This window comes from Oceanicella sp. SM1341 (assembly GCF_003448965.1).
Lineage (GTDB): Bacteria > Pseudomonadota > Alphaproteobacteria > Rhodobacterales > Rhodobacteraceae > Paroceanicella.
Genome location: NZ_QRGC01000030.1, coordinates 1 through 54,715 on the forward strand (window position 1 = coordinate 1; position 54,715 = coordinate 54,715).

At 62.2% G+C, this 54,715-nt stretch carries 60 protein-coding genes and 1 pseudogene (1 of these 61 cut by a window edge); 36 read left to right on the top strand and 25 right to left on the bottom strand.

Translation table 11 applies throughout. The annotated features are described in order from the left end of the window. The first annotated feature begins 123 nt into the window (after positions 1-123). From D3P35_RS21010 to trbK-alt, 21 genes and pseudogenes are all read left to right on the top strand, one after another. Entirely contained in the window at positions 124-372 is a 249-nt protein-coding gene (locus D3P35_RS21010; RefSeq protein WP_118137562.1) for a helix-turn-helix domain-containing protein, read from the top strand. 126 nt (positions 373-498) lie between these two features. Beyond that, complete coding sequence (locus D3P35_RS21015) at positions 499-759, top strand: DNA -binding domain-containing protein (RefSeq protein ID WP_118137564.1); 261 nt, start codon at positions 499-501, stop codon at positions 757-759. Between the two features lie 140 nt (positions 760-899). Beyond that, the gene (locus D3P35_RS27025; protein WP_370032128.1) at positions 900-1,244 is read left to right on the top strand and encodes a transcriptional regulator domain-containing protein; all 345 of its coding nucleotides are present in this window, start codon (positions 900-902) and stop codon (positions 1,242-1,244) included. Further along, positions 1,165-1,662 carry a DUF2285 domain-containing protein gene (locus D3P35_RS21025; RefSeq protein ID WP_118137566.1) on the top strand — a complete coding sequence of 166 codons (498 nt, stop codon included), beginning with the start codon at positions 1,165-1,167 and terminating at the stop codon, positions 1,660-1,662. The genes D3P35_RS27025 and D3P35_RS21025 overlap by 80 nt, the downstream gene beginning before the upstream one ends. A 136-nt stretch (positions 1,663-1,798) precedes the next feature. Continuing rightward, positions 1,799-2,080, top strand: coding sequence for an AlpA family transcriptional regulator (locus D3P35_RS21030; protein ID WP_118137568.1), 282 nt, complete (start codon positions 1,799-1,801; stop codon positions 2,078-2,080). Between the two features lie 17 nt (positions 2,081-2,097). Next, complete coding sequence (locus D3P35_RS21035; protein WP_118137570.1) at positions 2,098-3,234, top strand: replication initiator protein A; 1,137 nt, start codon at positions 2,098-2,100, stop codon at positions 3,232-3,234. Then, on the top strand, positions 3,231-3,884 hold the full coding sequence (gene parA, locus D3P35_RS21040) for a ParA family partition ATPase (protein WP_118137572.1): 654 nt from the start codon (positions 3,231-3,233) through the stop codon (positions 3,882-3,884). Before D3P35_RS21035 ends, parA begins: the two co-directional genes overlap by 4 nt. Then, the gene (locus D3P35_RS21045; RefSeq protein ID WP_118137574.1) at positions 3,881-4,132 is read left to right on the top strand and encodes a hypothetical protein; all 252 of its coding nucleotides are present in this window, start codon (positions 3,881-3,883) and stop codon (positions 4,130-4,132) included. The genes parA and D3P35_RS21045 overlap by 4 nt, the downstream gene beginning before the upstream one ends. Continuing rightward, a complete protein-coding gene (locus D3P35_RS21050; protein WP_118137575.1) occupies positions 4,129-4,650 on the top strand; it encodes a DUF2840 domain-containing protein in 522 nt (173 codons plus the stop codon). Before D3P35_RS21045 ends, D3P35_RS21050 begins: the two co-directional genes overlap by 4 nt. Beyond that, positions 4,647-5,204, top strand: a complete 558-nt coding sequence (locus D3P35_RS21055) for a S26 family signal peptidase (RefSeq protein ID WP_118137577.1) — start codon at positions 4,647-4,649, stop codon at positions 5,202-5,204. Before D3P35_RS21050 ends, D3P35_RS21055 begins: the two co-directional genes overlap by 4 nt. 68 nt (positions 5,205-5,272) lie before the next feature. Beyond that, positions 5,273-5,620 (top strand): DUF736 domain-containing protein, encoded by a 348-nt coding sequence (locus tag D3P35_RS21060; RefSeq protein ID WP_118137579.1) that lies wholly within the window; start codon positions 5,273-5,275, stop codon positions 5,618-5,620. Between the two features lie 4 nt (positions 5,621-5,624). Then, positions 5,625-6,332 carry a lytic transglycosylase domain-containing protein gene (locus D3P35_RS21065; protein ID WP_118137581.1) on the top strand — a complete coding sequence of 236 codons (708 nt, stop codon included), beginning with the start codon at positions 5,625-5,627 and terminating at the stop codon, positions 6,330-6,332. A gap of 243 nt (positions 6,333-6,575) precedes the next feature. Continuing rightward, positions 6,576-8,315 carry a VirD2 family relaxase/mobilization nuclease gene (locus D3P35_RS21070; protein WP_118137583.1) on the top strand — a complete coding sequence of 580 codons (1,740 nt, stop codon included), beginning with the start codon at positions 6,576-6,578 and terminating at the stop codon, positions 8,313-8,315. A gap of 27 nt (positions 8,316-8,342) precedes the next feature. Further along, positions 8,343-10,334, top strand: a complete 1,992-nt coding sequence (locus D3P35_RS21075; protein ID WP_118137585.1) for a conjugal transfer protein TraG — start codon at positions 8,343-8,345, stop codon at positions 10,332-10,334. Positions 10,335-10,339: 5 nt separating this feature from the next. After that, the gene (locus D3P35_RS21080; protein WP_118137587.1) at positions 10,340-10,783 is read left to right on the top strand and encodes a CopG family transcriptional regulator; all 444 of its coding nucleotides are present in this window, start codon (positions 10,340-10,342) and stop codon (positions 10,781-10,783) included. A 206-nt stretch (positions 10,784-10,989) separates the two neighbouring features. Then, positions 10,990-11,979 (top strand): P-type conjugative transfer ATPase TrbB, encoded by a 990-nt coding sequence (gene trbB / locus D3P35_RS21085; RefSeq protein ID WP_118137589.1) that lies wholly within the window; start codon positions 10,990-10,992, stop codon positions 11,977-11,979. Positions 11,980-12,083: 104 nt separating this feature from the next. Further along, a pseudogene (locus D3P35_RS21090) lies at positions 12,084-12,335 on the top strand (TrbC/VirB2 family protein); the annotation flags it as partial. Further along, the gene (locus D3P35_RS21095; RefSeq protein ID WP_118137591.1) at positions 12,335-12,616 is read left to right on the top strand and encodes a VirB3 family type IV secretion system protein; all 282 of its coding nucleotides are present in this window, start codon (positions 12,335-12,337) and stop codon (positions 12,614-12,616) included. The pseudogene D3P35_RS21090 and the gene D3P35_RS21095, both read left to right, overlap by 1 nt. Before the next feature lie 14 nt (positions 12,617-12,630). Further along, positions 12,631-15,117, top strand: coding sequence for a conjugal transfer protein TrbE (gene trbE / locus D3P35_RS21100; RefSeq protein WP_118137593.1), 2,487 nt, complete (start codon positions 12,631-12,633; stop codon positions 15,115-15,117). Continuing rightward, entirely contained in the window at positions 15,114-15,875 is a 762-nt protein-coding gene (gene trbJ / locus D3P35_RS21105) for a P-type conjugative transfer protein TrbJ (RefSeq protein WP_118137595.1), read from the top strand. Before trbE ends, trbJ begins: the two co-directional genes overlap by 4 nt. 10 nt (positions 15,876-15,885) lie before the next feature. After that, positions 15,886-16,155 carry a putative entry exclusion protein TrbK-alt gene (gene trbK-alt, locus D3P35_RS21110; RefSeq protein ID WP_118137597.1) on the top strand — a complete coding sequence of 90 codons (270 nt, stop codon included), beginning with the start codon at positions 15,886-15,888 and terminating at the stop codon, positions 16,153-16,155. Between the two features lie 134 nt (positions 16,156-16,289). On the opposite strand, the gene ltrA is transcribed toward trbK-alt, so the two are convergent. Further along, entirely contained in the window at positions 16,290-17,816 is a 1,527-nt protein-coding gene (ltrA, locus tag D3P35_RS21115) for a group II intron reverse transcriptase/maturase (protein ID WP_118137599.1), read from the bottom strand. A 638-nt stretch (positions 17,817-18,454) separates the two neighbouring features. Here ltrA and trbL point away from each other — a divergent pair. From trbL to D3P35_RS21140, 5 genes are read left to right on the top strand one after another with little or no spacing between them, the layout of a single operon-like run. After that, positions 18,455-19,786, top strand: coding sequence for a P-type conjugative transfer protein TrbL (gene trbL / locus D3P35_RS21120; RefSeq protein ID WP_118137601.1), 1,332 nt, complete (start codon positions 18,455-18,457; stop codon positions 19,784-19,786). Positions 19,787-19,788: 2 nt separating this feature from the next. Next, a complete protein-coding gene (gene trbF, locus D3P35_RS21125) occupies positions 19,789-20,469 on the top strand; it encodes a conjugal transfer protein TrbF (protein WP_118137603.1) in 681 nt (226 codons plus the stop codon). After that, the gene (gene trbG / locus D3P35_RS21130; RefSeq protein ID WP_118137605.1) at positions 20,469-21,536 is read left to right on the top strand and encodes a P-type conjugative transfer protein TrbG; all 1,068 of its coding nucleotides are present in this window, start codon (positions 20,469-20,471) and stop codon (positions 21,534-21,536) included. Before trbF ends, trbG begins: the two co-directional genes overlap by 1 nt. Beyond that, a complete protein-coding gene (locus tag D3P35_RS21135; RefSeq protein ID WP_118137607.1) occupies positions 21,533-22,762 on the top strand; it encodes a TrbI/VirB10 family protein in 1,230 nt (409 codons plus the stop codon). Before trbG ends, D3P35_RS21135 begins: the two co-directional genes overlap by 4 nt. Positions 22,763-22,764: 2 nt before the next feature. After that, positions 22,765-23,004, top strand: a complete 240-nt coding sequence (locus tag D3P35_RS21140) for a DUF2274 domain-containing protein (protein WP_118137609.1) — start codon at positions 22,765-22,767, stop codon at positions 23,002-23,004. Here the strand turns inward: D3P35_RS21140 and D3P35_RS21145 are convergent. From D3P35_RS21145 to D3P35_RS21165, 5 genes are all read right to left on the bottom strand, one after another. After that, a complete protein-coding gene (locus tag D3P35_RS21145) occupies positions 22,937-23,917 on the bottom strand; it encodes a LysR family transcriptional regulator (protein WP_118137611.1) in 981 nt (326 codons plus the stop codon). The genes D3P35_RS21140 and D3P35_RS21145 overlap by 68 nt on opposite strands. Before the next feature lie 301 nt (positions 23,918-24,218). Continuing rightward, complete coding sequence (locus D3P35_RS21150; protein ID WP_198670730.1) at positions 24,219-25,001, bottom strand: SDR family NAD(P)-dependent oxidoreductase; 783 nt, start codon at positions 24,999-25,001, stop codon at positions 24,219-24,221. A gap of 14 nt (positions 25,002-25,015) precedes the next feature. Continuing rightward, a complete protein-coding gene (locus D3P35_RS21155; protein WP_118137613.1) occupies positions 25,016-25,873 on the bottom strand; it encodes an NmrA family NAD(P)-binding protein in 858 nt (285 codons plus the stop codon). A 23-nt stretch (positions 25,874-25,896) separates the two neighbouring features. After that, positions 25,897-26,634, bottom strand: coding sequence for an SDR family oxidoreductase (locus D3P35_RS21160; protein WP_118137615.1), 738 nt, complete (start codon positions 26,632-26,634; stop codon positions 25,897-25,899). Positions 26,635-26,762: 128 nt separating this feature from the next. After that, complete coding sequence (locus D3P35_RS21165) at positions 26,763-27,683, bottom strand: LysR family transcriptional regulator (protein WP_118137617.1); 921 nt, start codon at positions 27,681-27,683, stop codon at positions 26,763-26,765. Positions 27,684-27,892: 209 nt separating this feature from the next. Between D3P35_RS21165 and D3P35_RS21170 the strand changes: the two genes are divergently transcribed. The 3 genes from D3P35_RS21170 to D3P35_RS21180 are packed head-to-tail and all read left to right on the top strand — an operon-like array spanning position 27,893 to position 29,448. Next, on the top strand, positions 27,893-28,717 hold the full coding sequence (locus D3P35_RS21170; protein ID WP_198670731.1) for an MFS transporter: 825 nt from the start codon (positions 27,893-27,895) through the stop codon (positions 28,715-28,717). After that, complete coding sequence (locus D3P35_RS26580; RefSeq protein ID WP_198670741.1) at positions 28,714-28,971, top strand: SDR family NAD(P)-dependent oxidoreductase; 258 nt, start codon at positions 28,714-28,716, stop codon at positions 28,969-28,971. The genes D3P35_RS21170 and D3P35_RS26580 overlap by 4 nt, the downstream gene beginning before the upstream one ends. Positions 28,972-29,022: 51 nt before the next feature. Beyond that, positions 29,023-29,448, top strand: coding sequence for a nuclear transport factor 2 family protein (locus D3P35_RS21180; protein WP_118137621.1), 426 nt, complete (start codon positions 29,023-29,025; stop codon positions 29,446-29,448). Positions 29,449-29,532: 84 nt separating this feature from the next. On the opposite strand, the gene D3P35_RS21185 is transcribed toward D3P35_RS21180, so the two are convergent. The 4 genes from D3P35_RS21185 to D3P35_RS21200 form a co-directional block, all read right to left on the bottom strand. Beyond that, positions 29,533-30,558, bottom strand: a complete 1,026-nt coding sequence (locus D3P35_RS21185) for a 2-hydroxyacid dehydrogenase (protein WP_118137623.1) — start codon at positions 30,556-30,558, stop codon at positions 29,533-29,535. A 1-nt stretch (position 30,559) separates the two neighbouring features. Further along, the gene (locus D3P35_RS21190) at positions 30,560-31,294 is read right to left on the bottom strand and encodes an SDR family oxidoreductase (RefSeq protein ID WP_118137625.1); all 735 of its coding nucleotides are present in this window, start codon (positions 31,292-31,294) and stop codon (positions 30,560-30,562) included. A gap of 78 nt (positions 31,295-31,372) precedes the next feature. Next, on the bottom strand, positions 31,373-31,669 hold the full coding sequence (locus D3P35_RS21195) for a YciI family protein (RefSeq protein WP_118137627.1): 297 nt from the start codon (positions 31,667-31,669) through the stop codon (positions 31,373-31,375). Positions 31,670-31,750: 81 nt separating this feature from the next. Beyond that, positions 31,751-32,335, bottom strand: coding sequence for a TetR/AcrR family transcriptional regulator (locus D3P35_RS21200; RefSeq protein WP_118137629.1), 585 nt, complete (start codon positions 32,333-32,335; stop codon positions 31,751-31,753). A 242-nt stretch (positions 32,336-32,577) separates the two neighbouring features. On the opposite strand from D3P35_RS21200, the gene D3P35_RS21205 reads away from it, so the two are divergent. Then, entirely contained in the window at positions 32,578-32,799 is a 222-nt protein-coding gene (locus D3P35_RS21205; RefSeq protein ID WP_118137631.1) for a hypothetical protein, read from the top strand. A 24-nt stretch (positions 32,800-32,823) separates the two neighbouring features. Here the strand turns inward: D3P35_RS21205 and D3P35_RS21210 are convergent, their stop codons facing one another. From D3P35_RS21210 to D3P35_RS21240, 7 genes are all read right to left on the bottom strand, one after another. Further along, positions 32,824-33,882: an aldo/keto reductase gene (locus tag D3P35_RS21210; RefSeq protein WP_118137633.1), complete on the bottom strand. Its 1,059-nt coding sequence runs from the start codon at positions 33,880-33,882 to the stop codon at positions 32,824-32,826. A gap of 46 nt (positions 33,883-33,928) precedes the next feature. Next, a complete protein-coding gene (locus D3P35_RS21215; protein ID WP_118137635.1) occupies positions 33,929-34,504 on the bottom strand; it encodes an NADPH-dependent FMN reductase in 576 nt (191 codons plus the stop codon). Between the two features lie 57 nt (positions 34,505-34,561). After that, positions 34,562-35,434, bottom strand: coding sequence for an NAD(P)-dependent oxidoreductase (locus D3P35_RS21220; protein WP_118137638.1), 873 nt, complete (start codon positions 35,432-35,434; stop codon positions 34,562-34,564). Between the two features lie 332 nt (positions 35,435-35,766). Beyond that, positions 35,767-36,798: an L-glyceraldehyde 3-phosphate reductase gene (gene mgrA / locus D3P35_RS21225; RefSeq protein ID WP_118137640.1), complete on the bottom strand. Its 1,032-nt coding sequence runs from the start codon at positions 36,796-36,798 to the stop codon at positions 35,767-35,769. Positions 36,799-36,969: 171 nt separating this feature from the next. Then, complete coding sequence (locus D3P35_RS21230) at positions 36,970-37,947, bottom strand: LysR family transcriptional regulator (protein ID WP_118137641.1); 978 nt, start codon at positions 37,945-37,947, stop codon at positions 36,970-36,972. Between the two features lie 270 nt (positions 37,948-38,217). After that, positions 38,218-39,171, bottom strand: coding sequence for an SDR family NAD(P)-dependent oxidoreductase (locus D3P35_RS21235; protein WP_118137644.1), 954 nt, complete (start codon positions 39,169-39,171; stop codon positions 38,218-38,220). A gap of 76 nt (positions 39,172-39,247) precedes the next feature. After that, on the bottom strand, positions 39,248-40,234 hold the full coding sequence (locus D3P35_RS21240; RefSeq protein WP_370032152.1) for an oxidoreductase: 987 nt from the start codon (positions 40,232-40,234) through the stop codon (positions 39,248-39,250). A gap of 59 nt (positions 40,235-40,293) precedes the next feature. Here D3P35_RS21240 and D3P35_RS21245 point away from each other — a divergent pair, with 59 nt between their 5' ends. Both D3P35_RS21245 and D3P35_RS21250 read left to right on the top strand, forming a co-directional pair. Then, positions 40,294-40,884 carry a TetR/AcrR family transcriptional regulator gene (locus D3P35_RS21245; RefSeq protein WP_118137648.1) on the top strand — a complete coding sequence of 197 codons (591 nt, stop codon included), beginning with the start codon at positions 40,294-40,296 and terminating at the stop codon, positions 40,882-40,884. Then, positions 40,881-41,297 (top strand): nuclear transport factor 2 family protein, encoded by a 417-nt coding sequence (locus D3P35_RS21250; protein WP_118137650.1) that lies wholly within the window; start codon positions 40,881-40,883, stop codon positions 41,295-41,297. Before D3P35_RS21245 ends, D3P35_RS21250 begins: the two co-directional genes overlap by 4 nt. 122 nt (positions 41,298-41,419) lie before the next feature. Here the strand turns inward: D3P35_RS21250 and D3P35_RS21255 are convergent, their stop codons facing one another. Genes D3P35_RS21255 through D3P35_RS21265 form a run of 3 tightly spaced genes read right to left on the bottom strand, consistent with a single transcriptional unit; the run spans position 41,420 to position 45,120 of the window. Further along, the gene (locus tag D3P35_RS21255; RefSeq protein WP_118137652.1) at positions 41,420-43,645 is read right to left on the bottom strand and encodes a xanthine dehydrogenase family protein molybdopterin-binding subunit; all 2,226 of its coding nucleotides are present in this window, start codon (positions 43,643-43,645) and stop codon (positions 41,420-41,422) included. Positions 43,646-43,649: 4 nt separating this feature from the next. Next, complete coding sequence (locus D3P35_RS21260; protein WP_118137654.1) at positions 43,650-44,627, bottom strand: xanthine dehydrogenase family protein subunit M; 978 nt, start codon at positions 44,625-44,627, stop codon at positions 43,650-43,652. Next, positions 44,620-45,120: a (2Fe-2S)-binding protein gene (locus tag D3P35_RS21265; RefSeq protein ID WP_118137656.1), complete on the bottom strand. Its 501-nt coding sequence runs from the start codon at positions 45,118-45,120 to the stop codon at positions 44,620-44,622. Before D3P35_RS21265 ends, D3P35_RS21260 begins: the two co-directional genes overlap by 8 nt. A gap of 618 nt (positions 45,121-45,738) precedes the next feature. Here D3P35_RS21265 and D3P35_RS21270 point away from each other — a divergent pair. After that, complete coding sequence (locus tag D3P35_RS21270; protein WP_118137658.1) at positions 45,739-46,167, top strand: cupin domain-containing protein; 429 nt, start codon at positions 45,739-45,741, stop codon at positions 46,165-46,167. A 207-nt stretch (positions 46,168-46,374) separates the two neighbouring features. On the opposite strand, the gene D3P35_RS21275 is transcribed toward D3P35_RS21270, so the two are convergent. Then, complete coding sequence (locus D3P35_RS21275) at positions 46,375-47,271, bottom strand: LysR family transcriptional regulator (RefSeq protein WP_118137660.1); 897 nt, start codon at positions 47,269-47,271, stop codon at positions 46,375-46,377. 104 nt (positions 47,272-47,375) lie between these two features. Here D3P35_RS21275 and D3P35_RS21280 point away from each other — a divergent pair, with 104 nt between their 5' ends. Both D3P35_RS21280 and D3P35_RS21285 read left to right on the top strand, forming a co-directional pair. Beyond that, positions 47,376-47,666 carry a putative quinol monooxygenase gene (locus D3P35_RS21280; RefSeq protein ID WP_118137662.1) on the top strand — a complete coding sequence of 97 codons (291 nt, stop codon included), beginning with the start codon at positions 47,376-47,378 and terminating at the stop codon, positions 47,664-47,666. Between the two features lie 50 nt (positions 47,667-47,716). Next, positions 47,717-48,730, top strand: coding sequence for a zinc-binding alcohol dehydrogenase family protein (locus tag D3P35_RS21285; RefSeq protein ID WP_118137664.1), 1,014 nt, complete (start codon positions 47,717-47,719; stop codon positions 48,728-48,730). A 769-nt stretch (positions 48,731-49,499) separates the two neighbouring features. Here the strand turns inward: D3P35_RS21285 and D3P35_RS21290 are convergent. From D3P35_RS21290 to D3P35_RS21305, 4 genes are all read right to left on the bottom strand, one after another. Continuing rightward, entirely contained in the window at positions 49,500-50,927 is a 1,428-nt protein-coding gene (locus D3P35_RS21290) for a hypothetical protein (RefSeq protein ID WP_118137666.1), read from the bottom strand. Positions 50,928-51,108: 181 nt separating this feature from the next. Further along, positions 51,109-51,567 (bottom strand): Mov34/MPN/PAD-1 family protein, encoded by a 459-nt coding sequence (locus D3P35_RS21295; protein ID WP_118137668.1) that lies wholly within the window; start codon positions 51,565-51,567, stop codon positions 51,109-51,111. Further along, entirely contained in the window at positions 51,542-53,266 is a 1,725-nt protein-coding gene (locus D3P35_RS21300; RefSeq protein WP_118137670.1) for a ThiF family adenylyltransferase, read from the bottom strand. Before D3P35_RS21300 ends, D3P35_RS21295 begins: the two co-directional genes overlap by 26 nt. Next, entirely contained in the window at positions 53,263-54,480 is a 1,218-nt protein-coding gene (locus tag D3P35_RS21305; RefSeq protein ID WP_157982252.1) for a nucleotidyltransferase, read from the bottom strand. Before D3P35_RS21305 ends, D3P35_RS21300 begins: the two co-directional genes overlap by 4 nt. Before the next feature lie 110 nt (positions 54,481-54,590). Here D3P35_RS21305 and D3P35_RS21310 point away from each other — a divergent pair, with 110 nt between their 5' ends. Then, on the top strand, positions 54,591-54,715 hold the start of the coding sequence (locus tag D3P35_RS21310; RefSeq protein ID WP_118137672.1) for an SAVED domain-containing protein. Its footprint extends 1,009 nt past the window's final position; only the first 125 of its 1,134 coding nucleotides appear in the window; it begins with the start codon at positions 54,591-54,593; its stop codon lies off the right edge, out of view.

Below are 54,715 nucleotides of genomic sequence, written 5' to 3' on the forward strand. Positions count from 1 at the left end.
TTTATCAACTATAGTATGTAAATGAGCCGCTGGGGAGTGAGGGATTCCCCGCTATCCGGTTGGTCCGAATAGAGAAGCCGTAGTTCTGGCGTGCGTATTCGTGACTGTAGGAGGTGATCATGCATGATCACCGCCCGACAATCGCGGGCCGCGCGCGCGTTGCTTGGTTGGACGCAGGAGACGCTCGCTGACAAGGCCCGAATATCGCTGACCGCACTGAAGCGCCTCGAATCCGAAAGCGGACTACGGGTGTACGAATCGACGTGCGATGAGGTCAGACGGGCGCTTGAAGCAGGCGGTATCGTTTTCCTGTCGACCGACCGTGGACAGGGAGTGCTGCTCGTCAATGATCGCGGAGACCCGGAAGGCTAGATCCTATTCCCGCAGTGATGCCATCACCGCATCGGCCGATGCTTGTTGCGGTGCATCCAAAATGGTGAAGAATTTGCTAACGTGCTCGCTTTACGCGCCAGCAGGCGCGGACTGCCGGGGTAGCTCATGACCGATCTTTTCGAGGATACCGCTCCGTCGAGCGATGGTCTTACCGACTATGATACGGCGCATATCAAGCTTTACATGCGGTTGCTGGACGCCGCGGCCGATGGGGCGGACTGGCGCGAGGCCGTGGACGTTCTGTTCGGGATCGACCCGGAAACCGAGCCGGATCGTGCGCGCCATGTGCATGACACTCATCTGGCACGGGCGCGCTGGATGACCCGCACCGGCTACAAGCATCTCCTCCAATTACCGCGCCGCTGAGTTGGATTTACCAGACCGACGTGATGCCGCTACGGCATCGCGCGTCGCCGTGCGATGCCATGCCACTGACTTCCGCCACCGTGTCCGAACCGGAATCCTACTCAGCTCGACTTGCGCGCATTCAACGAGGGGTTGAGGGGATGAAGCCTGACACATCGCGCTGGCGAGATCGCCGCAGTTACGACTTCTTCGATCGGTTGAACATCGAGGGACTTGCCTGGGAATGCCTTCGTCGCGACGAGCCCTACCAGGATCTTTACGACAGTCTTGTCCTGCGCAAAGTGGAGATGCAGCCTCTTCGCCAAGAAGACGAACGTCGATGGGGGTTGCGATTTCGCGGCCAGACCCGACCTGCCGGCCACGGTCCAGCCGGTGTTCTGGTCGCCCGCCGTCGATCCGTCGATCATGCTCTTCACTCGACGCCCCGACCTCCTGCCGTCGGTATCATTTCCGTCGGGCGGCGATATTGCAGCCGGGCGCGATAGTCTAGACGGTCGCCATGCGATCGACACCGCTATCGGGGCACAGTTCCTGCTGCCACGCGGTGTCGATTTGGGCGATCCGCTGGCCGCTCTCATTCCCTTCGACGATGACACGCTCGACCGGATAGACGCGGTGTCGCGTCTGTGGCGGGCGTGGCGGGGCCGCGTCGTGCCGCGCGACACGCGTATGACCGACGACCAGCGACGGCGCCTGCGCCTCAAATTGCAGGCGGCCGATGGGCGCATGAACGGCGCGAGCTATCGCGAAATCGCCTACGCGATCTTCGGGAGGACGCGCGTGGCCGCTGAGGTCTGGAAAACATGCTCGCTGCGCGACGCCGTCATCGAACTGGTCGATAGCGGCCGGAACCTGATCGCGGGCGGCTATCTGCAACTGCTTCGCCACCGTCGCCGGCGCTAACCGCCCCGGTAGCAAAGGGGTGGGAGTTTTAGGCCCCCCTTAGTTCCCCATCCCCCTGACGGCTTCCCTCCGCCACCGTGGTCGACGTCCGCCGCTGAACCGCAGCGGCCACCGCAACACCCCGGAGGCCCGACCCATGCAGCCCGATCTCACCGCTTTGCCGCCACGTTTCCTGCGCACGAAGGAAGCGGCCGAGTTCCTCTCGCTTTCCGCCCGCACGCTGGAAAAGCACCGGACCTACGGAACGGGTCCCGCCTATCGCAAGCTCGGAGGCCGCGTCGTCTATGCCATCGACGATCTCGAAGCCTGGGCCGCACGCGGCGCCGTCACCTCGACCTCCGATCCGCGCGGTTCCGTGCTGCCGGCGAAACGCCAGTCGCCGCCGGCGATGCCTCAGCCTGGCCGCTTCGCACGCTGAACGCGGACGGTTCCAGAATGACGGCGCGGCATCGCTCTCCATCAGAGCGCGGACAGCTCGATCTGTTCCGGGCGCTCCCCGGCGACTTCGCGCCACGAGATGCGCAGGATCTTATGGCCTATCCCTTCTTCTCCCTCTCCAAATCCCGTCGCATTGCGCCGATCGACTTTGCCGCCGGCAATGTCTCGATCCGCGTCGAAGCGGTTCCCGATCACGGCATGGCCACCATCTGGGATGCCGATATCCTGATCTGGGCGGCGAGCCAGATCGTCGAGGCCCGTGATGCCGGCCTTCGCACCTCGCGCCTTCTAGCCGCGACACCCTATGAAATCCTCAAGTTTATCGAGCGGGGCACGTCCCTGCGTGACTACCTGCGCCTCAAGGCAGCACTCGACCGGCTTCAGTCCACCACCGTCTCCACCACGATCCGCCAACCGGCCGAGGGGCGCCGCCATCGCTTCTCCTGGATCAACGAGTGGAAGGAACGCACTGACGGGCGCGGGAGACCCGACGGCATCGAAATGATCGTGCCGGACTGGTTCTATCAGGCGGTGCTCGACGACGCGCTCGTGCTGACCATCGACCGGGCCTACTTCGACCTCACTGGCGGGCTCGACCGCTGGCTCTACAGGATCGTGCGCAAGCATGGTGGACGCCAGCGCAATGGCTGGCGCTTCGATTTTCGCCATCTCTATCAGAAATCGGGCGCGCGGTCCCCGTTCAAGCGCTTCGCCTTCGAGCTGCGCGACATCATCCGGCGACAGCCGCTACCCGGCTATACCCTGTTTCTCGAAGTTGAAACCGGCGGACGGACGCTTCTCGCTTTCGAGCCGATGCCGGCCTGTGGACAGGCTGTGGATTGCGTCGTGCCATCAGGAACCCCTGGGCACGTGCTATCGGGAACCACCCCCTCGTGCCATCAGGAACCCAAACAGGGGTTAACGTACGGGAAGAAAACACGAAATCGCGCCCCTAACTTAGAGTCTAACAAAGAATCTAACTCTGAAGAGCGCGCGCGGGATGTGGAAAACCTCATCCGCAAGGCTGCGAAGAGCCTCAGCGTCGCCGGAAAATCGCGCCCAAGCCACGCAGAGGCATCGCCCGCTGAGACGTCGCGATCACCCTCGAACGCGCGCGGAGCAGGCAAGCCATGATCGTCGCACTGCTCAACCAGAAGGGTGGGGTCGGCAAGACCACCCTGGCGCTGAATCTCGCCGGAGAATGGGCGCGGAGGGGAAAGCGCGTCACGCTGATCGACGCCGACCCGCAAGGCTCGGCCCTCGACTGGTCAGAGCAGCGCAGCCACGAAGCACTGCCACGACTCTTCGGTGTCATCGGGTTGGCACGCGATACGCTGCATCGCGAGGTGCCGGAGATCGCCCGCAACACCGACATGGTGGTGATCGACGGTCCGCCGCGGGTTGCCGCGCTCATGCGCTCGGCCTTGCTCGCGGCTGACTTGGCGCTGATCCCGGTGCAGCCGTCGCCGCTCGACGGCTGGGCCTCGGCGGAAATGCTGGCACTCGTCACCGAGGCGCGCATCTACCGGTCGGAGCTGGTCGCCCGCTTTGTCCTCAACCGCTGTGGCGCACGCACCGTTCTCGCGCGCGAAACCGCCGAGACCCTCGTCGATCACGATCCACCGGCACTGGCCGCCACCATCGGCCAGCGCGTCGCCTTCGCAGTGGCTGCGCAGTCGGGCCGACTGGTTTGCGAACTGGACGCGGACACGCCCGCCGCGCGCGAGATCGCGACGCTGGCCGATGCGATCGAACGCCTCGGCATCGGGAGGGATACGCCATGAGCGAGCGTCCCGCCCGTCGCGGTTTTGCCGCCCGGCCCGCCGATCCTGAACAGTGGGTCAAGGCGGCTGATGCTCGCCCACGCGACGGCGATGCCGCTCGTTTCACCGCGCGGCTCACCATCGACGTAACCCCGGAGTTGCGCGGCCGCATCAAGATCGCCGCATTCCAGCGCGGGATCACCGTCGCCGACATGCTGCGCGCGCTCTTCGCGCGAGAATTCCCACCCACGCAAGGAGATCAACCATGACCGGCAACGCGGCGTCCCGCGTGCGCGGCGGCCTCGTGCCGAACCCGCAGCATTCCGACAGTCTCACCCACGTCGAGCTGACACATATCGAGAAGCGGATCGAGAACTGGATCAGGTTCGGCAGCGAGGCCCATGAACGGGTGCTCGATCGCAGGCGGCGCATCTTCTCGTTTCGTCCTGGCAGCATCTTCGCTTACGTCCGCTGGGCTGCCAATGACTTCGGCACGATCATTTCGCGCATCGACATCGTGCGCGCAACCGAGCCCGGCGAGCCCTATCAGACGCTGCCCTTCGTGCGTCCCGGCGGCGACATCCTCCTGAAGATCGAGAGTTGGCCCAAGGTCAAACAGGTGCTTCGCCATATCGACACCGTGGAAGCCGCCGGCATCGACGCCTGCGACGTCGCTCCCGATCACTGGCGGCACGTCGCCAACCGGATCGGCGCCGGCCACCAGCCACGTCCCTACACGATCGAGCGCCATCAGGCCTGGCTCAAGCGGCGGAGGGTCGGAGGATGACCCGCTTCGGCACTGTCATGGCGACCTTTTTCGCCTGCGTCGGCGTTGCCCTCGCATCTGTCGTGTCCCTGCCGACGAAACTCGTCTGGAACGCTTCGGCCAGCACGCCCATCGGCCTCTACGATATCGCGCCGCCGCACCATCTCGCAGTTGGTGATCTGGTGGTCGCGACACAGCCGAAATCTGTTGCCTCGCTCATGGTCTCGCGCGGCTATATCGGTCGCCAGGTACCGCTCCTGAAGCATATCGCGGCGTTGCCCGGTCAGGTGGTCTGCCGCACGGATACCACCGTCACCGTTGATGGACACCGCCTTGGTGATGCTCTGGCGCGCGATCGGGCAGGGCGCCCACTGCCGGTCTGGCAGGGATGCCGACGCATCGCCGCGGATGAGATTTTCCTGATGAATCCCGCCGTGCCCGACAGTTTCGACGGCCGCTACTTCGGGCCGATCGCAACCCGCTCCATCATCGGCAAGGCGACGCCGCTCTACACCGATCAGCAGGGGAATGGGCATTTCGTCTGGAGGCCCCTGGCATCCGGCCCTTCACGCTGACCGTCTTTCCATCGGCGGGAGCGGTGTCCGCCGATGGCTGTCTCAACGCCACCGCAGAGGAACAGACCATGCCGCAAATCGGCCAATTCACGCGCGACCCGTCCGGCATCAGCGGGCGTATCGAAACCCTCACGCTCTTCCGCGACATCGTCATCGTCGCGGCCGAACCGTCCGACACGGAGAACGCGCCGGACTACCGCATCCACGCAGCTGGCGAGGACAGCGCCGAACCCGGCCCGGAAATCGGAGCCGGCTGGACGCGGACCGGCGAACGCGCCGGCGAATTCATCGCGGTCGTGATCGACGATCCGGCACTGCCGCAGCCGATCCGCGCCCAGCTGTTCCGCGATGATGAGGCGGGAAACGCTTGGTCGTTGCATTGGACCCGGCTGGCCAGGCGCGACAGGAAGGACTGAGGCGATGCGCCGGATCGCCCTCCTTCTTCTTTCCGGCCTTGTTTCGACCGGCTTGTCGGTGCCCGGCGCGGAGGCCCAATCCCCGCCGAAGCCGCGCGCGGCCATGGCCAGTTTATATGCCGATCTCGTCGCGGAGGCGGCACACCGCTTCGGCATTCCGGCGGACTGGATATGGGCGGTGCTGCGCGCCGAAAGCGCGGGTGATCCGCGCGCTGTCTCGTCCAAGGGAGCAATCGGGCTGATGCAGATCATGCCCGGCACCTGGACGGCTTTGCGCACCCGTTACGGGCTTGGCAGCGATCCTTACGATCCGCGCGACAATATCCTCGCGGGCGCCGCCTATCTGCGCGAACTGCATGATCGCTACGGCAGCATCAGCGCCATGCTCGCCGCCTATAATGCAGGCCCGGGCCGGTACGAGGACTCGCTCCGAGGCCGTCCGCTGCCGCCAGAAACCCGTGCCTATGTTGCCGCCGTCGCGCCGATCCTCGATGGTGCCAGCGCGGCCGCACCCGTCATGGTGGCCGCGGTCGATCCTCTGGACTGGACGCGGGCCCCGCTCTTCGTGGTGCAGTCCGATCGCGCTTCGGCTGCCGATCCCGTGTCGGTGGAACATCCATCGCACGACGCTGCATCGACGCAGAGCGTGCGCGATGTGTCCGCTATCGTGCCGCAATCGGCAGGTCTCTTCGTCACGAGCAAGTCCCCATGAGCGTGGCGGTTTCCGATCGCAGGGTAGCGGGCACTGGCGTGGCATGGCGGGCGCCAAGGGGAGAGGCAGGCAACACGACCGAAGGAGGGCGAGATAAAAGGGCGCACATTGCGCCTCGGATGGTCGGTTGTTTTTCCTGGGTTTTTCGCTGCCTTCGGCACATTGCGCAGAACTGCCACAATGTGTCCGAACGACTTATCTTTCCGTTTTCATTGAAATTTTCACACATTGTAGGGCCGCGCGATGAGTGATGAGCGTGAGTTCCGCATTCGACCGGGCCGCCCCCGTTCGTCCAGCACGCAGCGCGCCAAACCCTTCGTCGCACAAGCCCTGGCGGCGGCGCGCAAGGCGGGCGGAAACATCTCCCGCTCAGGCCGGATCAGTCCTGGCAATCGCTCGCGCTTTGGCCGCGGCCGAACGGCGAGCATCCAGGCGAACCGCCTCATCACCGGGCGCTCGCGCATCGTCGTCATCAAGACCCGCGTCGTCCGCCAGACCCGCCGCGCAGCACCGCTCACGGCGCATCTCGATTATCTGCGCCGCGATGGCGTGACCCGGGACGGGGAGAAGGCGCGGCTGTTCGGGCCGGAGACGGAGAACGCGGATGCCGGCTCCTTTGCCGATCGCTGCGCCGATGACCGGCATCATTTCCGGTTCATCGTGTCGCCCGAGGATGCGGCGGACCTTGCCGACCTCAAGGGCTTCTCGCGCGATCTGATGGGCCAGATGGAGAAAGATCTTGGCACGCCGCTCGACTGGGTCGGTGTCGATCACTGGAACACCGACAATCCCCATGTGCATATCATTCTGCGCGGACGGATGGAGGACGGCCAGGACCTTGTCATCTCCCGCGACTATATCAAGGAGGGGATGCGCGCGCGGGCTGCCGATCTCGTCACCCAGGAACTCGGACCCCGCACCGATCTCGACATCCGGCGCGATCTGGAACGCCAGGTGGAGGCCGAGCGCTGGACCCGGCTCGATCGCCAGCTCCTGCGCGATGGACGTGCAGCCAGCGTGATCGATACGGCGCCGGTGCCCGATCGCCAGCCCGACGAATACCAGCCGCTCAAGGTTGGCCGTCTGCGCAAGCTGGAAACCCTCGGTCTCGCCGCCGAGGTCGGCCCCGGCCAATGGGTGATCGACGACAAGGCCGAGGCGACCCTGCGCGAGCTCGGCGAGCGCGGCGACATCATCAAGCGCATGCACCGGGCGCTGACGGAGCGCGGGATCGACCGTGGGTCGGCAAGCTATGTGCTGGCCGCCGAAAGCCTCGACACGCCGATCATTGGTAAGCTGGTCGACCGCGGACTCGACGATGAGCTGAAGGGTACGGCCTATGCCGTGGTCGACGGCGTCGATGGACGCACCCATCACATCCGCCTGTCCGATCTCGATGCAGCCGGGGATTCAGCGCCCGGCTCGATCGTCGAGTTGCGCCGGTTCGACAATGCGAAGGGAGAACGGCGTGTCGCCCTCGCAGTGCGCTCCGATCTCGACATCGAGCGGCAGGTGACGGCGCCCGGCGCGACTTGGCTCGACCGGCAGAACGTGGCCCGCGATCCCGCGGCATTGTCCGATGTCGGCTTCGGCGCCGAGGTGCGCCATGCCCTCCAGCGGCGCGCCGAACATCTTGTCGGTGAGGGCTTCGCCGAACGGACCGGTCAGCGCATCCGGTTCACCAGCAATCTGATCGACAGGCTGCGCAACCGCGAGGTGGAGCAACTCGGCGAGAAGCTCGCCGCCGAGACCGGCTCGACCTTCAACCGTGCCGGCAGCGGCGATTATGTCGCCGGCGCCTATCGCCAGCGTTTCTCGCTCGCCTCCGGTCGCTTCGCCATGATCGATGACGGCCTCGGCTTCCAGCTTGTGCCCTGGACCCCGTCTATCGAGAAGCAACTCGGCAAACATATCTCCGGCGTCGCCCGCAACGATGGTGGCATCGACTGGAGCTTCGGTCGCAAGCGCGGCCTCGGTCTCTGATCCAACAAACAGGAAAGGCCATCACCCATGTCCGGTACCAAGATCCTCTGGGGGCAGATCCTCACGGTCTTTCTGATCGTTCTTCTCACCACCTGGGGCGCGACCGAATATGTCGCCTGGAGGCTCGGGTTTCAGGCGCAGCTCGGATCGCCCTGGTTCATCCTGCTGGGCTGGCCGGTCTATCTGCCGCCGTCCTTCTTCTGGTGGTGGTATGCCTACGATGCCTATGCCCCCGACATCTTCGTCCGCGGCGCCTTCATCGCCGCGTCGGGCGGTTTCCTCGCCATCGCTGTCGCGATCGGCATGTCGGTCTGGCGCGCACGCGAGGCCAAGAAGGCGGAAACCTATGGCTCGGCGCGTTGGGCAGAGGCGCAGGAGGTGAAGTCGGCCGGGCTGCTGCGCCCCGATGGCGTGGTGCTCGGGCAATATAATCGTGACTATCTTCGCCACGACGGGCCGGAGCATGTCCTGTGTTTCGCGCCGACCCGATCAGGCAAGGGCGTCGGTCTCGTCGTCCCGTCGCTGCTGACCTGGCCCGGATCGGCGATCGTCCACGACATCAAGGGTGAGAACTGGCAGCTCACCTCCGGGTTCAGATCGCGCCACGCCCGCGTGCTCCTGTTTGACCCAACCAACGCCAAATCCGCCGCCTACAATCCGCTGCTCGAAGTGCGGCGCGGCGAATGGGAAGTGCGCGATGTCCAGAACATCGCCGACATCCTGGTCGACCCCGAAGGCAGCCTCGAGAAGCGAAACCATTGGGAGAAGACCTCTCATGCGCTCTTGGTCGGCGCCATCCTGCATGTGCTCTATGCCGAGACGGACAAGACGCTGGCCGGTGTCGCCGCCTTCCTCTCCGACCCAGGGCGGCCAATCGAGTCGACGCTGGCCACCATGATGAAGACGGCGCATCTGGGGCAGGGGGGACCGCATCCCGTCATCGCCAGCGCGGCGCGCGAACTGCTCAACAAGTCCGACAACGAGCGCTCGGGCGTGCTCTCCACGGCCATGTCGTTCCTCGGCCTCTATCGCGATCCTGTGGTGGCCGAAGTTACCCGGCGCTGCGACTGGCGCATCGGCGACATCGTGGGCGCAAAAGACCCCACCACGCTCTATCTCGTCGTTCCTCCCTCCGACATCAACCGCACCAAGCCGTTGATCCGCCTGATCCTCAATCAGGTGGGCCGTCGACTAACAGAAGATCTGCAGGCGAAAGCGGGCCGCCACCGGCTGCTGCTGATGCTCGACGAGTTTCCGGCGCTCGGCCGGCTCGACTTCTTCGAGAGCGCACTCGCCTTCATGGCCGGTTATGGGCTGAAAAGCTTCCTGATCGCGCAATCGCTGAACCAGATCGAGAAGGCCTACGGCGCCAACAACTCGATCCTCGACAATTGCCATGTTCGCGTCAGCTTCGCGACCAACGACGAACGCACGGCCAAGCGCGTCTCCGATGCACTCGGCACGGCCACGCAGATGAAGGCGATGAAGAACTATGCCGGACACAGGCTCAGCCCCTGGCTCGGGCACCTCATGGTGTCGCGCTCGGAGACCGCGCGGCCGCTGCTCACCCCCGGCGAAATCATGCAGCTTCCGCCGAGCGACGAGATCGTCATGGTCGCGGGCACACCACCGATCCGGGCGAAGAAGGCCCGCTACTACGAGGACGCGCGCTTCAGCGAACGCATCTTGCCGCCACCGGCACACAGCGCGCCGAATGAGGGCCGCCCGGATGATTGGACCACGCTTCCATTGCCGGCGCGCCCGGCAGTGGCTGAGACGAAGGGTGCAACAGTGTCTCAGGACGAGGATACGACCGACTCCGAGCGCCGCCGTCAACCCGAACTCAGCCGGGTGAAGCCGGTGGAAAAGAAGGTACCGATCGACAACCCCTTCGAACTGGATGCTGATCGAGACGAGGAGCTCGACGATGCTGCAACGCGCAATCAGCGCATGACCGGGCTCATGCAAGGGGTGGCGCGGCAGGTCTCGCTTGATCCGAACGACGGCATGGAGCTGTGAACGCGATGACCGAACGCAAGAAGAAGGCGCAGATCTCCGTCTATCTTGATCCCGGAATCATGGAGATGCTGGCGGATTATGCCGCGCGCCGGGATCAGCCGCAGTCGATGATCGCTGAAGCCGCCATCGCCTCGTTCCTGTCGCCTGACGCCGCTGAACGGCGCGAAGCGGTGATCGTCAAACGTCTCGACCAGATCGACCGGCGCATGACCCGACTCGAACGTGACATGGGCATTGCCATCGAGAGCCTGGCCGTGTTCATCAAATACTGGGTGGCCACCACACCGGCATTGCCGGAACCGGCCGCCCAGGCCGCTCGCGCCAAGGCCGGGGAGCGCTACGATCAATTCGTCACGGCGCTCGGCCGCCGTCTCGCGAAAGGCCCGAAACTTCGACAGGAAATATCTGAAGACGTTGGGCAGACGCAGGAATCGGGCAGAGGAACCTGATCAGTTGCTGATTTAAAAGCTCGCTTCGCAGATCGGAGACGATCGCTGGCACGTGCAAGCTCACGCTTCGACCGCCGCCGTTTTCCTGTATTTGCACGCCACGCTACTACGACGCTAAATACTTGTTGAATCAGCTATAAATCAGGCTCTTTTAATCATCCCCGCATGGGGGTCGCCTTTTTGTCCCCGTTGGAATCGGGGATCGGATGGCAGCCTCACATCACAATTCGGAAGGGATCGCTCGAGGCGCGCGGATGCTGCGCACCGCGCTCGGTCCGGCCATCGCGACTTTCCTGGAAGACCCAGGAGTCGTCGAGGTGATGCTGAACCCGGACGGACGGCTCTGGATCGATCGCCTCTCCGAGGGACTGTCCGATACGGGCGAGCATCTGTCATCGGAGGATGGCGAACGGATCATCCGTCTTGTCGCCCACCATGTCGGTGCGGAGGTCCATACCGGAAGCCCCCGCGTCTCGGCGGAACTGCCCGGAACGGGAGAGCGGTTCGAGGGACTTCTGCCGCCAGTCGTGGCGGCGCCGGCCTTCGCCATCCGAAAGCCGGCCGTCGCGGTGTTCACGCTGCTGGACTACGTGGCCGCCGGAATCATGAGCGCCGAACAGGCCAATGTTTTGCGCCGCGCCGTCTTCGACCGCGCCAACATCCTCGTCGCAGGCGGCACTTCCACCGGCAAGACGACGCTGACCAATGCGCTGCTCGCCGAGGTGGCGAAGACCTCTGATCGCGTCGTCATCATCGAAGATACCCGCGAGTTGCAATGCGCCGCGCCCAACCTTGTCGCCATGCGGACCAAGGACGGCGTCGCCTCGCTCTCCGATCTCGTCCGCTCCTCGCTGCGCCTGCGCCCCGACCGAATTCCGGTCGGCGAGGTGCGTGGCGCCGAGGCGCTGGACCTTCTCAAAGCCTGGGGCACCGGCCATCCCGGCGGCATAGGGACCATCCATGCCGGCAGCGCCATCGGCGCGCTGCGCCGCATGGAACAGCTCATTCAGGAAGCCGTCGTCATCGTGCCCAGAGCGCTGATCGCCGAGACAATTGACCTCGTGGCGGTGCTCTCCGGCCGCGGTGCCGCGCGCCGGCTCTCCGAACTCGCCCGCGTCGAGGGCCTCGGCACGGACGGCGATTACCGCATCGTGCCCGCCACCACTCATCTCCAGCCCGAAGAAGGAACCTCCTAATGATGCCCGTTGTTCAGCACCCGCGCCTGTCGCGTCTTCACCAACTGCCCGATCGTCTCACGATGGCGGCATCCGTCGCCATGCTGAGCGTGTGCATGGCCGCACCCGCCCATGCCTCCGGCTCGTCCATGCCTTGGGAAGCGCCGTTGCAGAGCATCCTCGAATCCATCGAGGGGCCGGTCGCCAAGATCATCGCCGTCATCATCATTATCACCACGGGCCTGACTCTCGCCTTCGGCGACACCTCCGGCGGCTTCCGGCGGCTGATCCAGATCGTCTTCGGCCTGTCGATCGCCTTCGCGGCCAGTTCGTTCTTCCTTTCCTTCTTCTCCTTCAGCGGCGGGGCGCTGGTCTGATGCCGGGCGGTGTAGATCAGGGTGGAGACGTTCCCGGCTATTCGGTCCCGCTGCACCGGGCGCTCAGCGAGCCGATCCTGCTTGGCGGCGCACCGCGTGCCATCGCCATCCTGAACGGCACACTCGCCGGAGCGGTGGGTCTCGGACTGCGCCTCTGGCTCGTCGGCATCGCCATCTGGGCGATCGGGCATTTCGCGGCGGTGTGGGCGGCCAAGCGCGATCCGCTCTTCGTCGAGGTCGGCCGCCGCCATCTGCGCATTCCCGCGCATCTCACGGTCTGAGGGGAAGCGCCGCCATGATGAACCTCGCCGAATACCGCAATAGAAACGCCCGTCTCGCCGATTACCTCCCCTGGGTGGCGCTGGCCGGTTCCGGCATCGTGCTCAACAAGGATGGCAGCTTCCAGCGCACGGCGCGGTTTCGCGGTCCCGATCTGGATTCCGCGGTGCCGGCGGAGCTGGTCGCGGTCGCGGGCCGTCTCAACAACGCTTTCCGCCGGCTCGGTTCGGGCTGGGCGATCTTCGTCGAGGCGCAGCGCAATCCGGCCGCGGTCTACCCCGTCAGCACGTTTCCCGATGCAGCGTCCGCATTGGTCGATGCCGAGCGCAAAGCGGATTTCGAACAGGCGGGGTCACATTTCGAATCTTCGTATTTCCTGACCTTCACCTGGCTGCCGCCGGCCGAGGACGCCGCCCGCGCCGAGACCTGGCTTTACGAAGGCCGCGAGAAGACCGGCATCGATGCGCACGAAGCGCTGAACGGCTTCGCCGATCGCACCGACCGGCTGCTCAACCTGATCGAAGCCTTCATGCCGGACTGCCGCTGGCTCGATGACGGCGAGACCCTGACCTACCTGCATGGCTGCATTTCCACGCAGCGCCATCGCGTCCGTGTCCCCGAGACGCCCATGTATCTTGACGCGCTCTTGGCCGATCAGCCGCTCACGGGCGGGCTGGAACCGCGTCTGGGATCGGCGCATCTGCGCGTTCTCACAATCACCGGCTTTCCGACTGCGACGACGCCGGGCCTGCTGGACGAGTTGAACCGGCTGGCCTTTCCCTATCGCTGGTCCACCCGGGCGATCCTGCTTGACAAGAGCGATGCGGTGAAGCTGCTGACGAAGATCCGCCGCCAGTGGTTTGCCAAGCGCAAGTCCATCGCCGCGATCCTCAAGGAAGTGATGACCAACGAGCAATCCGTGCTCGTGGACACAGATGCCTCCAACAAGGCGGCCGATGCTGATCTCGCGCTGCAGGAGCTTGGCGCAGACTATGCCGGCATCGCCTATGTCACCGCGACGGTCACGGTGTCCGACGCCGATCCACGCATTGCCGACGAGAAGCTGCGCCTCGTCGAGAAGGTGATCCAGGGCCGCGACTTCACCGCGATGGCCGAGACCATCAATGCGGTGGACGCTTGGCTCGGCAGTCTACCCGGTCATGTCTATGCCAATGTCCGGCAACCGCCGATCAGCACTTTGAATCTCGCCCACATGATCCCCCTGAGCGCTGTGTGGGCGGGGCCGGAACGGGGAGGTCCGAGCAGTGATGGGCATTTCACAGCGCCCCCGCTGCTCTTCGGCAAGACCGAAGGCTCTACCCCGTTCCGGTTTTCCCTTCATGTCAGCGATGTCGGGCATACGCTCGTCGTCGGCCCGACCGGCGCGGGCAAGTCCGTGCTGCTGGCGCTTATGGCGCTGCAGTTCCGCCGATATGCCGGTGCCCAGGTCTTTGCCTTCGACTTCGGAGGGTCGATCCGTGCCGCCGCGCTCGCCATGGGCGGCGACTGGCACGATCTTGGTGGCGGGCTCAGTGAGGGATCAGAATCTTCCGTCAGCCTGCAGCCGCTCACCCGCGTCGATGACAGCGCCGAGCGCGCCTGGGCTGCCGACTGGATCGGCGCGATCCTGAAGCGCGAAGGTGTCGCGGTCACGCCCGAGGTGAAGGAGCATCTCTGGACGGCGCTGACCTCGCTGGCCTCGGCGCCGGTCGAGGAGCGCACCATCACCGGGCTGTCAGTCCTCCTTCAATCCAACGACTTGAAGCAGGCCTTGCGTCCCTATTGCTTCGGTGGCGCCTGGGGGCGGTTGCTGGATGCCGAAGACGAACATCTGGGCCATTCCACGGTCCAGGCTTTCGAGACGGAAGGGCTGATCGGGACCGAGGCGGCCCCCGCCGTGCTCGCCTATCTGTTCCACCGGATCGAAGGTCGCCTCGACGGTTCGCCGACGCTGATCATCGTCGATGAAGGCTGGCTCGCGCTCGATGACGAGGGGTTCGCCGACCAGCTCCGCGAGTGGCTGAAGACCCTTCGCAAGAAGAACGCCTCCGTCATCTTCGCCACCCAGTCGCTGAGCGACATCGATGGTAGTCCGATCGCGCCGGCGATCATCGAGAGCTGCCCGACCCGGATACTGCTCCCGAACGAACGTGCGATCGAGCCGCAGATCACCGCCATCTATCGCCGCTTCGGCCTCAATGACCGCCAGATCGAGATCCTCGCACGGGCCATGCCCAAGCGCGACTACTACTGCCAGTCGCGGCGTGGAAATCGCCTGTTCGAGCTGGGCCTGTCGGAGGTGGCGCTGTGCCTTTGTGCCGCGTCGTCGCGCCAGCATCAGCAGCGCATCGCCGAGATCCACGCCCGAACCGGCACCGACGGCTTCCTCCACGATTGGCTCGCGGAAAACAGCCTCGCCTGGGCGGCCGACATGATCGCCGACCTCACCAACCTCGCGTCCCGGTCTCCCATGCCCACCACCAACGAGGAAGTTCCGACATGATCCGCACCCGATCCAGCGCCCGGCGCTTCGCCCTGGCGCTTCTCAGCGCGCCCGTTCTTCTGACCCCGATACTGGCGACGCCCGCCTATGCGATCATCGTGTTCGATCCCTCGAACTACGCACAAAACGTCCTGACGGCGGCGCGCGCGCTCGAACAGATCAACAATCAGATCACCTCGCTTCAGAACCAGGCGCAGATGCTGATCAACCAGGCCCGCAACCTCGCGAGCCTTCCGTTTTCCTCGCTGCAACAGCTTCAGCAATCCGTGCAGCGCACCCAGCAACTTCTCGCCCAAGCGCAGAACATCGCCTACAACGTGCAGCGGATCGATCAGGCGTTTCAGACCAAATACGCCAATGTCTCGATGTCCGCATCGGACGCGCAGCTCGTCGCCGATGCCAGAACCCGCTGGCAGAACACCGTGGGCGGCCTGCAGGACGCCATGCGCGTACAGGCAACCGTCGTCGGCAATATCGAGACCAACCGCCAGCAGATGTCGGCGCTGGTGGGCGCGAGCCAGTCAGCGACGGGCGCTCTCCAGGCGACGCAGGCTGGCAACCAGCTTCTCGCCCTGCAGGCCCAGCAGCTCTCCGACCTCACAGCCGTCATCTCCGCGAATGGTCGCGCGCAGGCCCTGCACGATGCCGAGCAGGCCGCCGCGGCTGAACAGGGCCGCGAACAGCGTCGCCGCTTCCTGACCCCCGGTTCGGGCTACCAGCCCGGCAACGCCCGGATGTTCCCGGGCAGCGACAGTTGAGGGCAGGGCGATGGACGGCAAGACCCTCGCACGCATCGGCGCCATCGTCTTCGTCGCGGTCGCGATCACCGCCACCGTGATCCAGATGACCCGCAAAGATGCGGTGCCTCCAGCGCCCGCCGCGTCCTCCGCGCCGACGGCGGACAGGCAAGATCCGCTGAGCGCGGAGCTAACCCGATGCAGCCAGGCCGGAGAAGCCGCCACACATGATCCAGCCTGCCTTAATGCCTGGGCCGAGAACCGTCGGCGTTTCCTCGGTCACAGCAGCGAAGGGCGCTGAACGTGAAAGTAGAGATGAAGCGCTCCATCGCCTTCCGGAGACGAGTTTCTCTATCCCTCTTCCCGAACCGGACATGCAGGTTTCCAAGCATCCGGCTCTCCATGCACGGGCGGTCGTCAGCCCGTGGGTGTGCCTCAAACGCGTCTGAGGCGCGCGAACGCAGTCCAGAAGTCAAGCAGGGTTTCCCGATGCCTGTTTTCCCATCTTGCGTTCCATCCGTTCGGTTTCTCGATTCGCTGTTCCGGGTAACGCATGGTTCCTCCGTCAGTGAAGAACCGCAGGCGTCTGGACCCTTCGGTCCATTGCCGTCGTTTTCCGGGGGCGCTGAGATGATAGCGGCGCCGCAGGGTCGGCCAACCCGCATTGCCGTGCTTCATCTTCAACCAGCGCCCGACGCGCTGCCATATCCAGAAGTCGAGATGGCTGAACCGACCGTGCGCGCCTGTGGCGTAACGGTAATAGTTCCTCCACCCCGTGATGACCGGATTGAGCCTGTCGATGACGTAGGCAAGGTCGCGTCCCGTGGGGATGCCCCTCACCATGACCTTGATCTTGTGGCGCAGGTCGTTCAGCTTTCCCTTCGGGATGAAGAGATTGCCGACCCATCGGCCTGTCCGACAGGCTCTGGTCTGCGCCACCCGGTAGCCGAGGAAGTCGAAGCCTTCCCTGACATCGGTGATCCGGGTCTTTTCCATCGACAGTTCCATGCGAAGCTCCGTCTTCAGGAACTCCGCCAGCGCGAGCTTTTCCGCTTCCGCCTGCTCCCGCGTGCCATCCACGAGAACGACGAAGTCGTCCGCGTATCGCACCATGTAGAGCACCGGCCGACCCCTCTTGTGGTCTCTGACCCTTCGGGCCGCCGGATTGATGCTCGGTTCGCGGGGGCGGCCTGTCCACCATCCATACCGCTCGTCGATGGCTGTCAGGTAGATGTTCGACAGCATCGGCGAGATGATCCCGCCTTGCGGCGAGCCGGTGACGGGGTGGCGTTCGGTCCCTTCGACCATCACACCGGCTTTCAGGAACGAGAGGATCAGCGCCAGCACCTTGCGGTCGCCGATGCGTTTCCGGACCCGCTCCATCATGACGTGATGATCGATGGCGTCGAAGCAGCCCTTGATGTCTCCCTCTATGACATAGCGATAGACCGAGGGTCCGCGCTTTGTCGGGTGAAGGAACCTCTGGATTCTTGCCAGAGCATCGTGGGTGCTTCGACCGCGCCGGAACCCGTAGGAGGTCGGATAGAAGTCCGCCTCGAAGATAGGCTCCAGGACCAGCTTCAAAGCCATCTGCACCAGACGATCGACCAACGTTGGAATGCCGAGTGGCCGGAACTGCCCCGGTTTGCCGGGCTTTGGGATAAGCCGCTGCCTGACCGGTTGGGGACGATAGGTTCCGTTGCGAAGCACCTCGCGTATCTCATCGAGGAACCCTGCTGCGCCACCGGGACGCTGTTCGACCATGCGCCGCGTCACCCCGTCGGTGCCGGGTGTCTGGCTGCCCCGATTACCGGACAGCCTTCGCCACGCCTCCTCAAGGAATCGGCGGTCGCATACGAGATTGAACAGACCAGCGAAGACCTTGTCGGGGTCTTCGTTGCTCCACCGATACAGCTTGCGCTGCATGTCGAGGACGAACAAGATATTCATCTCGTTGGACATGGGTCCACCTCCTGCCTGCTCGCTGTATCCACTGCCTTCCTTCGCCATGTGGACGGCTTTCCCGTCCCCGGACTACTACGAAGGCTCCGCCCCTCACCATCGCGGTCGCTGGTCGCTTCAGCCATCCGGGGTCCGACTGTTCCGGAAGCGACGGCAAGGTTCTTAGGTTCCGTAACTGATCTCTCGCCTGCTTTAGGCGCCGACTTTACCCCGTGTGGATTCCGACCCCGATACCGCGCAAGCTCATATCGAGGCTGGCGCACGGCACGCCGCACACCCCCAGCCCATGTGTCCATAGCACGGGCCAACGCTCCACAAATCTGCGGTTCGCACCACAGACCGACCCGCCGACTTCCGAGTTGGCGTGTCTCCGCGCGTAACGAGGCGTCCGCCATCGGTTCGGTTTCCCTCGCCATGGCAGGCTCGCTGGCCGGACCACGTACGGGATCGGAAGTCCCCGCCCGTCCGGCTTTGATGGGTTCTGCTGATTTATGGCTCCCCGGAAGCACCCGGTTTGCCTCACCCATCGGCTTGTCACCGCATGTTGCGCCACACGGTGCGCGGGGCCTTTCATCCCGCGAGATCAGAAACGACAATAAAATCAAAGCACTCCTTTCTTTGATCAGGACCTAACGCACATGGGCAACACCGGCGTCATCGATCACTTCCTCGATGTCTTTACCCGCTACATCGACGGCGGCTTCGGTCTGCTTGGCGGCGAGGTCGGTTTCATCGCCACCACGCTGATCGTCATCGACGTGACGCTGGCCGCGCTCTTCTGGTCCTGGGGCGCCGACGACGACATCATGGCGCGGCTCGTCAAGAAGACGCTTTTCGTCGGTGTTTTCGCCTACATCATCTCCAACTGGAACAATCTGGCCCGGATCGTTTTCGAAAGCTTCGCGGGGCTCGGCCTGAAGGCGTCCGGCACGGGCTTTACCACGGCCCAGCTTCTCCAGCCCGGCAAGGTCGCCCAGACCGGCCTTGATGCGGGGAGGCCGCTGCTCGATTCCATCTCGAACCTGATGGGCTATTGGTCCTTCTTCGAGAATTTCATCCAGATCGCCTGCATGTTCTTCGCCTGGGCGCTGGTGCTCTTGGCCTTCTTCATCCTCGCCATCCAGCTCTTCGTCACGCTGATCGAGTTCAAGCTGACGACGCTCGCCGGCTTCGTGCTGATCCCCTTCGGTCTCTTCGGCAAGTCCGCCTTCATGGCCGAGCGGGTGCTCGGTAACGTCATCTCCTCGGGCATCAAGGTTCTGGTGCTCGCCGTTATCATCGGTATCGGCTCGACACTCTTTTCCGAATTCGCCGCAGGGTTTGGCGGCGCGACACCGACCATCGACGATGCGATGGCGATCGTGCTGGCAGCCCTTTCACTGCTTGGCCTCGGCATTTTCGGCCCCGGTATCGCAACGGGGCTCGTCTCCGGCGGTCCCCAGCTTGGCGCCGGATCGGCGATCGGCAGCGGTCTTGCTGCCGGCGGCATGGTCGTCGCGGGCGGCGCGGCGCTCGGGGCTGCGGCCTCCGGTGGCGCATCTCTCCTTGGCGGAGCGGCGGCAGCCGCCCGTGGTGGGGCCGCGCTCGCGGGCGGGGCATCCACCGCCTACAGCCTCGGCGCCGCCGGACAGACCGGCGCGTCCGCCGTTGCATCTGGCCTCGGCAATGTCGCCAGCACCGGCGCATCGCAGGCTGGATCTGCCTTGGTCAGCCCGCTCAGACGCGCCGCGGGATCGATGCGCGGCAGCTTCGAGGCCGGTGGGCGTGCCGTCTCCGGCGAAGCCGCTGCCGATGAACGTGCATCGGCCGCAGCCGCAGCCTCATCTGCGCCCGACAGCCCGCCTGCCTGGGCAAAGCGCATGAAGCGCTCCCAAGCCATGTCCCACGGGATGCAGGTCGCAGCCCATTCCGTCCGCAGCGGCGACAGCCACGGCAGCGGCTCTTCCGTCAACACCTCCGAAAGCGACTGACCATGTTCAAGCGATCCGCCACCCACTACGGCAAATCCCCTCAGCCTGAGACACCCTACCAGCGGGCGGCGCAGGTCTGGGACGAACGCATCGGCTCCGCCCGCGTCCAGGCGAGGAACTGGCGCCTCATGGCTTTCGGCTGCCTCATTCTGTCCGGTGGACTTTCGGGCGCACTGGTCTGGCAATCGCTGAGTGGCTCAATCGTGCCGTGGGTGGTGCAGGTGGACAAGCTCGGCCAGGCCCAGGCCGTCGCGCCCGCGACCGCCGACTACACACCGAACGACGCCCAGGTCGCCTGGTATCTCGCCCGCTTCATCGAGGAGGTCCGCTCGATCCCGGCCGATCCGATCATCGTCCGGCAGAACTGGCTTCGGGCCTATGACTTCACCACGACCGCGGGCGCGCAGGCGCTCAACAACTATGCCCGCGCCAACGATCCCTTCGCCAAGGTGGGCAAGCAGCAAATCGCGGTGGGGGTGTCGTCGGTCATTCGCGCCTCACCGTCGAGCTTCCGCATCGCCTGGGTCGAGCGCCGCTATCAGGACGGTTCGCTCGCCAGCACCGAGCGCTGGTCGGCGATCCTCACCGTCGCGGTCCAAGCACCGCGCGATGCCGACACGCTGCGAAAGAACCCGCTCGGAATCTACGTCACCGCAATCAACTGGTCGAAGGAGCTTGGATGATGACGCCGACCTTCCGCAAATCCGCCACCGGAACAGCGGGACGCCCGACTTTCCGTATTCACGCCATTCCGGCTTTCCGCAAATCCGGCTTGCCGGTATTCCTGCTTTGCGCAACCGCGCTTGCCGGTTGTGCGGCTCATATGCCGCCGCCCGAGATTTCCTATGACCATGCCGCGCCGGCTGTATTCAAAGCCGATCCGCCGGCGCCCGTGCGGGTCGTCACCCTGCCTAAGCCCCTGCCTCTTCCGGGCCAGTTGAAGCCGGTCGGCAAGGACGGCAAGGCAACGCCCCAGGCGAAAGACCCCCAGCAGCGGGTCAACAACGCCAATGCCGCCGCACGCATCCAGCCCGTGCGAGACGGGTTCATAAATTCCATGCAGGTCTATCCCTTCGTCGAAGGCGCGCTCTATCAGGTCTATGCGTCACCGGGGCAGATCACCGACATCGGGCTCCAACCCGGCGAACAGCTTGTCGGCTCCGGTCCCGTGGCCGCCGGGGATACGGTGCGCTGGATCATCGGCGATACCGAGAGCGGCGCGGGCGCGTCGAAACAGGTGCATATCCTCGTCAAGCCGACCCGGCCGGAACTGATGACCAATCTCGTTATCAACACCAATCTGCGCACCTATCACATGGAACTGCGCTCGACCGAGAAGACCTATATGGCCTCGGTCTCCTGGCAATATCCGCAGGACCAGCTCATTGCGCTGCGCCGCCAGAATCGTGAGGCGGAAACCTCACGACCAATTTCCGCCGGCGTCGATCTGTCGAAGGTCAATTTCCGCTATGCGATCACCGGCGACCGCGCCCCGTGGCGGCCGCTGCGCGCTTTCGACGATGGGCGGCAGGTGTTCATCGAGTTTCCGCGCGGCATTGCCCAGGGCGAAATGCCGCCGCTCTTCGTCGCCGGTCCCGAGGGCAAGACCTCCGATCTCGTGAACTACCGCGTGCGCGGCAATTACATGATCGTCGACCGGCTCTTCGCGGCCGCCGAGCTGCGCTTCGGTTCGGGCAAGCATCAGAAGCGCATCCGTATCTCCCGGACGGATGGGAGGCGCGCATCGTGAGCGAGATCGATCCCGAAAAGGAGGAAAGGGACGAATCCGCGGAGGATAGTGGTCGGCCGCTTACCGGCGAGCCGCTTACGTCCATGCGGCTTCGACCGGCGCCGCCGCGGGTCACCCGGCTGTCGCGCAAGGTGCTCGCGGGACTCGGCCTCGCGGCCAGTCTCGGCATCGGCGGTGCGCTGATCTATGCGCTCCAGAACGCGCATCCCGGTAGCCAGGGCAAGGAACTCTATTCCACCGACAATCGCGCCACAGCGGACGGTCTGGCAGGGTTGCCGAAGAATTATGGCGATGTCCCCAAGCTCGGTCCACCGCTGCCGGGCGATCTCGGCCGTCCGATCCTCAGCGCGCGGAATGGCGGACAGTCGGTCCCGGCACCGGCCGTCGCTACGCCTGGGCAGGGCGTCAGCGAGGAAGAACGCCGGCTCCTTCAGGAGATCGAGGCCGCCCGGACGGCCAAGCTCTTCGCCCAGACCGATGTGAGGCCCGGCAGCGCCGCGACCGCCACAACCATCGCGCCGGGAAGCATAACGCCGGACCTTACAAGTCTGGGTCTCGCACCGCAGCCCGCGACGCCTACAGCCCAGGATCGGCAACAGGACTTCCTCGACAAGGCGGCCGACAAGCGCACCGTCTCGCCCGATCGTGTCGCGGCACCTGCATCGGCGAATATCCTTCAGGCTGGCGCGGTCATCCCGGCGGCCCTCATCACCGGCATCCGCTCCGATCTGCCCGGTCAGATCACCGCGCAGGTGACAGAGAATGTCTATGACAGCCCCACGGGGCAAATCCTGCTCGTGCCGCAGGGTACGCGCGTCATCGGCCAGTACGACAACGGCGTCGGCTTCGGTCAACGCCGCGTGCTTCTGATGTGGACCCGATTGATCTTTCCGAATGGCCGGTCAATCGTGCTGGAACGCCATCCCGGTGCGGACAGCCAGGGCTTTGCCGGTCTCGAAGACGGTGTCGACTATCATTGGGGGGAGCTCTTCAAAGGCGCGATCCTCTCGACAATCCTGAGCATCGGCGCGGAAGCGGGCTCTTCCAGCGACGACAGCACGATCGTCCGGGCTCTCCGTCAGGGCGCCTCCGACAGCATCAGCCAGACCGGCCGTCAGATCGTGCAGCGCCAACTGAATATCGCTCCGACGTTGACCATCCGGCCAGGCTTCCCTGTGCGGGTGCTGGTGACGCGCGATCTCGTGCTCGAACCCTATGGAGGCTGACCATGACCAAACTGAAACTTGGGCCACTCGCCGACGACAAGCCGGTCAAGGTCACACTGGAGCTGCCCGCCAGCCTGCACCGAGACTTGACCGCCTATGCCACAATCCTTGCCCGAGAGGTGGGGCAGCCCGCCGCCGATCCTACTCGCCTGATCGTCCCCATGCTGGAGCGGTTCATCGCGACGGATCGCGGCTTTGCGAAGGCCCGGCGGACATTGCCGAGAGAATCTCCGCCGGGCTAGGGTCGCTTGCGCTATGGGATTTTGCCATCTGGCGCGCCATGCTGATCAGACGCCGACTGGCAGGATTGTCATTGTGCGGCGACCAGACTGCGCTGAAGGGCAGCACCTCACCCTGGATCGGCCGATAGACGACGCCTGGAAACTGCGCGGCCGTCGTCGCTTCGCTGGTCAAGGTCAAGCCACGACCGATCGCGACCAAGGTCATGAGGTTGTCCCTTCCAACACTTTGCGCCTCAATCTCTGGGTGCCGACCAAGCTCGGCGAGCCGCTGCATCAGAAAATCGTGAATCTCCGGCCCTGGGGCGGAATCGCTAATGATGAAACGCTCTCCTGAGACATCCGTCCACTCGATCTCGTCGAGTTGCGCCAGCGTATGTTGGAGCGGGAGAACCAGAAAGACGCGCTCGCTCCAGAGGTGCATGGTATCGCAGCCTCTCCAAGCCGCTGTCCCAGTTATGAACGCGACGTCGAGCCGAAGCTGACGCACCGCGGCAACATGTTCCGCCGGATTGCCGTTGATCAAATCAATCGAGACACCAGCATGGGCCCGATCATAGGAATTGAGCAACTCGTGAAGAAAGCCGGACGCCAGCGATGAAAATATTCCGATCTTGATTTGCCCTTCTTCCGATCTGCCGATGCCTGCAACCTCGTTGGCGCCTTGATGGACGCTTTTCAGAGCCGTTCGGGCTCGGACCAAAAAGCGCTGTCCAGCCACCGTCAGGAGCACACCAGTGGTCCTGCGTTGGAATAGCGATGCGCCTAGCATGTCTTCGAGATCGCGAAGACGGCGGCTGACAGCGGACTCCTGCATGCCAAGCGCCTTCGCAGCCTTGCGGAAACTGCCTTGTTCCGCTGCAGCTACGAAATATCGGAGATGCCTAAGTTCTATGCGGAGATCGCATCTGGCCATGGCGCAGCTCTAAACAAGGCCACTTCGGCAACGCTGAAAACAACATCTGGCCGCTGTGCGAGACCCGCATGATCGCAATTGGGTATGAGTGGAATTGGGGCGAACGGTACCGCGGATTCTCCTTCAGCCTTTGCCTTCATTTGAGAGATCCCCAAGTCATTTTGTCGAATAAGGTGTGCCGTATTTCGCCTGCACACGTAACAGCGGCACCCGAAATGTAACCGAGGACCGGATCGCTGTACGTCTAGCCACACACGGTGCGCCTGTAATTTCTGCGATGGAGAAGGTGGGTTTCATGCTGTCATGCCGGAATGGAAATGCCTGACAGTTTCCGACATTTTTCGATCAGCTTGTCCTGCAGATCGCAATCGCTTGCCTCGGGATTGGCAGAACGTTCACGCATGTGATGAAAATAGCGCCCCGTCACTCGGGCCGCGGCATCATCGCTCGTTGCAAGCCAGGCCTGCGTTCGATGCGCCTCGTCCAGATCATCTGGGGCGCTGGGGCCACCCATGCGGGTTGGAACCCAGCCCGGCTCCAGCGCATTCGACAGCACCGATGTCCAGCGACGCGCTATTGCGAAAGCGAGCAATACGTCATGCAGTTTGCTCTCAGAATAGGCTTCGGAGCCATCCCATACGCGTTTGCGCCATTCCAGGTCGTCAAGGGCCGCGCCTGCCCAGTGATGCATGCCGGAGCTGAGATAGACAAGCCGATCGGGCCTTTCGATCAGGGCCGTCAGTGCATAGGGCGCCAAGACATTTACCGCAAACACATGCGGCAGACCCTCCTCTGTTTCGAGCCGCCGCCGCTCCCGATATCCGACCCCGGCATTGTGAATAATCGCGTTGAAGCGTCCAAGCCTGTTAACCTGTTCGGCAACTTGGCGGGCACCCGCGACACTCGAAAGATCGCCTACGACCACAGCCTCCGCCATTGGCAATGCTTGAAGGGCATCCTTGGCTCGCGCTTCGTTTCGTGCATGAAGGACGACCTGATGGCCTTGCTCGACCAGCAACTGGCCTGCCATAAGCCCAAGTCCTGTCGACGATCCGGTAATAAACACTCTGCGCATCTGCGACATGTCTGTTCCCCGGCCTACTGAGCGACCAGTGTCTCGATCACGGTGTCGAGCGTTACGGTCCCGGTTCGGTGTTCCGCGCTGCCGCCTTCGAAATCGACCCAGCCTTCGTTGAAACCGTCAAGCATACGGATCCGCAGCGTTGGATTATTCATCCCTTGTGCGCGGAAGAGGGCTTCCCAGCTGTCGTGCGGCACGGGTTCCGTTGCCACGGGATGGCCGAGAGCCGCGGCAAAGGCCGAGGCGATGTCATTGGCGCAATAGCGTCGCGGCCCCTCGAGCTCGACAATACGTGTTCCGCCCCAGGTTTCACGCAGGAGACTGGCTGCAGTCCGGCCGATGTCGCTTGTTGCGACCATCGGGATCGGGTGATCGAGCGGTTGCAGGAAGGAGGGAATCGTGCCCTCACGGGCGGACGCCAGATCCCATTTCGCATTGTCCATGAACCAAGCGGCGCGCAGAAAACATACCGGGATAGGGAGGGCGCGCAATGCTTCCTCCATCATCCTCGAATTGTTGAGAAGCATCGGCTCCGCCACATGCGCGCCGACCGTCGATAGAAACAGCAGCTTGCCGGGCTGGGCGGTTTCAACTGCCGAGGTGACGACGGCAATGATCTGCGCCGTCTGCGGAAAGCCCGGTTCAGGATCGTAGTTTGGCGGCATCAGCAGGAAGACGCCCTCGGCGCCGCCAAACGCCGCTGCCAACGCATCGGCATCAAGGATATCGGCGATGGCAATCTCACAGCCCTTCGCGGCCCAGATCGCTCCCTTTTCTGCATTGCGGACGACGGCGCGAACGGGAAGGCCCGCGTCGAGCAGAGTTTGCGCGACGATCGCTCCGACTTGTCCGGTAATACCTGTGACGACGTACATCTGTGTCTCCGTGTCTTGTGAATTCAGAAGGTCCAGGGCGAACCGGCATCCCATAGGGCTTGGCTCATCGCCTCAAGCTGCGAGGGATCGTCTCGCACCATTGCCCACAAATCCTCGGCGGCCTGATCTGCGTAGACGTGATCGATGCGGCTCGCGAGACCATCGAGAGTCCGCTCCGCGACCTGGGAGGGCGGAGTCTTTTCTGCCTCGACGGCGGCGGCCATCGCCGTATCGATAAACCCAGCATAAACGCCAACGACGTCGATGTTCTGGGCCTTGAGCTGCACTCTCAGGGCGTTGGTGATCGCCAGGCCGGCAAATTTCGTGGCGCAATAGGTGGCGTTGAACGGATAGACATACCAGCTAACGACCGAGAGCATATTCGCGATCGCACCGCCGCCGTTTTGCGCGATGACAGGCGCGAAGGCCTGTGCCATGCGAAGCATACCGAAGACGTTGACCTCCAGTTCAGTGCGGAGCGCCGTTTCTGCCTGCGGATCGAGGATAGGCGTGGCGAGCATGGTGCCAGCGTTGTTGATCAAAAGATTCACATCGGGACATGCAGCGACGGCCGCCGTAATGTGCTCAGGCGAGGTTACGTCGAGTTGCAGCGACGTCACGCGGTGATCCGTGATCGTCGAGGGATCGCGGGCACCAGCATAAACTTTTGCCGCGCCGCGCGCGATCAGCGCGTCAGCATAGGCTTTCCCGAGTCCGCGATTAGCGCCCGTCACGAGGGCTGTGCAGCCTTTAATATCCATTGCTCACTCCATTTGAGTGCATGGATACAACAGTGAGCAGAGAGACTTTAGTGCGCCTTTGTCAGCACATTGATGACGGAATGGGTGGAATGATTGGGTTATGCGCAACCATGTGCTTGAAGAACCCGTTACCCGGCGTTGTGGCGTTGCGCTCGCGCAATCTCGCTACAGAAGTCGATGAAGGCGCGAACTTTGGCAGCAGGATGCCGACGGGACGGATGGACGATGTACAGCGGGAACCTCTCTCCGGGCCAATCGGGAAACAGTTCGATCAGATCGCCCCTATCCAACAGGTCCTGAATGCCGAACGCCATGACCTGGGCAATTCCCGCGCCCGCGAGGCAAGCGCCCAGCATCGTTCCCACATCTGTGACAAGTAGTGGCCCCGATGTCCGGACCGGGGCGATCTTCTTCCCGCGATGCAACTCCCACTCGAAGGGGCGGCCGGTCAATGGATCCCGGTATTGAATGCAGGCGTGCTTCATCAAGTCTGACGGCGTCGACGGTCGACCGTGTGCCGCCAAATAAGACGGAGCCGCAACTGTGAGGATACGGGTCTCGACGAGGAGCCGCGTGATTTTCGACGACCCGGCCTGCGGCCCGAACCGAACGGCAACGTCAATCCCTTCCGCGACCAGGTCGCCCATCACATCGCTGGTGAACAGCTCAATACTTATGTCAGGATATCTTCGGAGAAACTCCGACAGTCGCGGCGCCAGTACGAGCCGCGAGAAATAGGGATCCACGTTTACGCGCAGCCGGCCCCGCACGGTTTTCGAGGAACCGGAGGCCAGAATCGCCGCTTCCTCGATACCGTCGAGATGCGGCAGGACGTCCCCGTACAAACGTGCACCCTCATCGGTTAGATGAAGTGCCCGCGTCGTCCGGTCGAGAAGTCGCACACCGATGCGGCTTTCCAACCGCGAGACTGCTCTGCTGACGCCGGACGCGGAAAGGCCAAGTACCTCGGCGGCCTTCACGAAACTGCCATTCTCCACCACGGCCGCCAGAACGCTCACGCCGGCCAATATCCTTCCGTCAAACGCCATCATCAATTCCGCACTATTTGTCATGAATTATATGACAGAAGGGCGTTTGGATCAAAAGTGAAAATCAGACCATGATCTCGCGCAGCGTAATCGAGAGAACAAGAATGGTCCAAAAGCAAGTCGGCCACGGCCGAGAGGAAGTAGCGACTCCGGGCGCCTCACAGGAATGTCCATTGGTCCGTGAGCCATCGGCACCAGAACGAGGGGAAATGGCCAGCCCCCTCATGCTCGGCTTGCTGACCGCAAGCGCGGCGCTCGTCGCGGCGGGAAGCTATTTTGCTCAGCCCATCGCTTACACGATTAGCGACACTCTCGGGATATCGAGCATAGTTGCCGGGTTCGTCGTTACCGTAGGACAAATCGGTTATGTAATCGGCTTGCTCTTTCTCATGCCGTTGGGCGATCTGATCGAGATCCGTCGGTTCCTCTCTGTCTTGCTCGTCGGATCCATCGCCTGCCTCGTCGCCATAGCGATCGCTCCGAACAGCACGACATTCTTCGTTGCGTGCCTTGGGATCGGCATTTCCTCCGTCTCGGTGCAAATTCTTGTCATGCTTGCCGCGTTCATGAGTTCGAGCGAGCGGCGGGGACAGGCTGTTGGGACCGTAACTGGCGGGCTCTTGATCGGTATCCTTCTTGCCTGGCCTGTTGCCACCTTCGTTTCGGCCCGTCTGGGTTGGCGCGCGCTCTATGGGCTGGACGCTTTGGTTTTCACGATACTCGCCACCGCGTTGCGTCGGTCGCTTCCGTCACGTCGGGTTCATACACAGCAGCGCTATGTGACGCTCGTCAGGTCGCTTTCGCAGCTATGGGTGGGCGAGCCGGAATTACGACATCGGGCCATACGGCAAGCCTTGCTCTTCTTCGGATTCAGCCTCTACTGGACGACGGTGCCCGTCGAACTGCGCGAACAGAACGGCCTGGGTCCGAACGGGATTGCTCTGTTCGGCCTGATCGGTGGTGCCGGCGCGCTCGTCGCTGTATCTATGCAGCAACAAAGGCTGCGATCCGCAATTTCGCCCGGAGCTGGATGATCGAGTTGGCGCCTCGACATATCCGCGTCAACGTACTGGCGCCGGGTGCAACGTCCACACCCGGTTGGCATGGTCTCGCCCCCGACGAGAAGACCCATCAGGCGATGCTGGATAGCGTAGCCCGCACGACGCCGTGGGGCGAGCTCGGAGACCCCGCCGATGTGGCCGCAGCCGCGCTCTTCCTCGCGTCCGATGATGCCCGCTTCGTCAACGGCAGCGAGCTCTTCGCCGATGGTGGCTCCGCTCAAATCTAGCCGGCGGACGCATGCACTCATCGCAATACACGTCCATTCAAAGGAGGTCACATGTCGCAGATCGATCCTCTTTCCATCGCGCACGAATTCCTGCACCGGCTCGGTTCAGGAGCTGAGCCGGCAGCCGTCGCCGAACTATTCGCAGAAGATATAGTGTGGGAGATTCCCGGCGATACCCGCGCCTTCCCCTGGATCGGCCAACAGTCCGGGCGCCAAGCAGTGCTTACTTTCCTAAGAGAGACGTCAGCTCGAATAGAGAGGGTTAGACTCGACGTTGACGACGTACTGGCGAACGAGAAGCGAGCAGTGATTCTGGGTTCTCTCGCTTCGCGCGTTAGAAGCACCGGAAAGCTGATCGAAACAAGCTTCGCTATTGTCCTTACCATCCAGGAGGGGCAGATTGCACATTTCCAAATGTTGGAGGACAGCTTCGCGGTTTCATGCGCAGCTACATTGGGAAAATCGGAGAATCGCTAGTTTCCATTCAGGATGCGAGCCACCATCCGCTTATCGATGCAACCGCGCGCTGGGTTGCAGGGAACCGAACTGAAGAAAAGTAACCTATCCGTTCTTCGCCCAGCGCCGCAACCAGACCTCGCGAACAGCTTGGTTACGAAGGCGCAGCGGTAACTCGCCTTTCAGAAGATGCGTTACGTTCTCAATGGCGAGGCGGATCAGTCCCGTACCTGTCTCCCGTGTCTGGCCGACGCGATGAGGTGTAAGAACGGCGTTCGGAAGCGAGCGTAGTGCGCTGGTCGGCGGCAACGGTTCTTCCTCGAAGACGTCAAGGGCAATCCTGCCGATCCGTCCTTCGCGCACGGCATCGCAAAGCGCTGCTTCATCCACGATGCCGCCGCGCGCCGTATTGACGAGAATCGCGTCCGGCTTAACCAGCTTCAACGCTTCGCGATCCAGTAGATGACGCGTTTCATCATTCAGGCCGAGATGGATCGAGATGATATCGCTTTCGTGCAGGAGCGTTGGTAGATCGATGGTCTGAACGTGAGGATTGGCGATCGGACTGCGGTTATAGACTAATAGTCGCACGCCCCAAGGTGCGAGCAGGTCCGCGACGCGGCGGCCGATATCTCCGAAGCCGATAATGCCGACCGTGCGCCCCCGCATCATCCGTGCCGAGGGGATGGCAGGTCGCGGCAGGCTATTGCGCAGCGCGTCCTCGCTGCCATGCAGGTCGTAGAGGCAAGCGAGCATCAGCATCACGGTCGCTTCGGCGATGCTCTGGCTGTTCTCGTCCGCCTGGCCATTGGCAACCGCGATCCCGAGATCCGTAGCGGCGGCTTCATCGAAACCTTCGGTTCCGGTCCAGGGGCTCACCACGCCACGCAACCGCTGATTGGACGCCATGAGATCGCGCGAGCAGGGAAAGGTGCCATAGGCGAGAAGGACGTCGGTCGATCGCCATAACTCCGCCGTCGCGTCGAGGTCGCCGGAACTGCGAAGATGCGTCACCTGCTCGACTTTCGCGCGGATTGCTTCCTCCATCTTGCTAATCAGAGCGGCCGAGGACGGCTCGCTGAGGATCAGGACATGACCCGGAATACGCGAAGTCTCGGCCGGTTCGTCCATATCACCATGCCCTCGCGCCGTCGGCTGTGAAAAATCCGCCAGATGGACCGTCATCACCGATCAACGCGTACTCCACAGCCGGGCGAACGCCTTCCTCGATGGAAAGGTAGCCGCCGCCCTGATTCATCTCCGTCATGACATAGCCCGGGCAAACCGCGTTCACCTTGATCGGTGTATCGCGCAGTTCGTAGGCGAGTTGAACCGTCAGCATGTTGACCGCTGCCTTCGAGGCACAATAGCCCAGCCATTTGTTGTCCGGCACTGGGCAATTCGGATCGGTGTTCCACCACAGTGAGCCGAGGCTGCTCGAAACGTTGACGATCCGCCCGGCGCGCGACTTACGAAGAAGCGGCAGCATCTTCTGAGTGACAATCGCAGTGGCAATAAAGTTGATCTCGATAGTCTCGCGCATCGCAACCGGATCGGCAACGCTCGGGAAGCCATCCTTCTCCAGCAACAAGATGCCGGCATTGTTGACGAGGATGTCGAGGCGACCATGGCGCTGCTCGATCTCTTCCGCAGCGCTGCTTATCGAGGCTTCGTCCTTCAGGTCGATCCGTATGACCGACACGTCAAGCCCGTCGTCGCGGAGTAAGGCGGCTTGCGTCTCACCCGCTTCGATATTCCTCGCACCCAGGAGCACGGTCACGCCTTGCTGGCCAAGTTGGCGCGCCGTCTCCAAGCCCAAGCCACGCGTTGCGCCTGTCACCAAAGCTATGCGTTTGTTGTCGGTCATTCTTCACCTCATCACCGTTCGATGGAGGCAAAATATGTCACTTACTGACAAATGTCAATTTGCGACAAATATTGTGATCTAATGGCTACCCGTCGCGAGATTGTTAAACGAGAAGCTCCACCGCTTCACCTGAGTGAAAATGTATAGGCCCTCGCTGACGAATGGATCACCCGCCACCAGGGCTTCGGCTTCGTCGAGCGACTCTGCATCCAGAACCATAAGAGAGCCGTCCATGTTGTCGCGAGCATCGAACAGCGCGCCAGCAAAAACGAGTTTCTCACCAAGGCTTTTCAGATACGCGAAATGACGATCCCGCAAGACAAGCCGTTGGTCGCCGGCATTAGGATTGTCTTGCGCAGTAACAGCATAGTACATTGGGCTCGTTCTCATATAGTTTTCAGGGTCAAGTGGGGGCGGCAGTTGAGATTTTCCTTGAGGCTTCCCCTGCACCGGCTCTCATACCCGCGCTGGTCTTACGACCGAGCTGGCATCTTCGAATATGTCGAGAAGCGCTTGCCGGCCCTCGGCGGCCACCCAGGCATGAATTGTGGCCCGGATCATCGCGAACACGGTGCCGGTCAATACGTCGCATGAAAGCGCATCCGGCGCGTCCCTGCCGGGACGCCCTCTCAGGATTGTCACTACATCCTGTGCCAGTGCTTCCATCATCTGCTGTTTGCGCGCCGCGACGGATGGCGATGTGGCAATCACGCGCTCAATGGCGAGGAAGAAGTGGGCCCGAGCCTGATAGGAGGCGAGCATAGCCCGCGCCGAGGCGAGGAGGGTGTCGAAAGGTGGCGCCATAGCCTCCCGCTTCACAAGGGCATCTCGAAAGACACCCATGCCATCCTCCACCCAGCTTACAATCACGTCTTCCTTGGTGGGAAAATATCGGAGCAGAGTGCGAGGCGACACCTGCACCTCGTCGGCAATCTGGTTGATGGTGGTCTGCTCGAACCCGTGGCGCGAGATCAGCGCCAAAGCCGCCTCGAGCAGTTGGGTTTTGGTTCGGTCCTTCTTTGCCTCACGCAGGCCGGACAATTATCTGCTCCTCGGCATCTTGCAAACGGAAGTGTCATTCATTGACAAATGTCGCTCGATGTCAATCCCTTCAGTCCCTTATTTAGAATGCTATCAATCCCGCGAGTGTGGCATTTACTACTTGCCGACACGGACGGTGGCGAACCGCAACGTGCCCGCGAAGCAGTCCATTCTGTTTGAACTGGGTGGGATCGCTTCGCCCAAATACTCAGCACGCTATGATCGCTCGAAAACTCTCCGACATGACGCTGCAAGAATACATCTGCTTGCGCCGGGAGCTGGGCTTTGCCTATGCGCTGGACCGGCGCTCGCAAGAAGAGGTGACACATTGCGATGGAATTGGATTGCCCCAATGGTCCTTGCCCAGACCGGCCTTCTGCGCGTGCTACGCGAGCCGCAAGCAGATCGACCCGGGCCTGCGCGAGTTGATCGTAATGATCCGCAGGCGCGACGGCCTGGTCTGAGGTGCGAGTCCCGACCGCGTTGGTTCAGCTTTCTAGAAACGGCGCAATCAGAGCCAGATCCGCCGGGGACAGGCGATCTGACGCAGTCGATTTCTGGTGCCAGTAGGGATAAAGGAGCGGCGGTCGGCTGACCGTTTCGAGTTGCGCGATTTCCTCTGCCGACAGCACCAACTCAGCGGCCTTCAGATTGTCCGCGAGCTGCTCGTCCGTTCGTGCGCCGACGATTAGCGAGGCGATGCCTGGCCGGGTGAGGAGCCACGACAGTGCGACCTGGGCCGGGCTTGCGCCCTTCTGCGCCGCGATATCAACCAGCGCTTCAACAATGTCGTACAATGCCTCCACATCGCGCACGGGAGGCTCATTCCATTGCGCAGCCTTGCGGGTCCCTTCCGGCTCCGGTTTCCCCCGGCGATACTTGCCCGAAAGTAATCCGCCGGCGAGCGGCGACCAGACCACAATATCGACGCCCTGATCGACGGCGATGGGCATCAGTTCATACTCCGCCTCGCGCGCTTGCAGCGTGTAATGGATTTGCTGCGCCACGGGCTTCACCAGCCCGTCGCGCTCCGCGATGCCCAGCGTCTTCATCAGATGCCAGCCTGAGAAGTTCGACGCGCCGACATAGCGGATCTTGCCAGAGCGAACGAGGTCGTCCAGCGCCGCCAGCGTCTCCTCCAGCGGCGTCTGCCCGTCCCACTCGTGCATCCAGTAAAGGTCGATATGATCGGTGCCGAGCCGCTTGAGGCTCGCTTCGCAGGCGCGCACGATATGATGGCGCGAGAGGCCGCGGTCGTTCGGACCACCCTCGAACATGGGGAAGCGCGCCTTGGTCGCGACGAGCAATCGATCGCGCATGTCGGCGATCGCCTCGCCCACGATCTCCTCGGAAAGGCCGGAGGAATAGATATCGGCCGTGTCGATGATGTTGACACCGGCATCGATACACATGGCGATCTGGCGCTTCGCACCGGCCAGATCAGTATTGCCGGTCTTGACGAAATTACCCCTTCCGCCGAAGGTCATGGTCCCGAGAGTAAGGGCGGAGACTTTGAGGCCGGAGCGGCCAAGCGAGCGATAGTGCATTACGCTTTTCCTTGTGGCTGTTGTGATAGGGGAGCGCCAGGTAGGCTCAGGCTTCTTCGCTGATCGCCGAACCACTGCTTTCGATATTGCGCAAGAGATCGTCGATGCCCTCACTTAGAAAGCCGAGCGTCGCAGCATCGACAAGGCGACCATCGCGGATCTTGTCGTGAACGGCGCCGACGACGGCCTGTGGGCGGAGGACGAGCGGCGCGCCAATCGCCGTCAAGGTCTCGTTCAACTGCGCTTGGGCACGCACGCCGCCCGTTGCCGCAGGCGATGAACTAAGCGTCAGAACCGGCTTTCCTGTGAGTGTCGACTGGCCGAAGGGCCGCGATGCCCAGTCCAACGCATTCTTGAGGACGCCGGACATGCCGTGATTATATTCGGGCGTGGCGATGACCAGGCCGTCCGCCGCGCCAATCGCAGCCCGCAGCCGTGCGACCGCTTCCGGCGGCGTCGCCGTATCCTTGTCCTCATCATAGAGAGGGATGTCATGGAGCGGAAACAGCTCCAGCGCTGCGCGATCGGCAATGCTGTCGGCCAGCCCCTTGAGGATGGCTGCGTTGAAGGAGGCCCGCCGGATGCTGCCGGAGATGCCGAGAAGTTTGACTTTAGTGTTCAAGGTGAAGTCTCCTACAAAGGTAGAATTTTCGGTGAAAAAAGAACGCCGTCTTGAAGTTTAGAGACCCGCATCCTTGGCAATGACCGCGCCGATGCCGGACCAATCGATATCTTCCCCCTCCCTTGCGATCGCTGACAGCAGATGGTCGCGCACTACGCCCAGCAGCGGCAGCGGCACGCGGGCAGCCTCAGCTGCCTGACCCACCAGTCGCATGTCCTTGAGCCCCAGGGGTGCTGCAAAACCAGCCGGCCGGAACCGCTCCTCCGCCAATATTCCGCCATAGGTGTGGTAGACCGGCGCGCCGAACAGGGTGCTCGTCAAAACCTCCAGCAGAGCCGAACGGTCGATGCCATTCTTGGCCGCCAGCGTCATGGCTTCTGCCATGCCTTCGATGGCGGACATGATGAGGAAATTGCCACAAAGTTTAACGATATTAGCCTGGGCTGGCTGATCGCCGACCACGAAATGGCGCTGCCCCACCGCATCGAACAACGGCCGGCAGACGGCGAGATCGGCCTCCGCCCCTGCGGTGACGACGAACAGCTTGGCTGCCGCCGCAGCATCTGGTCGCCCGAAGACAGGCGCAGAAATATAGCGTCCGCCTGCGTCAGCATGGGCTTGGGTCAACCGTTCGGCTAGATCAGTGCTGATCGTACTCATCGAAACATGCAATGGCTTGGCCCGGGCGGCCAATATACCGTCATCGCCGAAAGTGACGGCGGACACCGCGGCGTCATCGCCGAGCATGGTGAACACGACATCCACGTCTGCAGCCTCGGCGGGGGTTTGCGCCCGCCGCGCTCCCGCCTCCACCAGCGCCTGTGCCCGTTCCGGAGTCCGGTTCCAGACCGTGAGTTCGTACCCGGCCTTCAGTAGATTGGCGGCAATCGCATGGCCCATATTGCCCAGTCCGATAAAACCAAGATTCATGGCAAACAGCTCCTAAATTAGGACAAGTCTCCGACGAGCAATGTCAGGACCCCGCCGTATCCACGCTCGCGCTCATAGCCGCCACAGCGCCGCTTTGCGCGGCAAACGGACCGTTGCCGGAGGGACACACCGCCCTCTACGGCATCTCCACTACCAAGCAGCCCTCATCGCCACACCCCATACTCAAAGCCTTCGCGCTTCGACGGCGTCACGTTCGAAAATCGCACAAGGTCATCATCACTGCGGTCGCGCTCAGGCTTGTTGCTATCGCTTAAACGCTACGCAAAGGACGCCGAGCATCGGGCCTTTAGGGCGTCTGACAAAGACAGCTTCTAGAGGGATGCCGATTCCTTCCAGAAATCGGTGCCGCTATCCTTGGCATAGTGCTCGATCTCCGCGAGCTCTTCGGCAGAAAACGCAAGGCCGTTCAGCGCGCCAAGCGAGTTTTCAAGCTGCTCGACCGTGCGCGCACCGATGAGCGAGGAGGTGACGCGCGGATCCCGCAGCGTCCAGGCGATGGCCATCTGCGCCAATGTCTGGCCACGGCGTTCCGCAATGCCGTTCAGGGCCCGCACCCGCTCCAGAACCTGCGCCTGCAGATCGCCGTCGCGCAGCAGGCGCCCCTTCTCCCCCCGCGCGCCCGCAGGCACGCCACCCAGATATTTCGAGCTGAGCAGCCCCTGCGCCAGCGGCGAAAAGGCGATGCAGCCGGTGCCGAGATCCCCCAGCGTGTCAAGCAGACCATCCTCAATCCAGCGGTTGAACATGGAATAATTCGGCTGATGGATGAACAGCGGCACCCGTTCCTCGCGCAGGATCGCGGCGGCCTTGCGGGTCAGTTCCGGCGAATAGCTGGAGATGCCCACATAAAGCGCCTTGCCCTGCCGGTGAAGATGGGCGAGCGCGCCCATCGTCTCTTCCAGCGGCGTATCCGGGTCGACGCGATGCGAATAGAAGATGTCGACATAGTCGAGCCCCATCCGCTTCAGCGATTGATCGAGGCTGGCAATCAGATATTTGCGGCTGCCACCGATGCCACCATAGGGCCCGGGCCACATGTCCCAGCCCGCCTTGGTCGAGATGATCATCTCGTCACGATAGGGGGCGAAGTCCTGCGCCATGACGCGGCCGAAATTCTCCTCTGCCGAGCCATAGGGAGGGCCGTAATTATTGGCCAGATCGAAATGGGTGACACCCAGATCGAAGGCGCGACGCAGGATCGCGCGGCCGGTCTCGAACACATCCGCGCCGCCGAAATTGTGCCAAAGCCCCAGCGATATCGCGGGCAGGTCGATGCCGCTGCGGCCACAGCGGCGATAGGTCATGGCGGTGTCATAGCGGTCGGGGGCAGCATGGTAGGGCATGGGGCTCTCTCGGGGCTGTCTGGGGTCGATGCCGGCATCGTGGATCCGCGCGGGCGGAACCCGGGGCGATGGGCGATTGCGGTGCATATGCCAGCAAGGATTACCCGGGCGGCGCGGTCACCGGCAAGCCTCGGCGGCGCCACATCCGCTCAACACGATATTGAGCGATTCTCAACCATGGCTAGGGGCGGTGGTGGTCTCCGGCGGCACTTCTTCGGCTTTGCCCCCGCCGATCGCAAGCCGGGGCAGACCCTGCTCTACGCGGATCATCGCGATAAGCTCATGCAGACCCGGCGGAACCTGCCGGCGGCTGGGATAATAGATCGTGAGCGGCGCCCCTTCAGAGGCCCAGCCCGGCAGCACGACCTGCAGCCGCCCCTCAGCGATCAGCGGTTTCAGCAACTCCTCAAGGCAATAGAAAAAGCCCACGCCGCCAAGGGCCGCATCCATCGCATGCTGGGTTTCGTTGGTGCAAAGCGCCCCGCGCACATCCAGCCGCCGCAGGGCGTCGCCATTGCCCAACTCCCACGGATAGCGGCTGTTGTCGCCCACCCGCATCTCGATGCACGGCCGGCTCAGCAGATCGTCAGGCACCATCGGCACCCCCACCCGCGCAATCAGCGCAGGCGCGCCGGCGACGACCCATTGCAGAGGTTTCGACAGGGTGACGCCGATCATATCCTGCGGCACCCGGTCGCCATAGCGAATGCCCGCATCGAACCCTTCGGCGACGACATCCACAAGATGATCGTCGACCGTGATGTCGAGATGCATTTCCGGAAATTCCGCCAGATAGCGCGGCAGGATCGGCCCGAGCAGTAGCCGCGAGGCATCCTTGGGCGCGTTGATCCGCAAATGCCCGGATGGCACATTGCGATGCCGTGCCAGCATCCCAAGGCTATCCTCGATGGTCTGCAGCCCCAGCTCCAGCCGCTGCGCCAGCGCCGCTCCCGCCTCGGTCGGCGTCAGCGACCGGCTCGTCCGGTTGAGAAGCCGCACGCCCAGATCGGCCTCCAGCTTGCGCATGCGGTGACTGAGGGCCGAGGTCGTCACGCCCAGCTCGATCGCCGCCTGCCGCATGCTGTGGCGGCGCACGATGGTGACGAAAACCGTCAGATCGGCGAGCAGGGAACGGTCAAAGCCGCGCATCGGCATCCTCAGGGGAGGTATTTGAGCTGAATTCAACATTCTGAAAGTTGGGCAAACATCCGATCCTTCAAAACAGCAGCGACATCGGCAAATCAGCCGCCCTATATGCCGCGCCAGCGGCTTCGTTCAATCCCCACAGACCCTAGTCCGAAAAAACTAAGTTTCATGACATTCATCTCATAAATTAGGACAACTATGCGCGCGGTGGGGGACAGATAAGTAAAAGGAAAAAACCGTTCCCAGTTGATATGTAGTGACCACACGCTTACTTCACGGTTGTGCCCATTTCATGCCAGTCATCTTTTCGCTCAGGCTCCAGAGTTTATATGCAAGCTCCGGATCGACGGCATAGTCACGTACGGTGTTGGCCAGCGGGCTGTCGCTCGTGACGACTGGAGATATATCACAGTCCGCGCAATAGGCGCCGCCCATGCCGTCGAGTTGATCGCTCAATGCGGCCCAGACCTGGGTCGCCGCCCCTTCGGCGATGCTTTTGACATAAACCTTGGAAAACCACAGCAGCGGCATCGCCAGCAATTCCTTGAAGGTAAGGAACCGCTTCAGGTTGGTCGAAGGAATCCGGCCGGGGTGAACGGCGAAGGCGCGGATGCCGAAGGCCCGGCCTATCGTGTCCAGATGTACCGCGAATAGGGCATTTGCGGTCTTCGACTGACCATAGGCTTCCCATTTGTGATAGTGGCGCGTTTCAAAATTGGGGTCGTCAAAATTCATCGATGAATAACGGTGGCCGTAGGAGGATAGCGTCACGACGCGTGCTCCGTTTGCCCGCTTCAAAGCATCCCAGAGCAGCGCAGTGAGATGAAAATGCCCGAGATGATTGGTTGCGAACTGTAGCTCATATCCCCGACTGTCCCGGTGGAGCAGGGGCAAGGCCATGATGCCGGCATTGTTCATCAATATGTCGATGCTGTCGCACTCGGCCAAAACCTGCTGCGAAAACGCCACGACCGAAGCGGGATCCGCCAAATCCAACCGGTACGCTTCAGCGGTGGGGATGTCCGAGAGGGCCGTCCGCGCCTTGTTCAGGTCGCGCGCACCGACAATGACCCGTGCGCCGGCGCGAACAAGCACCCTTGTCGCTTCGAGCCCGATGCCCGAATGCCCGCCGGTGATGAGTGCCGTCTTCCCGTGGAGATCGCAATTCCTGGCGATTTCCTCGGCCGTGGTCTTTTCCCCGAAGCCGGAATGGATGGCCGTTTGCACTGTTTAGTCTCCGCTTCTCGTGAATTCAGGGCATGATCGATCGGATCCAGGTGCGGTCGAACGCACAACCGATTGTTCAGTCGATCATTCCCAGTGAGAAATCCCACAAGCGAGCCGCCTGATCGGGATCGATCGCCCAGCGGCGCACGCCACTGACGTCCGGGCTGTCGTCCGCAACGATGGGTGAAATATCGCAATCCGCGCAGTAGACGCCCCCTTTGCCGATAAGCTGCGGGCTGGTCGCGGCCCACAGGCTCGTGGAAGCGCCCTGCGGATTCGTCTTAAGGTGTGACGGCACATAGTCCGGACCAACCTTTGTGGCCTGCAGCGCGGCGGCCTTTTCCTCTTCCGTCATGTAACGGGTGAGATCGGTCGTTGGAATCCGACCCGGATGCACCGCGAAGCCGCGAATGCCCGACGCTTTGCCCAGTGTGTCGAGGTGAACAGCGAAAAGGGAATTGGCTGTCTTCGACTGCCCATAGGCGCGCCACGGGTCATAGTCCCGATGCGCGTAATTGATATCCTCGAAGTGGATGGGCGAGAAGCGATGCCCGAGCGAGGAAAGCGCCACCACCCGAGCGTTATCGGCGGCGATGAGCGCGTCCCAGAGGCGGAGGGTCAACTGGAAATGCCCAAGATGGTTGGTGGCGAATTGCAGCTCATAGCCCCGACTGTCGCGCATGAGCGGCGTCGCCATGATGCCGGCGTTGTTGATGAGGATATCGCAAGCCATATGTGTCCGCAGATAGCCGGAAGCGAAACCATCGACAGAAGCAGGGTCAGCGAGGTCGAGCGGGAGAATTTCGACATTTCTCAAGCCGGAAAGCGTTTCCGCCGCCTTGTCCACGCTCCGCGCGCCGACCACCACTGTTGCGCCGGCCGTAGTGAGAGCCTTCGTCGTCTCGAGACCTATACCGGAGTGTCCTCCGGTGACGACAGCGACCTTCTGGTGAAGGTCGATCCCGGCCATGACCTCTTCCGGCGATGTTTCGACTCCGAAACCCGATTTGAGAGGGGTCTGAGGGGTTCCCATAAGTGCCTCCATATACAGACAGTTAGACATATGCTGGTTATTTGTATATCTTTTTGACACTTTGATGGCAACCGTCTATTTTGTCAGGCATGAGTAACGACAAACGCCGCCACATTCTCGATTGTGCCTTGGATGTGTTCTTCCGCTATGGATTCAAGCGGGTCTCGATGAATGAGATCGCCGAGGCTGCGGGCATATCGCGGCCCGGGCTCTACCTTTATTTTCAGAGCAAGGAGCAGGTCTTCAGCGAAGCGATCGAGCGTCAGGGTGCGCTGCTGATCGAGGACATTGAGACCAACCTGAACGCCTACGACACAGCCGCGAACAAGCTGCTTTATGCCTTCGAGGTTTGGACGATCCGCAATTTCGACCGCAATAAGAATTCGCCCGAGGCGCGGGAAATCGTCGATGCAACGCCGCTTTTTGCACGCGACGCTCATAAAGCAGTCTATGAGAAATTCGAGGCGTTGTTGGCTTCAATCATGGAGGACGCGGACATTGATATTCAGCGCCTCGGACTTTCGGCGAGGGATGTCGCTCGACTCCTTTCCAGCGCGATGCGGGGCTTCAAGCTCGTTGCGCAGGACGGGGCTGAACTACGGCAGATGTTGAAGAGCCTGATTGCGCTCGCACTGACATCGCCATCCCGTGAGGAAACTCGAAAAGCGAGGAATCCGTGAACGATATTGATCTTGCGGCCTACGAGGCCGTTACCCCATATTTTGACCTGGTCCGCACAGCACTTGGAGATCTCGTCCAAGGTGCGCACTTCTTCGATATTGTTGCCGACGAAATCACATACGAAGTTCGCTATGATCTATTGGCATGGCCCCGCTTAATCACTGGACGCAGCGCTTTGATGGCGGTGTTCAAGGGGTACGGTGATTATATTACACTGCAATCCGCAGACAATTTGATTGTCCACGCGACAGATAATAGGAATGTGGCCGTCCTCGAATACGAGGTCCATGGCAAAGTTCTCGCCACAGGCCGAAAATACGACAATCGCTTTTGTTCAATTGTCCACATCAAGGACCGGAAGATTGTGGAGTGGCGAGATTACATGGATTCTTTCGCCGCATGGATGCATTAAACCCGGATTGAGAGAGGCTCCGCCTTGACGATGTGATCCCCCACCGAGGGCATTTATGTGCCATCGGTGGGTCGGCAATGATCGACTGAAGAGAGTAGCCACATCATCAATGAACAGGCATTTTAGACCAGCCTAAGTGCACCCAGGATCTTGTCTGGTGTGATGGGCAAATCGTGCAAGCGCGCACCCGTCGCATCGAAGATCGCATTACCCACGGCTGCGGCGACACCCGTTGCCGCGAGTTCACCGATGCCGCGAGCGCCGAGAGGACCGGCCTCGTGGTCGAACTCCTCGACGAACGAGATGTCGAGATCCGCCGGGATGTCGGCGTTGACCGGGATGGGCACCCCGGCGAGGTCGCGGGAAATCCAGCGCCCACGTTCGGGATCGAGGTGACTTCCTTCCATCGTGGCCATTCCCCAGCCCCAGATGATGCCGCCCGTGATCTGCGAGCGGGCAGTCAGCGGGTTGAGAATTCGGCCGGCGCTGTAGACACCCGTCGCGCGGCGCAGCCTGACCAGTCCAAGATCCGGGTCGACCAGAACTTCGACAAAGAGTGCCCCAAAGGACCGTGCGGGCCGACCTGGCGCCCCCATGTCGACATATGCGCCGCCGGGCAGGGCAAAGGTGCTCTCGCTCGCAATCTCCTGCATGCCCATCAATTTCATTGCGTCTTTGATGGAAAGACGCTCATTGTTCCGCCGAATACAGCCATCTTCCATGACGGTTTCCGCAACAGGCCATTGCAAGTGGGCTGCGAGCTTCGCCTTGATTTCCCGCGCCGCCATGAGGACGGCGTTTCCGGTGCTGATCGTGGTGGACTGGCCATAGGTGGGCCCTGCGGCGGGAAGGCCGGTTTGTCCGTGATCGGAGGTCACTGCGCTCAGCGGAAGACCCAGGGCCTCGGCGGCGACCTGACGGAAGATCGTGGCGGGGCCTGTGCCCATGTCGCAGAAACTGGATGCCACATGGGCCGTGCCTTCAGCGGTGAGCGTCAACCCTGCAGAGGACTGGAAGCGCGCTTGTCCTTGGCTGCAATCGGCCATCCCGAAGCCGCGCAGCCAATATCCATCACGCGTGCCGCCTTCCGGCCGTGTGCGCCATCCGAAGCGCCGTGCGCCTTCCTCGTAGCACTCGAGCAGCATCTTCGATGACCAGGGTTCGCCCGTCTGCGGCTCCGTATCGGCATGGTTCCGAATGCGCATATCGAGAGGGTCGATTCCCGCTTCATGCGCCAATTCGTCAAGCGCTGATCCCAAGGCCCATGAGCCGGGTCCGTCCCAGGGTGCTCGCATGAAGGTCGGAAGATTGATGTTCCCGCGCTTTACCCGCTGGCTGATGCTGATGTTGTCGCAAGCGTAGAAGCTGCGCGCCGCCGCCGAGCCGAACTCGACGTAGTCGTCGGTCAGGGAGGTGACATTCTCCACATCCTGACGGATCGCCGCGAGCTGGCCCTTCTCGTCGCAGGCAAGCGCCATGTGCTGGGTCATCTGCGGCTGATAGCCGACCATGTTGTACATGTGCTGGCGCGTCAGAACGAACTTGACCGCCTTGCCGCAGACCTTTGATGCCATGGCCGCGAGAATCTCGTGCGGCCAGACGAAGGCTTTGACGCCAAAGCCGCCACCGGTATGGGGGGCGATGACGCGAACATCCTCTATGGACAGGCCGAAAACGGCGGCCAGCGTTATCTGCACCGAACTGATGTGCTGCATCGAATCCCAGACCGTCAGCTGGCCATCATGCCAATGCGCGACAATCGCCGACGGCTCCATCGCATTGGCGTGGCGCGACGGTTGGGTATAGATGCTTTTCACCTTATGAGGTGCGGAGGCATAGGCGGCATCGGGTGTACCCTTCGTCCAGTCCAGCGGTCCCGAACCCGAGTAGTTCCCGCGCGCTGGATCGGCACTCTGCGGGACTTGGTGCTCCGGATTTATGTATGAATGGGTGCGGTAGATGGGCTTGACCAGCTTGGCCGCTTCCGTCGCAAGTGCGAGTGAGGGCGCAAGTACAAGAGCGACGACCTGACCTTCATAGAGGATCAGGTTGTCTTGCATCGGAATATGACGTGTCGCCAATGGCGGCACCGTGATGTTGTCGAGATCGGGATGTAGGCGAGGCATATCGCGCGCGGTCAGTACCACGATGCCATCGGCGAGTGCGAGTGCCTGCTTCGCATCAATGCTTTCCAGCTCTCCGGCGGGAATTGTCGCCAGAACAGGCACGGCGTGCATCTGTCCGTCGACCTTCTGATCCCCGGCATACCGCGCTTCACCCCTAACCTTTGAGGGGCCATCTACACGCGTCACCTTTTCGGATATGACGGATGACTCTTGATGGGACATGGGATCAATTCTCCGAAGCTAGTTCAATTGCCCGAAGCGCCGCATTGCGGGCCAAGGTGATCTTGTATGCGTTTCCGCTCAGCGCGCGTGCCTCGGCAAAGCCTGCATCGACGGCCTCGGCGATGTCTTTCGAGCCAAGGCGCTTACCGACCAGTAGGTCCTCCGTTGCCAGGAGCCGCCACGGGCGCATTGCCACAGAGCCGAGAGCGATGCGTGCATTCCGGATAGTCTCCCCATCAAGGTCGAGTGTGACCGCGGCGGAGACGAGCGCGTATTCGTAGCTCTGGCGCTCGCGCACCTTCAGATAGGCCGAGTGTGGTGCAGGCGTGGATATCTCGATCCCTGTAATCAGCTCACCGCGCCCCAGCACGCTGTGCGCCGATGGGTCTTCGTCGGGAAGCACATGAAACTCGCGCATCGGGATCCGCCGCGTGCCATCCGTCGACTGGACGATGACGACCGCGTCGAGCGCGGCAAATGCGACGGCAGGATCGGACGGCTGTACCGCCACACACTCCGGTGTCCAGCCGAAGATCGCCATGCGTTCGTTGTGACCTTCATAGGCGGCGCAGCCGGAACCGGCATGCCGCTTGTTGCAGGCATTCACCGTCTCCTCCCGGAAATAGGGACAGCGCACGCGCTGGAGGGGATTGCCGCCGATCGTCGCGAGGTTGCGGAGCTGTGCGGATGCGGATTGAAGGATAGCGGAAGAGAGAACAGGAAAGTCACGCTTGATCGCCGGATGGCACGCAACGTCGTTGAGGCGGCACAAGGCGCCGATCCGAAGCCCCCCCTCAATTTCTTCGATGCGGTCTAGGTGCCCCAGATCGCGAATGTCGACCAGCAGGTCCGGACTTTCGATGCCAATGCGCATCCAGTTCAGCAGCTCTGTGCCGCCGGCCAGGATGGCGGCTCCATCACGATGCCCCAGATCCATGGCGTTGTCGGCAGAGTTTGCCCGCTCGTAAACGAAGTTATGCATTGTCTGCCTCCATCCTGCGGGCGGCCATCTCCACCGCTTCAGCGATCTGCGGGTAACAGGAGCAGCGACAGAGGTTGCCGCTCATCCATTCGCGGATCTCTTCCGTAGACCCGGCGTGGCCCTCCTCGATGCAGGCAACTGCCGAGATGATCTGCCCGGAGGTGCAAAAGCCGCACTGCAAGGCATCGGCCTCGATGAAAGCCTGCTGGACGGGATGAAGCTCACCGTCCTTCGCCAGCCCCTCGACAGTGACGACCTCGTGGTTCGACGCAGATGCGGCCAGAACGAGGCACGAGTTGACGCGCCTGCCGTCCACGAGGACCGTGCATGTGCCGCACTCGCCCCGATTGCAGCCTTTTTTGGCTCCGGTCAGGTCAAGCTCTTCGCGGAGGAAGTCGAGAAGCGACAGCCGAGGCTCGACGCTGGCCTGCACGGGCCTGCCGTTGACGGTAAGCGAAATATCGATCGTCTGAGATCGGGCGGATGCAGACATGGCTATCCTTTCTCTGTCTTATGTGGGCGAGAGAATGACCGGAAACCTAGCAGTAACTTCGATCGAAGAACGGCCAGCACAGGGGGCGCGTATCATGATGATCGGGCATCGTACGCGATCCGTGTATCTGCAAAGACCTTCCGAGGCCGCGCTTGACGCCAGCGGCAAGGGGCTGTGCGGCACCGGGCACCTACTATTCTCTCTCTTCAAACGGACAGATACATCAATCCAAACAATACATTTAGTGCGGGTTTGTCAGGACATTAATGACAAATGGCAGGGAATGTCGGCGGCGCCTATGTCAAATCTTCGCGGTCGAACCACTGCCCCCAAATAGGAAGGCATTTATAAATGCGTTGATATTTGGATCGGGTGCTTTTCTTTTCTCCGTCCGTGCGGCTACACTTTCCCGTTCGGCGAGCACGAGCGTATGACGATATCTGCACATGCCGCTTGTCACCAACAGCGATCGGATCATATGGATTGGCGTGGCAGCAGTGAAAGCGAGGAACCTCGTCGCAGAGCGCTATGGTCCGGGTTAGTTAATACGCCCGGCTGCGCGCTGTCTAACCTGTGCGACCTGCTTCAGTTTTTGTGTGATTCAATAGGATATATGACATGGACACTCAGGGCCAGAAATCAGCACGTTTCGTGGTCTCGGACGTCGCTGCGGCTTTGCCGGAAAGCGCCGATACGTTATTGGTCGACCGCTACATGACGGATCGGGAAGCCGCGAGTTCGCGCGTCTTCCGCGTCTACAAGGGGACGCCGCCGCATTATCATGCGACCTGTGATGAGTATCTTTACGTTTTGGCCGGTCGCGGCACATTCTGGATGGAGAGCGCCGAGACCCAGGCGGAGTTCGCGCCCGGGCACCTGCTGTTCTTCGAAAAAGGTACGGTCCACGCTCTGCCGGACATCCTGGAGCATCCTGTGATTTTTTTGTCGATCGACACACCTCGCCGCGACCCACGCGACATCATTTTCGTCAATTCGGAAGACGGGTCGCCGGAGACCTTCATGGCCCGGAACGCGACGAACAATTGACGTATCCGAACGGTCAAGAAGCCATTGGAACGTTTGATCGTGGGCCCGCTGAGGCTTTCAGGCTATTGAGCCATCACGAGCGGCAAGCGATCCAATTCCTGAAGCCGTTTTGAGGATCACGGCACGCGATCCAGATCGTCATACAGCCGAAATCCAAACCCGCATTGCACTAATGAATCGCTGTTTGCCACCTGTAAGGGGGCTTGGCTAAGGCATTGCACTGCTCAGAATCCCGATTTTCAGCGCATCCGCGAAGGCGCCGATCCGGCGTGGTTGTGCCCGACCAGGGGGGAACATGATCTGCATCGGAATTGCCGGCGCGGCGAAGTCCTCCAGCAAGGCGACCAGCCGACCGGCGGCCAGATCCTTTCGGACATCAAGTTCTGACTTCAGGATGATGCCATGGCCCAGCATGGCCCACCGCCGCACCAGGTAGCCGTCGTTCACGACCTTGTTTCCCTGCACCGTCACCTGCTGCGTCGATGGTCCGGCGCCGAAACGCCAGACATTGTCCAGCGTCTGCCCGAAGCGCATCACAAGGCAGGTATGCCGGGCCAGGTCGTCGGGAACACGAGGCGTTCCATGCCGCGCCAGATAGGTTGGCGCGGCGCAGACGATGCGCCGAAAGTGGCCGATATTGCGGGTGCGCAACGTGCTGTCGGTGATCGCGCCGAACCGCACCGCTAGGTTGAACCCTTGTCCCACCATATCGACGTACCCGTCGGTCAGCGACAACTCGACCGAAATCGCGGGATGTTCTTGGGTGAAGCGTTCCACGACCCGGGACACGATGGTGCGGCCAAGATCGACGGGGGCGCTCAGGCGGATCGGCCCGGAAAGCGTTTCGGCGCCGTGGCGGATACGGGCATCCAGGTCTTCGATCTCTGCCAGGACGGACTTGGCGCCCTGCAGCAGGGTCCGGCCTTCCTCCGTCAGGCTCAGGGTGCGGGTCGTCCGGTTGAACAGCACCACGCCGTAATGCGCCTCGAGGGCGGACAGGCGTTCCGACACGGTGGTGGCGGAAAGCCCGGCCTCGCGCGCGGCGGCGACCAGGCTGCCCTTTTCCGCGATGGTCTGGAACAGGCGGATATTGTCGATAAGCATTAATCGGATTTTCCGGATTATATTTCCGATACTGTCCCGTTTATCCGAAAATATCAAGCAACTAGCTTGGGCATGATCGAACGCGAGCCCGGAAGGATGTTCTCATGACCAAAGTGACGATCGTCGCAAATATCCACGCGAAGGACGACAGGATCGACGTCGTGAAGGCAGAACTGCTCAAGCTGCTTCCTATCACGCGCGCGGAAGACGGCTGTATCACCTACGACCTGCATCAGAACGATGAGGATCCCGCGCATTTCATCATGCTCGAACTGTGGCAAAGCCGCGAGCTGCTGCAAAACCATTCGAACGCCCCGCATATGGCGGCGTTCAAGGCGGCAACGGCCGATGCGACGACCGCCTTCACCGTGCACAAGCTGACCCGGATCGGCTGATCCCGCATCCGAAGGCCGACCTCCCTGAAACAAACCAAAGGACTACCCTTATGAAAGCTGTTGGCTATATGACCCCCGGCGCCATCGACCGCGATGACGCGCTGATGGATATCGACATCGAAAAACCCACCGCGACCGGTCACGACATTCTTGTGAAGGTCGCGGCCGTGTCGGTGAACCCCGTCGACACCAAGGTGCGCACTGGCCGCCCGGCCGAGGGCGACACGCCCGTTATCCTGGGCTGGGATGCCGTGGGCGAGGTCGTGGAAACCGGCGCGCAGGTCACGCGGTTCAAGGCCGGGGACAGGGTCTGGTATGCCGGTGCGATCAACCGCCCGGGCACCAATTCCGAATATCACCTCGTCGATGCCCGGATCGTCGGCAAGGCGCCCAAATCCATCGCCACCGCTGCGGCTGCCGCGCTGCCGCTGACGACTCTGACCGCGCAAGAGATGATCTTCGACCGCCTCAAGGTGACCGACCCGGTGCCCGGCGATGCGAAGTCGATCGTCATCATCGGGGGCGCCGGTGGTGTGGGGTCCATCGCGATCCAGCTTTTGCGCGCCCAGACCGATTTGGTCGTCATCGCAACCGCATCGCGCCCCGAAACCCAGGACTGGGTTCGCCAGCTTGGCGCGCATCACGTCATCGACCACGCCAAGCCGCTGGCCGAACAGATCGCCGCGCTGGGCATCGGCGCGCCGGGTTTCGTGTTCTCGACCAACCATTCGGACACCTACGTGCCGCAGATCGCCGAGTTCATCGCGCCGCAGGGCCGCGTTGGCCTGATCGACGATCCGGAAACGTTCGACATCATGCCGTTCAAGCGCAAGGCCGCGTCGATCCATTGGGAACTGATGTTCACCCGGTCGCTGTTCACCACCGCGGATATCGCCCAGCAGGGGGAAATCCTTGATACCGTGGCTGACATGATCGACACCGGCAAGGTCAAGTCCACCGCGACCGAAACCTTCGGCACCATCAACGCCGAAAACCTCAAGCGCGCCCATGCCCTGATCGAAAGCGGCAAGGCCAAGGGCAAGATCGTGCTTGAGGGCTTCTGAGAAGCAGGTGCGCAGGCGCGCCCGCGTCAACGTCCAGACTATTCGCCTTGCCTCGACGAAATGTTGCGCCTGCGCACCCGCCCTCACCCGGTTGAAGACGGGATGCCGAACCCGCACCACTTTCTCATGCGGCTCGCGCAGGGTTTCAATAATGCGAAAGGGAGAAGTCGATTATCGACCTCAGCAATCATTTGGGAGCGGACCAAAGGCCATCGTTTAAGCGCAACGCTCCTGATCCTCTCGTCCTTCCCGAACATCCGCAGACCCGAATCTAAAAGGATATGAACCCGCAGTTGCCGCAAGCGAAGGCAGTGGCCTATGCCGCGTGGGTTATCGCATCCGGCGGCCAGAAAACGCACGGTGGTATCTTTACAAGAAATCAAGGGCGACGGCCCGGAGGTCGTCGTTATATCGATTTGATTTGTATAAGAAAACTGAAGCGGGCGAGGGATTTGAACCCTCGACCCCACCCTTGGCAAGGAGCTACTTACGCCGCTGTCCGCAAAAGCAAGTTAAGGTGGGTGCACGTCCCCGCAACCATCATTGCTTGCGATGACCCCGTCCTCCTGATCCGCGACGGCCATAGGTCCTGCCTCAATGGATTGATTGGTGGCTCCTGCAAATCGGTCCTGATCCAACTCCATGGTGAAGCGGCGCCGGAATGGTTCGCGCCGCTGTCGGCTTGAGATTTCAAGACAGCAATCTGCCGCTGTTGCTAGGACGGATTCAGGCGCCGGGCGACCACGGCCCGCGATCCGCAGTCGTCTGCCTAGCTCTCATGTTTGGGGGCGTCGTCTGGCCGGTCTGGCGTTTCCGCGCCGGCTAAGTCGTCGTCCTCAGCCGGTGGTTCGGGCGGCGGCAGTACCCAGCCGTCGGACTGAAGGAAGATGATAACGTCTTCGTATTTGTCGGTTCGGCGCGTCCGGCGAATGTGTTGATAGAAGCGATTCCGCGCATCGTGGCTCGGGCGGTCGGCGGGCGTCGCGTTGCGAAGCAGAGCGAGTAGAAGTGTGTCTGTCTCTGCTGCGTCCCAGTTCTGTCCGTTGTCGATTACGGCGTCGAGAAGCTCGTCGAGTTGTTGGCGGCCGAGGCGGCCGGCGAATGGCGTGATGAGGTCGCTGAAGTTTGCTTCTGACCTGCGCCAGCTACCAGAGCCTTTGTATTCTTCAACTGCCCGGGCCCACAGGTCGGCGAGCGGGTGCGAAGCGACCGCGTTGACGAGGTGCTCTCGATCGAGGGCGGCAATGAGGGCTAACAGCGCGACGCGGAATTGCGGGAGGGTTACGCCGGCCAAGATGCGATAGTCGGTCAACGTCGCGGGAGCGGCGTTGTCGATCGTCGCCTGTAGGGCGGTGCGGGTCGGCTCCTGAAGCTGTGGCCACAAATCCGGAAATGCGGCGATGAAGGCAATGGCGCGAGGCCGGTTCGCCGGCTCGAGATTGTCGATCAACCTGATGATTGCCTGAGTGAGGTCCGGCCAAGCAGGAGCGGCGCGTTCGCGCACCGCGACCAGCGAAGGAATGATCTTGCGATGGAGCGGGTCCCAATGCGCCGGCACGCCCTTCAGGAGGGATTTTGCGAGCACCGTGCCGAAATTGCGGACGTTCTGGGTGCGGACCCGCGCGAGGTAGCGTTGCTCAACATAGTCGAGGATTCGTTCATAGGCAGTCGGAAAGCCCGGTGACTGCACGTCAACGTCATAGAGGTCAAAGATCGCCTTGCCCTGCAAGGGTTCCTGCGACAGCACGAGATCGACAGCATTGACGAGATGAAGCCGCGCCAGTTCGGGCGATGGTTCAAAGAGATCGGCCTCGGCCGAGAAGGCTGGATGGGCGCAGAGATGCCGATCTTCGCGAAGGCGCTCCAAATGGGTTTTGGCGATGCGATTGACGACTTGGGTGTTGGCCGTCGCATCTTCGAGGATGCTCCCTTCAAGCTGAAGCAGTTTGGCGATGTCGCCTGCGACAGTCGCGTTATCCCAGGACTGGAGAAATGCAGTCGTGGCCGCATCGCCCATGGCGCTCAGCTCGCGGTACTTGGCGATCAGATCATACACGAGGGCGACCCAGGCAGAGGTGAGTGCGCCGCGCAACGCGCCGGCCTTGTAGGCTTTCACGGCGTCCAGAAAGTACAGTTTCGACTGTGGATGCCGAATTCGGGTGAGCAGTATGTCGAGGTCTACAAATCCAGTGTCCACGGTTCTTAATCCAGAGAGCAATTGTTTCGAGGCAATATTACCTTGCCTCATACGCGACGGAAAATCCCGCGTCTTCGTCTTGGGGCTTCGAGTATGTGGGCGCGACTATGGGCGGCGCAGGCGTTTTGGCGGTCGGCGACGTATGTAGCGCTTTGCAGCAGATGCGACCTTAAACCTAAGATCAGATTGTGAGCGCGACCTCCCCGGGCGCGGCATGTCGGACGAACATGTAGGCAGCGGCTTCGACACGGAAAAAGCACCGCAATCTGACGATCATGAGAGCGGAAAAATCGATATCCCGCTCGCCGTGGACCAGACTTTGCATCGACATGATGTCCTCTTGGCTCGGCCGAACTGGGAAGCTGGGATGCGAATGCCATTCGCCGAGGTAGTTGAAGCGTTTGAAATCAGATCCGGTCTTTTGGAAGAAGCTTGCGAGAGCTTCCGCATGATGTTCAGGGCTGCGCACGAAATGAGCGGCGGTCCCGGTCTTATCGTCAACAGAGAAGTCGACGATGCGGAAATGGTCCGGCGCGACTTGCTCACCCATAAGGATACCGCCGATTTCACGCCGGCCGGCACGTCTCAGGCATTTGCGAAGTCGCGCCCGCTGGTTACTTGGAAGACTGATCGTGACCATCGAATGCCGTGGGCAAGAGTTCGCGCAGCAGGGCAAGGCTCTCTGCGACGGAGGCGGGGTCCTGTTCTACCTTCCAGGGTTCGGAGCCGGTGAGTTCGATTGGCCACGTCTCGAACGGCTGGGAGAAAATCCAGGCAGTGCGCAGGCCGATCGCATAGGCTGCCACGGGAAAAGCGCTAGCCTCCGGGCGCGTGAGCACGTCGGTCGCCAGGCGTGCCAAATGTCCTGCGATGACGGAGACCTCTGCATCGTCAGCCACAAGCGGGCCGCCGCTCTCGGCTGGCGCTGTGTATGGTGCGGAGATGCCAGCGAGCGGGGCGGGGACGCCGTGTGCATTGCACCAGGCATTGATCTGATTGCGGGCCGCCTGAGGTTCCGGCTCATGGCCTGATCGAACCCGCGCCACGAGACCGCCGATGCCACCGGCGAATACCTCGCCCCAGACGAACGGTTTCAAACTTTCCTTCGCAACCGCGGCGCAAAAGTTGAAGCAATGCGCGTCGGCAGTGGCGTCGATGATGACGTCACAGGCTCGCAGCGCCGACATCACCGAGTCCGTCGAATCGGCGCTTTCCTGGCCGCCCAGCGCGACCCGCCGCACGGTGACGTCGATTGTTCCTGCAATCTCGATGAGGCGGCTGCGGACAGCGTCGACCTTGTGAACACCGGCCGCTGCGGCGCCCAGCTCGTTCCGCACGAGGTTTGCAGCGAACATGACGTCGTCATCAACGAGCGTAAACTTGCGCACTCCTGCGCGCGCCAGCATCGCGGCGACCTTGGAGCCAAGCGAGCCGCATCCGACAATGCCAACGCTTTTCCCGGGAAGGATGGCGTAGTCATCCGAGAGTCGGCTGCCGGCAGCGACCTTCAGGATCCGTGAGCGACCGAAGTAGCGCTTCTGGCAGCCGTCATAGGCATAGAAATGCGCAATCTCGGTCTCCGACACCAGCACAAGGTCCATCTCGCCAGTGGCGGCGAGCGCCTGTTCGCGGAGTGTCGCGAGGCCAAGATCACCGAGCAGGTTTGCGATGCTCTCCTGTGCCGCCGCTGGCATGGCCGCTCCCTGCGGTAGTCGGATGGCATGGCCCCGCTTCGTCATTTCGCGAATGCCGGCGGGCCACGCGCGCGCATCGGCGACACCATTGATCTCGGCGATCGTCACGGTGAAAGTTTCCGCGTGGTACTTCTCCGCAATGCCTATCTCGATGGACTGAGCGGATTCTATCGCCTTCAGGCGCTCTTCGATCGGCAGCGTCAACAGGAAACGGAAGTATGAGCCGCGGACGCTTTGACCGATAGAAACGGCGTGTGCCGAAGGCAGTTCGGGACCGTCGACATCGCGCTCACCAGCGATCAAACGCTGCGCGCTTTCGATCATCATCGCCCCGGTGATCGTCGTCTCCCAGTTGTCAGCGCGGTATTCGAGACAAAGATTTCCACCCGCGCCGTACTGGTGGCCCGAGAGGCGGCCACCATCGCGGGGCACTACCATGGGCGGGGCATTTGGGTGGAATTCCGCATAGGTCATCGTGAGCGGAATGCTGGCGCAGTCGTGTTCGATCTCGAAGTCGACGGCAAACGCGGCGCCGTCCGACAGATACCAGCGCACGCCTTTGAGCCAGCTCACGCGCTCTGCGAGATCAGCGACGCTCTGACGCTCGGATCGCGCACGTGTCGGGTTCTCGAGCCACCAGATCATTCCGCGCCGCCGAACCCCTGGGGCTTGGTCGGAACACGGCTTCTGTCCGGAAAGGAGAGACCTGCGCTGGCCGGCGCCACCGACGCGGTTTTCAGCAGCGGGGATCGTGCCGGCGGCTGGCGGCGGCGTGCCGCCCGATCGGCCAGCGAACCGCCGACGCCGCGCCCTACGGTCTCGGTGATCACGGTCTTGTCGCTCGAATGGGCTGCCTCGGCAAATTCCGTCCTGGCCTTCTGCAGCCATTCCGCGAAGGCCGTCGCCCGCTCAGTGTGTTCCGCCCACTTATCGGCAAAGTTTTCGAGCGGGTCGGTAGGGTTCGGGATCCAGTACCGGTTGTCGTGCCATAGGATGTGCTTGTCCATGCCTGCGAGAATAACCGCCAGCGCTTCTCCGACTGTCTCTTCGCCGTTGTACGAGTGTGCCGCGAGCGTGGTGATGATGACGGAGATCGGTCGGTCTTCCTTGCGACCCTCAAAGGTATGATCCCGGTGCCGTTTGAGGATCATGACCGCGGCCTGAAGAGGCGTGCGGACCTTGTAGTCTGGAATATCCTCGACGCTCGCCTTCACGCTCTCGGCGAGCGTGCGCTTGCGGCGTTCGAGAGCTGCCGCCATCCGGCTCTTGAACCACTCACAGTAACCCTTGGGATTCGAGCGTGGCCAGTCGTCCGTGACGGCGGTGTAGGTCGCACCCTCCTTATCGGTGATGGCGATCGCGGTCGTGGTCCAGCGGGTGTCGACGCCGCGGGATTCCAGGAGGATGCGGGCGCTTTGGCCATTCGGAACGGCGGGCACCACATCCATGTGGAACTGCGCGCCGTCGGCATAGTCGAGCACCCAGCAACGGCGGCCCTCGCGAAGCGGCTTGTTCATATTCTGCGCCTTGCGATAGGCCTCGATCTCCACGCCGAGGAGGGTCTTGAGCTGCTGCTGCGTCAGCGAGGTCTTGCCGAGCTTCTGAAGCTCGCAAACGGAATCGACATCGTATTCCTCGGCGTCGCTTGAGGGCCGGATGGTCGTACCGAGGCGGAAGGACCCCTGCACGTAGACCTTCGGGTCGTACTGCCGGACGCTCGATGTGTCGCGGTGCAGCCAGTCCCCCAGCGACTTGTAGCTCCGCTCGGCTTGCTCGTACCGGCTGGGGGGCACGCTCAGTTCTTCGGCAAGATCTTCGAGGAATTCCTCACTCTCGCGGGTACGCGTCTGCTTGTCCACTATCGGCCTCCTAGATGAAGCCCAGGCGCCGCATGTGGATTGTCGAACTGCGCGGTTGAGCTTTGAGGATAAAACGTGAACACTATACTGAACTCGATCGGAACTTCACCATGGCAAAATCACAAATCCCAAACAAGATTCAGGTTGCCCTTTGGGCGAAGACCGCCGGGCGCTGCGAGTACCGCGGCTGCAACGAGGATCTCATCGGCGACCTCATCGCAGGCCGAGAGGATGG

What these genes read in the sequence shown, in the direction of transcription:
- D3P35_RS21010 (WP_118137562.1), top strand. Translation starts at nt 124, where the DNA reads ATGATCACCGCCCGACAATCGCGGGCCGCGCGCGCGTTGCTTGGTTGG.
- D3P35_RS21015 (WP_118137564.1), top strand. Translation starts at nt 499, where the DNA reads ATGACCGATCTTTTCGAGGATACCGCTCCGTCGAGCGATGGTCTTACC.
- D3P35_RS27025 (WP_370032128.1), top strand. Translation starts at nt 900, where the DNA reads ATGAAGCCTGACACATCGCGCTGGCGAGATCGCCGCAGTTACGACTTC.
- D3P35_RS21025 (WP_118137566.1), top strand. Translation starts at nt 1,165, where the DNA reads ATGCTCTTCACTCGACGCCCCGACCTCCTGCCGTCGGTATCATTTCCG.
- D3P35_RS21030 (WP_118137568.1), top strand. Translation starts at nt 1,799, where the DNA reads ATGCAGCCCGATCTCACCGCTTTGCCGCCACGTTTCCTGCGCACGAAG.
- D3P35_RS21035 (WP_118137570.1), top strand. Translation starts at nt 2,098, where the DNA reads ATGACGGCGCGGCATCGCTCTCCATCAGAGCGCGGACAGCTCGATCTG.
- parA (WP_118137572.1), top strand. Translation starts at nt 3,231, where the DNA reads ATGATCGTCGCACTGCTCAACCAGAAGGGTGGGGTCGGCAAGACCACC.
- D3P35_RS21045 (WP_118137574.1), top strand. Translation starts at nt 3,881, where the DNA reads ATGAGCGAGCGTCCCGCCCGTCGCGGTTTTGCCGCCCGGCCCGCCGAT.
- D3P35_RS21050 (WP_118137575.1), top strand. Translation starts at nt 4,129, where the DNA reads ATGACCGGCAACGCGGCGTCCCGCGTGCGCGGCGGCCTCGTGCCGAAC.
- D3P35_RS21055 (WP_118137577.1), top strand. Translation starts at nt 4,647, where the DNA reads ATGACCCGCTTCGGCACTGTCATGGCGACCTTTTTCGCCTGCGTCGGC.
- D3P35_RS21060 (WP_118137579.1), top strand. Translation starts at nt 5,273, where the DNA reads ATGCCGCAAATCGGCCAATTCACGCGCGACCCGTCCGGCATCAGCGGG.
- D3P35_RS21065 (WP_118137581.1), top strand. Translation starts at nt 5,625, where the DNA reads ATGCGCCGGATCGCCCTCCTTCTTCTTTCCGGCCTTGTTTCGACCGGC.
- D3P35_RS21070 (WP_118137583.1), top strand. Translation starts at nt 6,576, where the DNA reads ATGAGTGATGAGCGTGAGTTCCGCATTCGACCGGGCCGCCCCCGTTCG.
- D3P35_RS21075 (WP_118137585.1), top strand. Translation starts at nt 8,343, where the DNA reads ATGTCCGGTACCAAGATCCTCTGGGGGCAGATCCTCACGGTCTTTCTG.
- D3P35_RS21080 (WP_118137587.1), top strand. Translation starts at nt 10,340, where the DNA reads ATGACCGAACGCAAGAAGAAGGCGCAGATCTCCGTCTATCTTGATCCC.
- trbB (WP_118137589.1), top strand. Translation starts at nt 10,990, where the DNA reads ATGGCAGCCTCACATCACAATTCGGAAGGGATCGCTCGAGGCGCGCGG.
- D3P35_RS21095 (WP_118137591.1), top strand. Translation starts at nt 12,335, where the DNA reads ATGCCGGGCGGTGTAGATCAGGGTGGAGACGTTCCCGGCTATTCGGTC.
- trbE (WP_118137593.1), top strand. Translation starts at nt 12,631, where the DNA reads ATGATGAACCTCGCCGAATACCGCAATAGAAACGCCCGTCTCGCCGAT.
- trbJ (WP_118137595.1), top strand. Translation starts at nt 15,114, where the DNA reads ATGATCCGCACCCGATCCAGCGCCCGGCGCTTCGCCCTGGCGCTTCTC.
- trbK-alt (WP_118137597.1), top strand. Translation starts at nt 15,886, where the DNA reads ATGGACGGCAAGACCCTCGCACGCATCGGCGCCATCGTCTTCGTCGCG.
- ltrA (WP_118137599.1), bottom strand. Translation starts at nt 17,816, where the DNA reads ATGTCCAACGAGATGAATATCTTGTTCGTCCTCGACATGCAGCGCAAG.
- trbL (WP_118137601.1), top strand. Translation starts at nt 18,455, where the DNA reads ATGGGCAACACCGGCGTCATCGATCACTTCCTCGATGTCTTTACCCGC.
- trbF (WP_118137603.1), top strand. Translation starts at nt 19,789, where the DNA reads ATGTTCAAGCGATCCGCCACCCACTACGGCAAATCCCCTCAGCCTGAG.
- trbG (WP_118137605.1), top strand. Translation starts at nt 20,469, where the DNA reads ATGACGCCGACCTTCCGCAAATCCGCCACCGGAACAGCGGGACGCCCG.
- D3P35_RS21140 (WP_118137609.1), top strand. Translation starts at nt 22,765, where the DNA reads ATGACCAAACTGAAACTTGGGCCACTCGCCGACGACAAGCCGGTCAAG.
- D3P35_RS21145 (WP_118137611.1), bottom strand. Translation starts at nt 23,917, where the DNA reads ATGGCCAGATGCGATCTCCGCATAGAACTTAGGCATCTCCGATATTTC.
- D3P35_RS21150 (WP_198670730.1), bottom strand. Translation starts at nt 25,001, where the DNA reads ATGTCGCAGATGCGCAGAGTGTTTATTACCGGATCGTCGACAGGACTT.
- D3P35_RS21155 (WP_118137613.1), bottom strand. Translation starts at nt 25,873, where the DNA reads ATGTACGTCGTCACAGGTATTACCGGACAAGTCGGAGCGATCGTCGCG.
- D3P35_RS21160 (WP_118137615.1), bottom strand. Translation starts at nt 26,634, where the DNA reads ATGGATATTAAAGGCTGCACAGCCCTCGTGACGGGCGCTAATCGCGGA.
- D3P35_RS21165 (WP_118137617.1), bottom strand. Translation starts at nt 27,683, where the DNA reads ATGGCGTTTGACGGAAGGATATTGGCCGGCGTGAGCGTTCTGGCGGCC.
- D3P35_RS21170 (WP_198670731.1), top strand. Translation starts at nt 27,893, where the DNA reads ATGGCCAGCCCCCTCATGCTCGGCTTGCTGACCGCAAGCGCGGCGCTC.
- D3P35_RS26580 (WP_198670741.1), top strand. Translation starts at nt 28,714, where the DNA reads ATGATCGAGTTGGCGCCTCGACATATCCGCGTCAACGTACTGGCGCCG.
- D3P35_RS21180 (WP_118137621.1), top strand. Translation starts at nt 29,023, where the DNA reads ATGTCGCAGATCGATCCTCTTTCCATCGCGCACGAATTCCTGCACCGG.
- D3P35_RS21185 (WP_118137623.1), bottom strand. Translation starts at nt 30,558, where the DNA reads ATGGACGAACCGGCCGAGACTTCGCGTATTCCGGGTCATGTCCTGATC.
- D3P35_RS21190 (WP_118137625.1), bottom strand. Translation starts at nt 31,294, where the DNA reads ATGACCGACAACAAACGCATAGCTTTGGTGACAGGCGCAACGCGTGGC.
- D3P35_RS21195 (WP_118137627.1), bottom strand. Translation starts at nt 31,669, where the DNA reads ATGTACTATGCTGTTACTGCGCAAGACAATCCTAATGCCGGCGACCAA.
- D3P35_RS21205 (WP_118137631.1), top strand. Translation starts at nt 32,578, where the DNA reads ATGACGCTGCAAGAATACATCTGCTTGCGCCGGGAGCTGGGCTTTGCC.
- D3P35_RS21210 (WP_118137633.1), bottom strand. Translation starts at nt 33,882, where the DNA reads ATGCACTATCGCTCGCTTGGCCGCTCCGGCCTCAAAGTCTCCGCCCTT.
- D3P35_RS21220 (WP_118137638.1), bottom strand. Translation starts at nt 35,434, where the DNA reads ATGAATCTTGGTTTTATCGGACTGGGCAATATGGGCCATGCGATTGCC.
- mgrA (WP_118137640.1), bottom strand. Translation starts at nt 36,798, where the DNA reads ATGCCCTACCATGCTGCCCCCGACCGCTATGACACCGCCATGACCTAT.
- D3P35_RS21230 (WP_118137641.1), bottom strand. Translation starts at nt 37,947, where the DNA reads ATGCGCGGCTTTGACCGTTCCCTGCTCGCCGATCTGACGGTTTTCGTC.
- D3P35_RS21240 (WP_370032152.1), bottom strand. Translation starts at nt 40,234, where the DNA reads ATGTCTAACTGTCTGTATATGGAGGCACTTATGGGAACCCCTCAGACC.
- D3P35_RS21245 (WP_118137648.1), top strand. Translation starts at nt 40,294, where the DNA reads ATGAGTAACGACAAACGCCGCCACATTCTCGATTGTGCCTTGGATGTG.
- D3P35_RS21255 (WP_118137652.1), bottom strand. Translation starts at nt 43,645, where the DNA reads ATGTCCCATCAAGAGTCATCCGTCATATCCGAAAAGGTGACGCGTGTA.
- D3P35_RS21260 (WP_118137654.1), bottom strand. Translation starts at nt 44,627, where the DNA reads ATGCATAACTTCGTTTACGAGCGGGCAAACTCTGCCGACAACGCCATG.
- D3P35_RS21265 (WP_118137656.1), bottom strand. Translation starts at nt 45,120, where the DNA reads ATGTCTGCATCCGCCCGATCTCAGACGATCGATATTTCGCTTACCGTC.
- D3P35_RS21270 (WP_118137658.1), top strand. Translation starts at nt 45,739, where the DNA reads ATGGACACTCAGGGCCAGAAATCAGCACGTTTCGTGGTCTCGGACGTC.
- D3P35_RS21275 (WP_118137660.1), bottom strand. Translation starts at nt 47,271, where the DNA reads ATGCTTATCGACAATATCCGCCTGTTCCAGACCATCGCGGAAAAGGGC.
- D3P35_RS21280 (WP_118137662.1), top strand. Translation starts at nt 47,376, where the DNA reads ATGACCAAAGTGACGATCGTCGCAAATATCCACGCGAAGGACGACAGG.
- D3P35_RS21285 (WP_118137664.1), top strand. Translation starts at nt 47,717, where the DNA reads ATGAAAGCTGTTGGCTATATGACCCCCGGCGCCATCGACCGCGATGAC.
- D3P35_RS21295 (WP_118137668.1), bottom strand. Translation starts at nt 51,567, where the DNA reads ATGGTCACGATCAGTCTTCCAAGTAACCAGCGGGCGCGACTTCGCAAA.
- D3P35_RS21300 (WP_118137670.1), bottom strand. Translation starts at nt 53,266, where the DNA reads ATGATCTGGTGGCTCGAGAACCCGACACGTGCGCGATCCGAGCGTCAG.